Source organism: Streptomyces sp. NPDC053432, assembly GCF_055585365.1.
This window is the reverse complement of sequence record NZ_JBVJKF010000007.1, coordinates 238,709-294,562: the sequence shown is the minus strand read 5'-3', so window position 1 is coordinate 294,562 and position 55,854 is coordinate 238,709. Positions and strand designations below refer to the sequence as shown.

Annotated in this window: 49 protein-coding genes, 1 tRNA gene and 1 riboswitch (2 of these 51 only partly in view); of the genes, 16 read left to right on the top strand and 34 right to left on the bottom strand. The window is 72.5% G+C overall.

Features of this window, described 5'->3' with window-relative positions; genetic code table 11:
- A protein-coding gene (locus tag ACZ6Y1_RS15075; protein WP_469628187.1) for a UDP-glucose dehydrogenase family protein crosses the window boundary here: on the top strand, positions 1 to 502 show its end. 842 nt of this gene lie to the left of the window's left edge; only the last 502 of its 1,344 coding nucleotides appear in the window; the start codon falls outside the window, past its left edge; the stop codon is at positions 500 to 502.
- A gap of 120 nt (positions 503 to 622) precedes the next feature.
- On the opposite strand, the gene ACZ6Y1_RS15070 is transcribed toward ACZ6Y1_RS15075, so the two are convergent.
- A complete protein-coding gene (locus ACZ6Y1_RS15070; RefSeq protein WP_469628184.1) occupies positions 623 to 1,204 on the bottom strand; it encodes a CGNR zinc finger domain-containing protein in 582 nt (193 codons plus the stop codon).
- Between the two features lie 94 nt (positions 1,205 to 1,298).
- Between ACZ6Y1_RS15070 and ACZ6Y1_RS15065 the strand changes: the two genes are divergently transcribed.
- Complete coding sequence (locus tag ACZ6Y1_RS15065; protein ID WP_469628181.1) at positions 1,299 to 1,664, top strand: VOC family protein; 366 nt, start codon at positions 1,299 to 1,301, stop codon at positions 1,662 to 1,664.
- A 13-nt stretch (positions 1,665 to 1,677) separates the two neighbouring features.
- Here the strand turns inward: ACZ6Y1_RS15065 and ACZ6Y1_RS15060 are convergent, their stop codons facing one another.
- The 4 genes from ACZ6Y1_RS15060 to ACZ6Y1_RS15045 all read right to left on the bottom strand — a co-directional run bounded on the left by ACZ6Y1_RS15060 (position 1,678) and on the right by ACZ6Y1_RS15045 (position 6,226).
- Positions 1,678 to 2,733 (bottom strand): membrane dipeptidase, encoded by a 1,056-nt coding sequence (locus ACZ6Y1_RS15060; protein WP_469628178.1) that lies wholly within the window; start codon positions 2,731 to 2,733, stop codon positions 1,678 to 1,680.
- A gap of 478 nt (positions 2,734 to 3,211) precedes the next feature.
- The gene (locus ACZ6Y1_RS15055; RefSeq protein WP_469628175.1) at positions 3,212 to 4,390 is read right to left on the bottom strand and encodes a dipeptidase; all 1,179 of its coding nucleotides are present in this window, start codon (positions 4,388 to 4,390) and stop codon (positions 3,212 to 3,214) included.
- Positions 4,387 to 4,923, bottom strand: coding sequence for a 5-(carboxyamino)imidazole ribonucleotide mutase (purE, locus tag ACZ6Y1_RS15050; protein WP_469628172.1), 537 nt, complete (start codon positions 4,921 to 4,923; stop codon positions 4,387 to 4,389). Before purE ends, ACZ6Y1_RS15055 begins: the two co-directional genes overlap by 4 nt.
- Before the next feature lie 184 nt (positions 4,924 to 5,107).
- The gene (locus ACZ6Y1_RS15045; RefSeq protein ID WP_469628321.1) at positions 5,108 to 6,226 is read right to left on the bottom strand and encodes a 5-(carboxyamino)imidazole ribonucleotide synthase; all 1,119 of its coding nucleotides are present in this window, start codon (positions 6,224 to 6,226) and stop codon (positions 5,108 to 5,110) included.
- A 208-nt stretch (positions 6,227 to 6,434) separates the two neighbouring features.
- On the opposite strand from ACZ6Y1_RS15045, the gene ACZ6Y1_RS15040 reads away from it, so the two are divergent.
- Complete coding sequence (locus ACZ6Y1_RS15040) at positions 6,435 to 6,989, top strand: GtrA family protein (protein ID WP_469628169.1); 555 nt, start codon at positions 6,435 to 6,437, stop codon at positions 6,987 to 6,989.
- A gap of 20 nt (positions 6,990 to 7,009) precedes the next feature.
- On the opposite strand, the gene ACZ6Y1_RS15035 is transcribed toward ACZ6Y1_RS15040, so the two are convergent.
- Both ACZ6Y1_RS15035 and ACZ6Y1_RS15030 read right to left on the bottom strand, forming a co-directional pair.
- Positions 7,010 to 8,275: an ATP-binding protein gene (locus ACZ6Y1_RS15035; RefSeq protein ID WP_469628167.1), complete on the bottom strand. Its 1,266-nt coding sequence runs from the start codon at positions 8,273 to 8,275 to the stop codon at positions 7,010 to 7,012.
- A gap of 13 nt (positions 8,276 to 8,288) precedes the next feature.
- A complete protein-coding gene (locus ACZ6Y1_RS15030; protein ID WP_030659823.1) occupies positions 8,289 to 8,966 on the bottom strand; it encodes a response regulator transcription factor in 678 nt (225 codons plus the stop codon).
- 484 nt (positions 8,967 to 9,450) lie between these two features.
- On the opposite strand from ACZ6Y1_RS15030, the gene ACZ6Y1_RS15025 reads away from it, so the two are divergent.
- The gene (locus tag ACZ6Y1_RS15025) at positions 9,451 to 10,947 is read left to right on the top strand and encodes a peptide MFS transporter (RefSeq protein WP_469628163.1); all 1,497 of its coding nucleotides are present in this window, start codon (positions 9,451 to 9,453) and stop codon (positions 10,945 to 10,947) included.
- An 82-nt stretch (positions 10,948 to 11,029) separates the two neighbouring features.
- Here the strand turns inward: ACZ6Y1_RS15025 and ACZ6Y1_RS15020 are convergent, their stop codons facing one another.
- The 8 genes from ACZ6Y1_RS15020 to hutU form a co-directional block, all read right to left on the bottom strand.
- Positions 11,030 to 12,379 carry a hypothetical protein gene (locus ACZ6Y1_RS15020; RefSeq protein WP_469628160.1) on the bottom strand — a complete coding sequence of 450 codons (1,350 nt, stop codon included), beginning with the start codon at positions 12,377 to 12,379 and terminating at the stop codon, positions 11,030 to 11,032.
- A 14-nt stretch (positions 12,380 to 12,393) separates the two neighbouring features.
- Positions 12,394 to 13,542: a hypothetical protein gene (locus tag ACZ6Y1_RS15015; protein WP_469628158.1), complete on the bottom strand. Its 1,149-nt coding sequence runs from the start codon at positions 13,540 to 13,542 to the stop codon at positions 12,394 to 12,396.
- Complete coding sequence (locus tag ACZ6Y1_RS15010; RefSeq protein WP_469628155.1) at positions 13,539 to 14,555, bottom strand: hypothetical protein; 1,017 nt, start codon at positions 14,553 to 14,555, stop codon at positions 13,539 to 13,541. The genes ACZ6Y1_RS15015 and ACZ6Y1_RS15010 overlap by 4 nt, the downstream gene beginning before the upstream one ends.
- Before the next feature lie 17 nt (positions 14,556 to 14,572).
- Positions 14,573 to 15,265, bottom strand: a complete 693-nt coding sequence (locus ACZ6Y1_RS15005; protein WP_469628152.1) for an LPXTG cell wall anchor domain-containing protein — start codon at positions 15,263 to 15,265, stop codon at positions 14,573 to 14,575.
- Positions 15,266 to 15,385: 120 nt separating this feature from the next.
- Positions 15,386 to 16,564, bottom strand: coding sequence for an imidazolonepropionase (hutI, locus tag ACZ6Y1_RS15000; RefSeq protein ID WP_469628148.1), 1,179 nt, complete (start codon positions 16,562 to 16,564; stop codon positions 15,386 to 15,388).
- A gap of 240 nt (positions 16,565 to 16,804) precedes the next feature.
- A complete protein-coding gene (locus ACZ6Y1_RS14995; RefSeq protein WP_469628145.1) occupies positions 16,805 to 18,142 on the bottom strand; it encodes a formimidoylglutamate deiminase in 1,338 nt (445 codons plus the stop codon).
- On the bottom strand, positions 18,139 to 19,329 hold the full coding sequence (locus ACZ6Y1_RS14990) for an allantoate amidohydrolase (protein WP_469628318.1): 1,191 nt from the start codon (positions 19,327 to 19,329) through the stop codon (positions 18,139 to 18,141). Before ACZ6Y1_RS14990 ends, ACZ6Y1_RS14995 begins: the two co-directional genes overlap by 4 nt.
- 125 nt (positions 19,330 to 19,454) lie before the next feature.
- Positions 19,455 to 21,119, bottom strand: a complete 1,665-nt coding sequence (gene hutU, locus ACZ6Y1_RS14985; RefSeq protein WP_469628142.1) for a urocanate hydratase — start codon at positions 21,117 to 21,119, stop codon at positions 19,455 to 19,457.
- Between the two features lie 95 nt (positions 21,120 to 21,214).
- Between hutU and ACZ6Y1_RS14980 the strand changes: the two genes are divergently transcribed.
- A complete protein-coding gene (locus ACZ6Y1_RS14980; RefSeq protein ID WP_469628139.1) occupies positions 21,215 to 22,525 on the top strand; it encodes a type III PLP-dependent enzyme domain-containing protein in 1,311 nt (436 codons plus the stop codon).
- A 350-nt stretch (positions 22,526 to 22,875) separates the two neighbouring features.
- On the opposite strand, the gene ACZ6Y1_RS14975 is transcribed toward ACZ6Y1_RS14980, so the two are convergent.
- Positions 22,876 to 23,721, bottom strand: coding sequence for a MurR/RpiR family transcriptional regulator (locus ACZ6Y1_RS14975; protein WP_469628136.1), 846 nt, complete (start codon positions 23,719 to 23,721; stop codon positions 22,876 to 22,878).
- A gap of 140 nt (positions 23,722 to 23,861) precedes the next feature.
- Here ACZ6Y1_RS14975 and ACZ6Y1_RS14970 point away from each other — a divergent pair, with 140 nt between their 5' ends.
- Complete coding sequence (locus tag ACZ6Y1_RS14970; RefSeq protein WP_469628133.1) at positions 23,862 to 24,230, top strand: hypothetical protein; 369 nt, start codon at positions 23,862 to 23,864, stop codon at positions 24,228 to 24,230.
- 806 nt (positions 24,231 to 25,036) lie between these two features.
- On the opposite strand, the gene ACZ6Y1_RS14965 is transcribed toward ACZ6Y1_RS14970, so the two are convergent.
- The gene (locus ACZ6Y1_RS14965) at positions 25,037 to 26,422 is read right to left on the bottom strand and encodes a cystathionine beta-synthase (RefSeq protein ID WP_469628315.1); all 1,386 of its coding nucleotides are present in this window, start codon (positions 26,420 to 26,422) and stop codon (positions 25,037 to 25,039) included.
- A gap of 136 nt (positions 26,423 to 26,558) precedes the next feature.
- On the opposite strand from ACZ6Y1_RS14965, the gene ACZ6Y1_RS14960 reads away from it, so the two are divergent.
- The 3 genes from ACZ6Y1_RS14960 to ACZ6Y1_RS14950 all read left to right on the top strand — a co-directional run bounded on the left by ACZ6Y1_RS14960 (position 26,559) and on the right by ACZ6Y1_RS14950 (position 30,654).
- Positions 26,559 to 27,575 carry an SGNH/GDSL hydrolase family protein gene (locus ACZ6Y1_RS14960; RefSeq protein WP_469628130.1) on the top strand — a complete coding sequence of 339 codons (1,017 nt, stop codon included), beginning with the start codon at positions 26,559 to 26,561 and terminating at the stop codon, positions 27,573 to 27,575.
- A 724-nt stretch (positions 27,576 to 28,299) separates the two neighbouring features.
- A complete protein-coding gene (locus ACZ6Y1_RS14955; RefSeq protein ID WP_469628127.1) occupies positions 28,300 to 29,520 on the top strand; it encodes an acetyl-CoA C-acetyltransferase in 1,221 nt (406 codons plus the stop codon).
- A 321-nt stretch (positions 29,521 to 29,841) separates the two neighbouring features.
- A complete protein-coding gene (locus ACZ6Y1_RS14950) occupies positions 29,842 to 30,654 on the top strand; it encodes a hypothetical protein (RefSeq protein WP_469628312.1) in 813 nt (270 codons plus the stop codon).
- On the opposite strand, the gene ACZ6Y1_RS14945 is transcribed toward ACZ6Y1_RS14950, so the two are convergent.
- Complete coding sequence (locus ACZ6Y1_RS14945) at positions 30,638 to 30,982, bottom strand: hypothetical protein (RefSeq protein WP_469628124.1); 345 nt, start codon at positions 30,980 to 30,982, stop codon at positions 30,638 to 30,640. The two genes, ACZ6Y1_RS14950 and ACZ6Y1_RS14945, sit on opposite strands and share 17 nt — an antisense overlap.
- 100 nt (positions 30,983 to 31,082) lie before the next feature.
- Here ACZ6Y1_RS14945 and ACZ6Y1_RS14940 point away from each other — a divergent pair, with 100 nt between their 5' ends.
- The gene (locus tag ACZ6Y1_RS14940) at positions 31,083 to 31,313 is read left to right on the top strand and encodes a DUF4287 domain-containing protein (protein WP_030036969.1); all 231 of its coding nucleotides are present in this window, start codon (positions 31,083 to 31,085) and stop codon (positions 31,311 to 31,313) included.
- Positions 31,314 to 31,429: 116 nt separating this feature from the next.
- Here the strand turns inward: ACZ6Y1_RS14940 and ACZ6Y1_RS14935 are convergent, their stop codons facing one another.
- Positions 31,430 to 32,278, bottom strand: coding sequence for a Bax inhibitor-1/YccA family protein (locus tag ACZ6Y1_RS14935; RefSeq protein ID WP_469628120.1), 849 nt, complete (start codon positions 32,276 to 32,278; stop codon positions 31,430 to 31,432).
- 146 nt (positions 32,279 to 32,424) lie between these two features.
- Positions 32,425 to 32,506 (bottom strand) — tRNA-Leu (locus ACZ6Y1_RS14930).
- A 395-nt stretch (positions 32,507 to 32,901) separates the two neighbouring features.
- Here ACZ6Y1_RS14930 and ACZ6Y1_RS14925 point away from each other — a divergent pair.
- Positions 32,902 to 33,675: an ABC transporter ATP-binding protein gene (locus tag ACZ6Y1_RS14925; protein ID WP_469628116.1), complete on the top strand. Its 774-nt coding sequence runs from the start codon at positions 32,902 to 32,904 to the stop codon at positions 33,673 to 33,675.
- 53 nt (positions 33,676 to 33,728) lie between these two features.
- Positions 33,729 to 36,278, top strand: a complete 2,550-nt coding sequence (locus ACZ6Y1_RS14920) for an ABC transporter permease (protein ID WP_469628113.1) — start codon at positions 33,729 to 33,731, stop codon at positions 36,276 to 36,278.
- Between the two features lie 71 nt (positions 36,279 to 36,349).
- Here the strand turns inward: ACZ6Y1_RS14920 and ACZ6Y1_RS14915 are convergent, their stop codons facing one another.
- Positions 36,350 to 37,765 (bottom strand): class I SAM-dependent methyltransferase, encoded by a 1,416-nt coding sequence (locus ACZ6Y1_RS14915; RefSeq protein WP_469628110.1) that lies wholly within the window; start codon positions 37,763 to 37,765, stop codon positions 36,350 to 36,352.
- 126 nt (positions 37,766 to 37,891) lie between these two features.
- Positions 37,892 to 39,277: an NAD(P)/FAD-dependent oxidoreductase gene (locus tag ACZ6Y1_RS14910; RefSeq protein WP_469628107.1), complete on the bottom strand. Its 1,386-nt coding sequence runs from the start codon at positions 39,275 to 39,277 to the stop codon at positions 37,892 to 37,894.
- A 556-nt stretch (positions 39,278 to 39,833) separates the two neighbouring features.
- Here ACZ6Y1_RS14910 and ACZ6Y1_RS14905 point away from each other — a divergent pair.
- Positions 39,834 to 40,106, top strand: a complete 273-nt coding sequence (locus ACZ6Y1_RS14905; protein ID WP_469628104.1) for a type II toxin-antitoxin system Phd/YefM family antitoxin — start codon at positions 39,834 to 39,836, stop codon at positions 40,104 to 40,106.
- Positions 40,103 to 40,372 (top strand): type II toxin-antitoxin system RelE family toxin, encoded by a 270-nt coding sequence (locus tag ACZ6Y1_RS14900; RefSeq protein ID WP_469628101.1) that lies wholly within the window; start codon positions 40,103 to 40,105, stop codon positions 40,370 to 40,372. Before ACZ6Y1_RS14905 ends, ACZ6Y1_RS14900 begins: the two co-directional genes overlap by 4 nt.
- Positions 40,373 to 40,417: 45 nt before the next feature.
- On the opposite strand, the gene ACZ6Y1_RS14895 is transcribed toward ACZ6Y1_RS14900, so the two are convergent.
- The 7 genes from ACZ6Y1_RS14895 to ACZ6Y1_RS14865 form a co-directional block, all read right to left on the bottom strand.
- Positions 40,418 to 41,404: a Ppx/GppA phosphatase family protein gene (locus ACZ6Y1_RS14895; RefSeq protein ID WP_469628098.1), complete on the bottom strand. Its 987-nt coding sequence runs from the start codon at positions 41,402 to 41,404 to the stop codon at positions 40,418 to 40,420.
- Positions 41,401 to 41,943, bottom strand: a complete 543-nt coding sequence (locus ACZ6Y1_RS14890) for a DUF501 domain-containing protein (RefSeq protein WP_469628095.1) — start codon at positions 41,941 to 41,943, stop codon at positions 41,401 to 41,403. Before ACZ6Y1_RS14890 ends, ACZ6Y1_RS14895 begins: the two co-directional genes overlap by 4 nt.
- Before the next feature lie 42 nt (positions 41,944 to 41,985).
- On the bottom strand, positions 41,986 to 42,474 hold the full coding sequence (locus ACZ6Y1_RS14885) for an FtsB family cell division protein (RefSeq protein WP_385128690.1): 489 nt from the start codon (positions 42,472 to 42,474) through the stop codon (positions 41,986 to 41,988).
- Positions 42,475 to 42,574: 100 nt separating this feature from the next.
- The gene (gene eno, locus ACZ6Y1_RS14880; protein ID WP_469628092.1) at positions 42,575 to 43,855 is read right to left on the bottom strand and encodes a phosphopyruvate hydratase; all 1,281 of its coding nucleotides are present in this window, start codon (positions 43,853 to 43,855) and stop codon (positions 42,575 to 42,577) included.
- 282 nt (positions 43,856 to 44,137) lie between these two features.
- Positions 44,138 to 44,830 carry a transglycosylase family protein gene (locus ACZ6Y1_RS14875; protein ID WP_469628089.1) on the bottom strand — a complete coding sequence of 231 codons (693 nt, stop codon included), beginning with the start codon at positions 44,828 to 44,830 and terminating at the stop codon, positions 44,138 to 44,140.
- A gap of 2 nt (positions 44,831 to 44,832) precedes the next feature.
- A riboswitch (cyclic di-AMP (ydaO/yuaA leader) is annotated at positions 44,833 to 45,004 on the bottom strand.
- A gap of 276 nt (positions 45,005 to 45,280) precedes the next feature.
- On the bottom strand, positions 45,281 to 46,312 hold the full coding sequence (locus tag ACZ6Y1_RS14870; RefSeq protein WP_469628084.1) for a LysM peptidoglycan-binding domain-containing protein: 1,032 nt from the start codon (positions 46,310 to 46,312) through the stop codon (positions 45,281 to 45,283).
- Positions 46,313 to 46,415: 103 nt separating this feature from the next.
- Positions 46,416 to 47,708 carry a cytochrome P450 family protein gene (locus ACZ6Y1_RS14865; RefSeq protein ID WP_469628080.1) on the bottom strand — a complete coding sequence of 431 codons (1,293 nt, stop codon included), beginning with the start codon at positions 47,706 to 47,708 and terminating at the stop codon, positions 46,416 to 46,418.
- Positions 47,709 to 47,828: 120 nt separating this feature from the next.
- On the opposite strand from ACZ6Y1_RS14865, the gene ACZ6Y1_RS14860 reads away from it, so the two are divergent.
- A complete protein-coding gene (locus tag ACZ6Y1_RS14860; RefSeq protein ID WP_469628076.1) occupies positions 47,829 to 49,052 on the top strand; it encodes a globin domain-containing protein in 1,224 nt (407 codons plus the stop codon).
- A 16-nt stretch (positions 49,053 to 49,068) separates the two neighbouring features.
- Here the strand turns inward: ACZ6Y1_RS14860 and ACZ6Y1_RS14855 are convergent, their stop codons facing one another.
- Positions 49,069 to 50,127 (bottom strand): nucleoside triphosphate pyrophosphohydrolase, encoded by a 1,059-nt coding sequence (locus ACZ6Y1_RS14855; protein WP_469628073.1) that lies wholly within the window; start codon positions 50,125 to 50,127, stop codon positions 49,069 to 49,071.
- Between the two features lie 9 nt (positions 50,128 to 50,136).
- Positions 50,137 to 50,778: a SurA N-terminal domain-containing protein gene (locus tag ACZ6Y1_RS14850; protein WP_469628070.1), complete on the bottom strand. Its 642-nt coding sequence runs from the start codon at positions 50,776 to 50,778 to the stop codon at positions 50,137 to 50,139.
- A gap of 278 nt (positions 50,779 to 51,056) precedes the next feature.
- Here ACZ6Y1_RS14850 and ACZ6Y1_RS14845 point away from each other — a divergent pair, with 278 nt between their 5' ends.
- On the top strand, positions 51,057 to 53,417 hold the full coding sequence (locus ACZ6Y1_RS14845; RefSeq protein ID WP_469628065.1) for a YfhO family protein: 2,361 nt from the start codon (positions 51,057 to 51,059) through the stop codon (positions 53,415 to 53,417).
- On the opposite strand, the gene ACZ6Y1_RS14840 is transcribed toward ACZ6Y1_RS14845, so the two are convergent.
- From ACZ6Y1_RS14840 to ACZ6Y1_RS14830, 3 genes are all read right to left on the bottom strand, one after another.
- On the bottom strand, positions 53,405 to 54,922 hold the full coding sequence (locus ACZ6Y1_RS14840; RefSeq protein ID WP_469628309.1) for a protein kinase domain-containing protein: 1,518 nt from the start codon (positions 54,920 to 54,922) through the stop codon (positions 53,405 to 53,407). The genes ACZ6Y1_RS14845 and ACZ6Y1_RS14840 overlap by 13 nt on opposite strands.
- A gap of 56 nt (positions 54,923 to 54,978) precedes the next feature.
- On the bottom strand, positions 54,979 to 55,596 hold the full coding sequence (locus ACZ6Y1_RS14835) for a hypothetical protein (RefSeq protein WP_469628063.1): 618 nt from the start codon (positions 55,594 to 55,596) through the stop codon (positions 54,979 to 54,981).
- Positions 55,597 to 55,717: 121 nt separating this feature from the next.
- Positions 55,718 to 55,854 carry the final stretch of an N-6 DNA methylase gene (locus ACZ6Y1_RS14830; protein ID WP_469628060.1) on the bottom strand. It continues 1,939 nt past the right edge of the window, so the window shows 137 of its 2,076 coding nt (coding positions 1,940-2,076); the start codon falls outside the window, past its right edge; the stop codon is at positions 55,718 to 55,720.

The window sequence follows — 55,854 nt, the reverse complement described above, 5'->3', positions numbered from 1 at the left end:
GGCGCGGGCCGGCGAGCTGGGCGCCGACCAGGCGCTGACCTTCCTCCGGGAGGTCGACTCGATCAACATGCGCCGCCGCGGGCACATGGTCGAACTGGCGCGGGAGGCCGTGGGCGGCTCGTTCCTGGGCAAGCGGGTGGCCGTGCTCGGCGCCACCTTCAAGCCGGACTCGGACGACGTGCGCGACTCGCCCGCACTGAACGTGGCGGGGCAGATCCACCTCCAGGGCGGCCAGGTGACGGTGTACGACCCGAAGGGGATGGAGAACGCGCGGCGCGTGTTCCCGACCCTCGGGTACGCGGACTCCGCGCTGGAGGCGGCGCGGGGTGCGGAGGTGGTACTGCACCTCACGGAGTGGCGCGAGTTCCGCGACCTCGACCCGGCGGAGCTCGGGGGTGTCGTCACGGACCGGCTGATCCTGGACGGGCGCAACGCGCTGGCGCCCGAGCAGTGGCGCGCGGCCGGCTGGACGTACCGGGCGATGGGGCGGCCCCGGGCGTAGTGCCGTAGTGCCCTGCGGGCATGCCCCGCTTGGCGTTGCCGGTGCCGGGGCCCTGCGGGGCGCTCGTGTGCCGGGTTCGGTGCGGCGGCGTCGGCGGGGCTCCGCCCCGGACCCCGCTCCTCAAACGCCGGAGGGGCTGGGGGCGCCGCCGGAAGGGCTGGGGGCGGGGGCGGAGGGGCTCGGGGCAGGGGCGGAGGAGGGCCTGGGGGCGGGGGCGGATTTGCCGCGGTAGGTGCGCATCTTGGCCCGGCTGCCGCAGATGGACATGCTGCACCAGCGGCCTCGGCCCGCGGGGCTGCGGTCGTAGTAGGCCCAGCGGCAGTCGTCCGCCGCGCAGGCCTTGAGGCGGGGCCAGGTGCCCGCGGCGGCCCCTTCGGCCAGGGCCTCGGCCGTCCGGGTGAGCAGGTTCGGGGTGCCCGCCGGAGCGAGGACCACCGCGCCGGACGCGTCGAGGCGTACCGTCAGCGGGGCCCCGGCGAGGAGGCGGTTCAGGCGGTCCTCGGCTCCGGGGTGCGGTTCGTGGCCCGCGTGGGCCAGCAGGGCGCCGCGCAGGGCCTCGCGCAGTTCCACCGCGTCCGCCAGGTCCTGCCCGGACAGGCCGAACTCGGCCGCGAGGCGGTCGTCCCCCGTGTCCACGCTCAGCGTGTTGACGAGTTTCTCCACCAGCGCGAGACCGCCGGGTGCCGGTGCGCGTCCACTCATGTCCCCGACGTTACCCCTTGGCGGGAACGAGGGGTAACGCGTAGGTTGGGGTTACCCCCAAGGGGCTCTTACCGGTAACCGCAAGGAGAGAACCATGGCCGTCGCCAAGCTCGGCACCGTCGTCCTCGACTGTCCCGACCCGCTCGCCCTCGCCACCTTCTACGCCGGCCTGCTCGGCGGCAGCCCCAGCGCCGACGAGGACGGGACCTGGGTCGACCTGGAAGGACACGAAGGCACCCCGCTCGCCTTCCAGCTGGCGCCGGGGCACGTCGCTCCGGCCTGGCCCTCCCCCGAGGGCTCGCAGCAGTTCCACCTCGACCTGACCGTCGAGGACCTCGACGCCGCGGAGGAACACATCCTCGCCCTCGGGGCCAAGGCCCTCGACGCGGACGACCGGGGCCGCTCCTGGCGGGTCTACGCCGACCCGGCCGGGCACCCGGTCTGCCTCTGCGCCTGCTAGGCCTCTGCGCCTGCTAGGCGCGGCTGTGCTGGGCGGCGCGGGACGTGAACTGCGCGTCGCGCAGGACCCGCTGGGCGTTGCCCCAGGTCAGCGCCGCCAGGTCGGCTTCCGACCAGCCGCGGTCGAGGAGCTCCGCGAGGAGCCTGGGGTAGCCCGAGGGGTCGGTGAGGCCGGTCGGGCGGGGGCTGCCCGGTTCGGAGCCGAAGCCGGCGCCCAGGCCGACGCCGCCCGGGCCGGCGACGGCCCGTACGTGGTCGATGTGGTCGGCCACCGCGTGCAGGGAGTCCCCGGTGCGGGCGGTGTCGAAGGTGACCATGGCCAGGCCGCCGGCCTCGCGCAGGGCGAGCAGGACCTCGTCCGTGACGTTGCCGGGGTGGGGGTTCAGGGCCGCCGCGCCCGTGTTCGAGACGACCACCGGCGCCCTGGACGCCGCCGCGAGCCGGCAGGCCGCCGCGGGTTCGCAGCCGGCGAGGTCCAGCAGGATCGCGAGCCGGTTCGCCTCACGGACCACCTGGTGGCCGAAGGCGGTCAGCTCCTCCTCCGCCCAGGGCGCTCCCGCGGGGGCAAGGATCCGTACGCCCAGCGTGTGGAAGGCGCGCAGCGTCCCGAGGGAGTCGATGAGCGTGCTGCCGGGCACGGGGCCGAGGAACGAGGCGATGCGGCCGCGGTTGCGGGCGTCGGCCATGTCGTCCGCGGTGAGGGCGAGGAGCAGGCTGTCGGGGTAGCGGCGCATCAGGGCCAGCGCGACGTCGATCTGCTCCAGGGTCTCGGAGACCACGAGGGAGGGCGGGCTGGCCGGGGGGACCAGCAGGGACCAGAACTGGGCACCGACCCCGCCGGCGCGCAGCCTCGGGATGTCGGTGTCGACACCGGCCTCGGGGGTGTCGATGTCGTGGTACGGGCTGTGGCGCAGGGTCCGGACGAGTGTGTTGCAGCCGTCCGCGACGGGATGGACGGCCAGCAGCGCGGTGGCGCGGTCCAGCGCGCCGGCGGCGGGTCTGGTGGCGGGGGCCGGGGGGTCTTCGGCCCCGATGCCGACGGAGTGGGGTTCATCCTGCAGGTCGGCCATGGCGTTCGCTCCGGTCTCGGCGGCAGCAGGGCGGGGAGAGGTGGTGCCACCGTGACACGCGGGGGGTGTGGGACGCCTGGCGGGTGTGGCGTTCGGGTGGCCGGTGCCCGCGCGGGGCCGTTGCCCTGGCCGGGCCGTTGCCCGCGCGGGGCTGGGTCGGGGCCGTTGCCCTGGCCGGGCCCCCTGGCGTGGCCGGGCGGGGGCCGCTGCGCGGAGCTGCTCCCCGCCCCGCCCTTTCTCCGTTTCCCGGGCTCCGCCCGGACCCGGTCCTCAAACGCCGGACGGGCTGAAAGCCCCGGTCCTCAAACGCCGGACGGGCTGAAAGCCCCGGGCCTCAAGCGCCGGACGGCTGAAAGCCCCGGGCCTCAAACGCCGGACGGCTGAAAGCCCCGGGCCTCGAACGCCGGACCGGCTGGATTGCCAGCGGGGCGACTCGGACTCGCCGGCCCCGGCAGTGGTGACGCGGCCCGCCGGGGGGCTACAGGACCGCGTTCGACGGGCCTCGGGTCGCCGACAGGGCGCGTGCGGCCGACTCCGCGTCGCGCAGGGCCCGGACCGCGTTCGACCACGTCAGCTTCGCCAGGTCCGGGCGGGACCAGCCGCGGGTGAGGAGTTCCGCCACCAGGTTCGGGTAGCCCGCCACGTCGTCCAGCCCGGACGGGGTGAAGGCCGTGCCGTCGTAGTCGCCGCCGATGCCGATGTGGTCGATGCCGGCCACCTCGCGCATGTGGTCCAGGTGGTCCGCCACCGTCGAGGCGGTGGCCACCGGGCGCGGACGGGCCTCCTCGAAGGCGCGGTGCAGGGCCATCGCCTCGGGGGTGGTGTCCAGGTGGTGGAAGCCGTGGGCGCGCAGGTTCTCGTCCGCGGCCTGCGTCCACTCGACCGCCGCCGGGAGGATGAACTTCGGTACGAAGGTGGCCATGGCCACCCCGCCGTTCGCCGGGAGCATGGCGAGGACGTCGTCCGGGATGTTGCGGGGGTGGTCGCAGACCGCACGCGCGGAGGAGTGCGAGAAGACCACCGGCGCGGCCGAGACGGCGATCGCGTCGCGCATCGTCGTCTCCGCGACGTGCGAGAGGTCCACGAGCATGCCGACGCGGTTCATCTCGCGCACGACCTCGCGGCCGAAGTCGGTGAGACCCCCGTGCCGGGGCTCGTCGGTCGCCGAGTCCGCCCAGTCGATGGTGTCGTTGTGGGTCAGGGTCATGTAGCGCACGCCGAGCCGGTGCAGGGCGCGCAGCGTGGCGAGGGAGTTGTTGATGGAGTGGCCGCCCTCGGCGCCCATGAGGGAGGCGATCCGCCCGCTCGCGCGGGCGGCCTCCATGTCGTCGGCCGTCAGGGCCCGGACCAGGTCGCCGGGGTAGCGGTCGATCAGCTGGGAGACGGCGTCGATCTGCTCCAGGGTGGCGCTGACCGCCGTGTCGCCGGCGTAGTCGGAGCGGACGTAGACCGACCAGAACTGCGCACCGACCCCGCCGGCCCGCAGCCGGGGGATGTCGGTGTGCAGGTGGGCGGACTGGTCGCCGGCGATGTCCCGCTTGGCCAGGTCGTAGCGGACCTGCTCGCGCAGCGCCCAGGGGAGGTCGTTGTGGCCGTCGACGACCGGGTGCTCGGCGAGCAGCTCACGCGCCTCGTCCAGGCGCTGCGCCGCGTTCACTTCGCGAATCCGAAGGAGTCCGCGCCCGCGACCTTCGCGCGCAGCCGCTTGCCCTTCTCGGTGGCCTGGTCGTTCAGCTCCTGCTGGAAGTCACGCATCCGCGCCAGCAGGTCCGCGTCGTGCGCGGCGAGGATACGGGCGGCCAGCAGGCCCGCGTTGCGTGCTCCGGCGACCGAGACGGTGGCGACGGGAACTCCCGCGGGCATCTGGACGATCGACAGCAGGGAGTCCATGCCGTCGAGGTACTTCAGCGGGACCGGCACGCCGATGACCGGCAGCGGGGTGACGGAGGCGAGCATGCCCGGCAGGTGGGCGGCGCCGCCCGCGCCCGCGATGATCGCCTTCAGCCCCCGGTCGGCGGCCTGCTCACCGTAAGCGATCATCTCGCGCGGCATCCGGTGCGCGGAGACGACGTCGACCTCGTAGGGGATCTCGAACTCGTCGAGTGCCTGGGCGGCGGCCTCCATGACCGGCCAGTCCGAGTCGGAACCCATGACGATGCCGATGACGGGGCCTGCGGCGGCGGTGCTCATCTATCTCTCCTTGCGTGGAAATCCCGGCCTGTGGGCCGGGGAGAAAACGCGTTACCGCCCCAGCATCGTTCGGAGACGGTGGAAGACCTCAACGGAAAACCCCTGAGAGGCAGCGGTCGGCGAAGCAGAAGAACCGGCCCGTGAGGAAGGAGTTCCCCTCTCCGCGAGGGAGAGGGGAACGAGGTCACTCGGTGACCGTTCCCCGGAGGTAGTCCGCTGCGTGGCGTGCGCGCTCCAGGACATCGTCCAGGTCGTCGCCGTACGTGTTGACGTGGCCGACCTTGCGGCCCGGTTTCACGTCCTTGCCGTACATGTGGATCTTCAGTTGGGGGTCGTGCGCCATGCAGTGCAGGTACGCCGCGTACATGTCGGGGTAGTCCCCGCCCAGTACGTTCGCCATCACGGTCCACTTGGCGCGGGGGCGGGGGTCGCCCAGCGGGAGGTCCAGGACCGCGCGTACGTGGTTGGCGAACTGGGAGGTCACGGCCCCGTCCTGGGTCCAGTGGCCGCTGTTGTGCGGGCGCATCGCCAGTTCGTTGACGAGGATGCGGCCGTCGGTGGTCTCGAACAGTTCCACGGCCAGGTGGCCGGTCACGTTGAGTTCCTTGGCGATGCGCAGGGCGAGCGCCTGGGCCTCGCTCGCGAGCTCCGCGGAGAGGTTCGGGGCGGGGGCGATCACCGTGTCGCAGACCCCGTCGACCTGGACGGATTCCACCACGGGGTAGGCCACGGCCTGGCCGTGGGGGGAGCGGACGATGTTGGCCGCGAGTTCGCGGACGTAGTCCACCTTCTCCTCGGCGAGGACGGGGACACCGGCCTTGAAGGGCGCGTCGGCGTCCTCCTGGCCGCGTACGAACCACACGCCCTTGCCGTCGTAGCCGCCGCGCACGGTCTTGAGGATGACGGGGAACCCGCCGACCTCCGCCGCGAAGGCCGCCACGTCCGCCGGATCGCTCACGATCCGGTGGCGGGGGCTGGGGGCGCCGATCTCGTCGAGCTTGGCGCGCATCACCCCCTTGTCCTGGGCGTGCACCAACGCGTCGGGCCCCGGGCGGACGGGGATGCCGTCCGCTTCCAGGGCCCGCAGGTGCTCGGTGGGTACGTGCTCGTGGTCGAAAGTGATCACGTCGCAGCCGCGCGCGAAGGCGCGCAGTGTCTCCAGGTCGCGATAGTCGCCGATGACGACATCGTTCACGACCTGGGCCGCCGAGTCCTGTGGTGTGTCACTGAGGAGCTTGAATCTGATACCGAGGGGGATGCCCGCCTCGTGGGTCATGCGGGCGAGCTGTCCGCCGCCGACCATGCCAACTACCGGGAACGTCACTCCTCCAGGGTATCCGGCTGAATTCCGCCATATGGACGCACCCTGGCGCGGACCTGCCGGTGTGCCGTGCGTCGCACGGGACCGGAAGGCACAGACGGGCCGCAGGGGGGACACTTAGCATGGGTGGGTTGACGGAGAACACCGGACGCCCCATGCGTGGGCGGTGACCGACGGGACTGACCTACTGATGAGCACGCCGGGGAACCGATCAGTTCTCGAACGCGTACGCGGCCTCGTACGGGAAGTGGCCAAGTTCGGGGCGGTCGGCGGCCTGGGGGTGCTGGTCAACCTGGGTGTCTTCAACCTGATCCGCAGCACCACCGATCTCCAGGTGGTGCGCGCGAGCGTGATAGCCACCGTGGTGGCCATCGCCACGAACTACCTCGGCTTCCGCTACTTCGCCTACCGTGACCGCGCCCAGAGCGACGCGGCCGGGCGCACGCGCGAGCTGGTCCTCTTCGTGGCCTTCAGTGCGATCGGCCTGGTCATCGAGAACGGTGTGCTGTACGTGGCCACGTACGGCTTCGGCTGGGGCGGTCCGGTCGCCAGCAACGTGTTCAAGTTCATCGGCATCGGGACGGCCACCGTGTTCCGTTTCTGGTCCTACCGCACCTGGGTCTTCAAGGCCCTGCCCGCTCCCCTCGCCACGACGCCCGCCGAGCCGATGCCCGAGCCGGCGCCGCTGCCCAAGCCCGACCGCCGGCCGGAGCCGCTGCCCGAGCCGGAGCCCGCGAACAACTAGCCCGGGTGACGGCCTACGGCCTAGCGGACCGTGGCCTCGGGCTCGGGACGCTCCGGTGACGTGCGGCTGAGGAAGAGCGCGAAGACCGCCGGCTGCGCCTGGAGCAGTTCGAGGCGGCCTCCGTCCGCCTCCGCGAGGTCCCGGGCGACGGCGAGGCCGATCCCGGTGGAGTTGCGGCCGCTGATGGTCCGCTCGAAGATCCGGTTGCCCAGGTCCGGCGGGACGCCGGGGCCCTCGTCCGTGACCTCCAGCACCGCCTGGTTGCCGGCGACCCGGGTACGCAGGGCGACCGTTCCGCCACCGTGCATGAGGGCGTTCTCCACGAGGGTCGCCAGGACCTGCGCGACCGCGCCGGGGGTGCCGACGGCCCGTACGCCCTGCTTGCCGGAGCGCACGATGGCCCGGCCGGCGCTGCGGTAGGCCGGCCGCCACTCCTCGACCTGCTGTTTGACGACCTCGTCCAGGTCGAAGGGGACCGCGGAGCCCGTACGGGGGTCCCGCGAGTTCGTGAGCAGCCGCTGCACCACGTCCGTGAGCCGCTCCACCTGGGTGAGGGCGATGGACGCCTCCTCCCGGACGGTCTCCAGGTCGTCGGTGACGGTGATCTCCTCCAGCCGCATCGACAGGGCCGTGAGCGGGGTGCGCAGCTGGTGGGAGGCGTCGGCGGCCAGGCGCCGCTCGGCGGTCAGCATCCGGCCGATCCGTTCGGCGCTGGAGTCCAGTACGTCCGCGACGCGGTCCAGCTCGGGCACTCCGTACCTCTTGTGCCGGGGTCTGGGGTCGCCCGAGCCGAGGCGTTCCGCGGTCTCGGCGAGGTCGGTGAGCGGGGAGGTGAGCCGGTTCGCCTGCCGTACGGCGAGCAGGACGGCCGCCACGACGGCGAGCAGTGCCACGGCGCCGACCACGGCCAGGGTCCGTCCGACCTCCCGGGTCACGGTGGAGCGGGACGCCTCGACGACGACCGTCTCGCCCGACTCGCCGCGGGCGGTGCCGCGGATGACGTTGCCGGTGATCCGGTCGCCGACCTCCGCGGCCGGCCGGCCGGGGACGGTGATCCGGGCGTAGTCGCCGGCGTCGAGCTGCTCGCCGAGCGCCTCGGCGTCGACGGGTGTCTTCTCCAGGGCGTTGGCCTCGACGATGCTCAGCAGGCGCAGGGCCTCGGACTCGATCCGGTCCTGGGCGCTGTTGGTGATCGTCCGGGTCTCCACGATCACCAGGGAGACCCCGAAGACGGCGATCACGACGAGCACGACGGCGAGCGTGGAGTTGATCAGGCGGCGGCGCATGACTCAGTACGTACTAGCTCTTCTCGAAACGGAAGCCGACGCCCCGGACGGTGGCGATGTAGCGGGGGTTGGCGGCGTCGTCGCCGAGCTTCTTGCGCAGCCAGGAGATGTGCATGTCGAGGGTCTTGGTGGAGGACCACCAGGTGGTGTCCCAGACCTCGCGCATCAGCTGGTCGCGGGTGACGACCCGGCCGGCGTCGCGGACCAGGACGCGCAGCAGGTCGAATTCCTTGGCGGTGAGCTGGAGCTCCTCCTCCCCCATCCACGCGCGGTGCGATTCCACGTCGATCCGCACGCCGTGGGTGGCGGGGGGCTGGGCGGCCTCGTTGGCGCCGCGCCGGAGCAGGGCCCGGACGCGGGCCAGCAGCTCGGCGAGCCGGAAGGGCTTGGTGACGTAGTCGTCGGCGCCGGCGTCGAGGCCGACCACCGTGTCCACCTCGTCGGCCCGGGCGGTGAGGACCAGGATCGGGAAGCCGTGGCCTTCGGCACGCAGCCGGCGGGCGACTTCCAGGCCGTCCATGCCGGGCAGGCCCAGGTCCAGGACGACGAGGTCGACGCCGCCCTGCAGTCCCGCGTCCAGGGCGGTGGGGCCGTCCTCCCGGACCTCGACCTCGTACCCCTCCCGGCGCAGGGCGCGGGCCAGGGGTTCCGAGATGGATGCGTCGTCCTCGGCGAGCAGTACACGCGTCATGTGGGTGATGGTAGTCCGCGGCGGGTGAAGTGAGGGGCCTCCCGTCACACCCCTGCCGAACTGGGCTTATGGACTACTAACGGCCTTCGAATGTACCCAGTCGGTTCCCGCTTGACCTGTGATTGATCTCTCAAGTCCTTTCATATGCCCGTGTGTCGTGTCGTATGGTGGCGAGACGCCTGATGCACTATCTCAGGGACCTTTGTGCCAAAACTGCCGAAGGTCTCTATTTCTGTCCTGACCGGACAGGGCAGTCTTGTGTGACTCACCTGTCCGGGCTTGATGACAGTGAATGACCTATGGGCCGGGCCCGACGCGCGACGATGCGCGCGGGCGTGGATCCCGGTTTCGGATCTTCCCTTCGCCCCCACCAGGGGCGAGACCCCCGGGCGTGGGGTGGGGGACCCGCCGCCGGTGCCGGCACCCGTCCCGGGCGCTGTTCCGCTCACGAAGCGAAGCGTCCCGAGCAAGCAAGGATCGACCCATGGCTTCCAGCCTGACGAGGACCCCGGTGGACACCTCCACCGAGAAGACCTTCCTCGGCCACCCCAGCGGCCTCGCCTTCCTCTTCATGACGGAGATGTGGGAGCGCTACAGCTTCTACGGCATGCGCGCGCTGCTCGTCCTCTACCTGGCCACCAACGTGGCCGACGGTGGTCTGGGGATGAACGACGCGACCGCGGTCGCGATCTACTCCGTCTACAACGCCATGGTCTACCTGCTCGCCCTCCCGGGCGGCTGGCTCGGTGACCGTGTGTGGGGTGCCCGCAAGGCCGTGGCCGTCGCCGGCGTCGTGATCATGACCGGTCACTTCCTGCTGGCGGTGCCCTCGTCCGTCTCGTTCTTCATCGGCCTGGCGCTGATCGCCGCCGGTTCGGGCGTGCTGAAGGCCAACATCTCCACGATGGTGGGCCAGCTCTACCGGGACAAGAACGACCCGCGCCGTGACGGTGGCTTCACGATCTTCTACATGGGCATCAACCTCGGTGCCTTCGTCGCCCCGCTGACCATCGGCTACGTCGGCCAGGAGATCAACTGGCACCTCGGCTTCGCCATGGCCGGTGTCGGCATGGCCCTGGGCCTGGGCTTCTACTTCTTCGGCTTCCGCCACCTGAACCCGGTCTCGAACACCGTTCCGAGCCCGCTGAGCGCCGCCGAGAAGTCCTCCGTCGTCAAGAAGGGCCTCATCTGGCTCGGCGTCGCCGCCGTCGCCTACGCGGCCATCGGCCTGGCGGGCATCTTCACGATCAACTACGCGCTGTGGCCGCTGACCATCGCCGGTCTGATCCTGCCCGCCTGGGCGATCCTGCGGATCAAGCGCGACAAGGACCTCTCCACGGTCGAGCGGTCCCGCATGTCGGCGTACGTCTGGTTCTTCGCGGCCGCCGCGATCTTCTGGGCGATCTACGACCAGACCGGTTCCACGCTGTCCCTGTTCGCGAAGGACAGCACGGACAGCACGCTGTTCGGCTTCAACTTCCCGGAGAGCTGGTTCCAGTCGCTGAACCCGCTGTTCGTGATGGCCCTCGCCCCGCTCTTCGCGATGCTGTGGGTGGCCCTCGCCAAGCGCTCCAAGGAGCCGACCACCCTGGCGAAGTTCTCCTTCGCGCTGGTCATGATCGGTGCCTCCTTCGGCGTCATGATGGTCGCCCAGGGCCTGGCCGGCGGCGACGCGAAGGTCAGCCCGATGTGGCTGGTCGGCGTGTACTTCATCCAGACCGTCGGTGAGCTCACCCTCTCCCCCGTCGGCCTGTCGCTGACCACCAAGCTGGCGCCGCAGAAGTACGCCTCCCAGATGATGGGCGTCTTCTTCCTCGCGGTCACCGCCGGTGACTCGGCGATCGCGCTGCTCCAGCTGATCGGCGCCCCGACGGACACCCAGGGCTGGTTCGCCTCCCAGGGCATCCTCGCCGTCCTCGCCGGCATCGCGATCTACATGTACCGCAAGAAGGTCCAGCCGCTCATGGGTGGCGTGCACTGACGCACTCCCCGTAACGGCGGACGGCCCGGCACACCGGAAGGTGTGCCGGGCCGTCGCGTTTCCTGCGCGTGTCCGGTACCGGCTAGCGGGTGCCGCGCAGGCGCCGCCACGGGGTGAAGGTGAACACCGCGCCGCCGAGGAGGATCACGGTGCCGGCGACCAGGGCGAGGGCCCTGATGCCGCCTCCGTCCTCGGCGCCGGTCTCGGCGAGGCCGCCCGAGGCGGCGCTGCCGGGGGTGCCCGTCGAGGCGGGGGAGCCGGAGCCGCCCGGCTGGGCGGTGGTGTCCAGCTCCAGGGAGACGCCGGTGCTGGTCGCCTTGCAGGGCACGGTGAGCGGTGCGGAGCCGGCGACCATAGTGACGTCGATCGACATGTCGGCGGGGCTGAGGGTGACCTTGCCCGTCTTGCCGGGCTTGTAGGTGCCCGTCATGTCGCTCAGGCTGACGCCGGCCCCCTGGGCGATGGCGTCGGCGTTGGCCGGGCCGGTGACGTTGACGATGCCGCTGTCGGCGCCGCCGAGCTTGATCTGCATCGAGGGCTTGAGCGCGCCCTTGGGCAGGGGCACCGGGGCCTTCATGGCGTCCTTGGCCGTCTTGACCGTCAGGTCGAAGTTCCCGCCGTTCTTCCTGGCGCTGACGGTGACCGGGGTGGTGATGCCGCCCGGGACGGTCTCACCGCAGTCGAACTTCACGTCGACCGGCTTGCCGGGGAAGTCGGTCTGGCCGCCGGACCCGCCGGTGGCGCCGCCGTTGCCGGTGCCGCCGCTGTTGGTGGCGCCTCCGTTCGTGGCTCCGCCGTTCGTGGCTCCGCCGTTCGTGGCACCGCCGTTCGTGGCACCTCCGTTGGTGGCCCCGCCGTTGGTGGCGCCGCCGTTGGTGGCCCCGCCGTTCGTCGTACCGCCGCTGGAGCCGGCCGACACGTCGATGGTGGCCCCGACGCCCACGTCACCGGTCGGCGCGCACTTGGTGACGAAGGTGCCGAAGGAGAAGGTCACGGCCACGTCGTACTTGCCGGGGGTCAGGGTGATCTTCCCGGCCTTGGTGAGCTTGAGCTTGCCCTTCATCGCCGACATCTGCATGGGCGCCTTCTTGGGGATCGGCGGGTTCACCTTGTCCCCGACGACCTTGAGCTCGCCCATCCCGCTGCCCAGCGTGATCCAGCCGGTGGGCTGGACCGAGTCCTTCGGGATGTCCATCAGGTCCGTGTTGTTCGAGGCCGGCTTGACGGTCTCCCACACCACGTCGACCTCGTCACCGACCTTCGCGGTGGCCGGCGCCGTGACCTTGGCGGTGGTCTCGCCCTCCACCGGGCTGCCGCCCCCGGCCGGCGGCACGCACTTGACCTTGAACGTGGTCTCCGCGGCCTGGGCGGGGGAAGCCGCGATGGCGATACCCGCGCCGCCGAGCAGCAGCGCGACCACTGCCGCGCTCACCCTCCGTCGGTTCTTCACGCTTGTCCCTTCGTCGTCGAACGGTTCTCAGACGGTGCGGACGTCTGTGGTGCTGTCTCCGGCGCGCTGTCCGGGGTGAACCACGGCAGGACCGCCGTGGGGGTCTGGGGGGTCCGGGGGGTGTCCGCCGGGGGGTCGGAGGCGGTGCGCGCGGGTCCTCGCAGCGCCGCGATCCCGGGCAGGCGGGCCGTCACGGCCGAGGCGGACTCGGGCTGCGCGCCCCGGTGGCGGCCGCCCGCGGGGGTCTCGCGCGGGCGGACCCTGTCGACGACGGCCATGCCGACGCGGAAGACCGCGGCCGGGATCACCAGCAGGAGCAGGCCCCAGAAGAGCAGCACCCCGTACGGGCGGTCCACGCCCCACGGCTGGGTGGCGACCACCGTCTCGCCGTACTTGAGGGAGATCGTGTAGTCCCCGTAGGCGCCGGCCGTGAGGGCCACGTCCAGGGCGATCTCCGCCTTGCCGCCCGGCGGGATGGTCCCCTTCCAGCGGGCCTCCTCCCACAGCGGCGCGAACACGCCGTGGGCGGTGCCGAGCTGGAAGACCGGGTCCTTGACGGGGGCCGAGCCGAGGTTGCCGACGGTGACCTTGAACTTCCGGGTGGGCGGGGCGCCGAACCAGGTCAGCACGCCGTCCTCGCCCTCCAGCCGGACCCCGGTGAGCATCGCGAGGCGCGCCGTCCCGGACTCGGCGGGCAGCTCGGCCACCTCGTGATCGGTGATCTTCAGCGGGACGGCGACGGTGGACTGGTCGCCGTTGACCGAGGTCACGTTGACCACGCAGGGGCAGGGCTTGGGCGGAGCCACCACGGGCAGCTTGGCGGTGAAGTGCCCGTCGTCGGCCACCGAGACGGCGGCGCCGTCGGCGTTGGCGCAGCTGTTGGTGCCGCCGATCATGTTCTGGCCGCAGACCAGCAGCATCACCAGCGACTTGGCCCGCCAGCCGGTGCCGGTCACGGTGAGCTCGGTGCCCTTGGCGGCCTCCTGCAGCGAGAGCGCCACGGTCGGTTCGGGGTTCTCGGCCGCGGCGGCCGGGGCCGCCGGGAGCAGCGCGAGCGCGCACGCGGCCAGGGCCGCCGCGAGGAGCGCGCGGAGGGGGCGGAAGGGGCGGAGGGCGCGGATCGTGCCGCCGGCCTGGGCGCTCACCTGGCTGCTCCCGTCAGTTCGTGTTCCGGTTCGGGTACGGGTACGGGCGACGCGTCGGCCCGGCGGTCCTGCCGGGCGCGCCGCCGCCCGCGTACGAGGTGCAGCGCGGCCGCGGTGATCACGCCGAGGGCGGCCAGGGCGCCGCCCAGCCACCCCGCGAGCCGCCGGGGCACGAACCACGCCGAGGTGGCGGCGCTCGCGCGGGCGCCGCCGGGTGCGGTGACGGTGAGGGTGAGGCGTACCCGGTCGAAGACGGGCGCGCCGGGCCACGGCTCGGTCAGCCGGGCCCGCTGCCCCGGCAGCAGTTCCACCGGCAGGGTGCGGGCGGCGCGCCCCGCGACCTCGCCGAAGCGGCCCCGGGCGCGGACCGACAGCTCGGGGGCGAGGGCCACGTTGCCCCGGTTGACCAGGGTGTACGCGATGACGGCGGCGGCGCCCTTGCCGCGTACGGAGACGTCCTCGACGGTGAGGGCGGCCAGGGTGGGTCCGCCGACCCGCAGGTGGACCCGTACGCCCACCTCGTGGCCGCCTTCGGCCGCGACCACGGCCGCGGGGTGGTCGCCCGGCGGGGAGGAGGGTGGCACGGTGACGGTGAACGGCACCACCGCCCGGGTGCGGGGCGGGATCTTCACGGTGGCCGCGGCGCCGAAGCTGATCCAGGATCCGGCGCCGGTCAGCGCGCTTCCCGGGCCGTCTGCGGCGGCGGGCCCGGCCGGCCGGACGGCGAAGGCGCCGTCCGCGGTGTTGTAGGCGTCGGCCCCGCGCAGGGTGACGGTGCGTTCCCGGTCGGTGGTGTTGGTCAGGGCGAGCCGGTCCTCCAGCACCGTGCCGGCGGTGCCCGCGAGGTAGAAGTACGGGCGGGCACCCCCGGGCGCCGCGGCGGCCGTTCCGGCGGCGGGCTCGGCGGTCCAGCCGGGCTCGTCGGCCGCCGCGTGCTGCGCGGGGGCCGCGTACAGCGCGGCGGCCGTCAGGAGCAGGACGCCTGCGCGCTTGAGGGTGTGGAGCACGGGCATGGCCGGGGGTGCTCCGTTCAGGACCGGGCCCGCTGGCCGCGCCGGGTCAGCCAGAGCACGCCGACGGCGCCGCTGAGCAGCACGGTGCCGCCGAGGGTGCCGAGCGCGAGGGCGGAGTCGGTGGGTCCGGTCTGCGGGAGGGTGTCGCCGCCGCCGGATCCGGAACCGCCGGACTGCGTGCCGCCGCCTCCGCCGGCGGCGGCCGTGACGTCCAGTTCCAGGGAGGGCTTGGGGCTGTTGCCCGGGGTGCACGTGGTCGTGGTCCCCAGCGCCTTGATGGTCAGGACCCCGGCGGTGAAGTTGACCTTGCCGCTCTTCTTGGGCTTGTAGGTGCCCGAGAGGTCGGTGATCTTGATGGGGGTGTTGGCCGGGACCGCCTCGGGGTTGGACGCCCCGGAGACGGGTACGGAGGCCTTCTCCGCGCCGTCGACGAGGATGACGGCGCTGGGGCTCATGGCGCCCTTGCCGAGCTCGACGGGGCTGGAGGAGACGCCCTTCTGGAAGGACATCGTCAGCTTGTAGCCGTCGCCTTCCTTCACGGCCTTGATGTCGATGGGTGACACCGCCGACTTGTCCCCGATCGGGGTCTTGCAGTCGTAGGCCACGTCGATGACGGCGGCCTGCGCCGCGGGGGCGGCCAGCAGGACCGCCGATCCGGCTGCCAGCGCGGAGGCCAGCGCGAGCGCGGTGGAGCGTTTCCGGTCGGACACCTTCGTCTTCCCCTCGAACCGTGGGCCACAAGTTACTGACGACACATCAGATTGGTGGCTCAAGGTACGCCCGGGGTCCTACGGAGGGAAGACAAAGGGCCGTCCGGAATTGACCGCTCGTCAGTGGGCGCGCACGCCCCTCTGCCACACGGCGGAGACCAGCGGAACACCGGGCCGGTAGGCCAGGTGGACATGGCTCGGGGCGTCCAGGAGCGCCAGGTCCGCGCGCGCTCCGGGGGTGACCGTCCCGATGTCGGTACGGCGCAGGGCGCGGGCGCCGCCCGCGGTGGCGGACCACAGGGCCTCGTCCGGGGTCATCCGCATGTCGCGCACGGCGAGCGCGATGCAGAACGGCATCGAACTCGTGTAGGAGGAGCCCGGGTTGCAGTCCGTGGACAGTGCGACGGTCGCACCCGCGTCGATCAGGCGGCGGGCGTCGGGCCACTGCGCGCGGGTGGAGAACTCGGCGCCGGGGAGGAGGGTGGCGACGGTGGTGTCCGCGGCCTGGACCAGGGCGTCCACGTCGGCGTCGGTGAGGTGGGTGCAGTGGTCGGCGGAGGCGGCCTCCAGCTCCACGGCGAGCTGTACGCCGGGCCCGTACGACAGCTGGTTGGCGTGCACGCGCGGGATCAGCCCGGCGGCGGCGCCGGCGGTGAGGATCGCGCGGGCCTGGTCGCCGTCGAAGGCGCCCTTCTCGCAGAACACGTCGACCCACCGGGCGTACGGGGCGCAGGCCTCCAGCATCTCGCCGGTGACCAGGTCCACATAGCCGGCCGGGTCGTCGGCGAAGTCCGGGGAGACGATGTGCGCCCCGAGGTAGGTGACCTCCTCGGTGTGCGCGGCGGCGATCCGCAGGGCCCGGGCCTCGTCGGCGACGGTGAGGCCGTAGCCGGACTTGGTCTCGAAGGTGGTGGTGCCCTGGCGCAGGGCCTCGTCGAGGTGGCGCAGCAGGTTGGCTTCGAGCGCGGCGTCGCTGGCGGCGCGGGTGGCGGCGACGGTGGTGCGGATGCCGCCGGCGGCGTAGCTGCTGCCGGACATGCGGGCGTTGAACTCGGCGGTGCGGTCGCCGGCGAAGACGAGGTGCGAGTGGGAGTCGACGAAGCCGGGGATGACGGCGCGGCCGTCCGCGTCGAACGCGGTGTCGGCGGCGGGGGCCCGGTCGGCGGGGCCGACCCAGGCGATCTTGTCGTCCTCGATGACGACGGCCGCGTCCCGGATGAGGCCGAGGGTGCCTTCGCCCAGGGTGGGGTCGTTGGTGACGAGGCTGCCGATGTTGGTGATCGCGGTGGTGGTGGTCATGGTTCCTCGTGGTCGTCGAGTCATTTCGTTCCCCCACCCCGCCCCTTCCCGAAACCGGGGCTCCGCCCCGGACCCCGCGCCTCAAACGCCGGCTGGGCTGGAATCGCGCTCCGCGCGATCCAGCCCCGCCGAGCGGAAACTCCAGCCCCTCCGGCGTTTGAGGAGCGGGGGTCCGGGGGCGGAGCCCCCGGTTTCGGGAAGGGGCGGGGTGGGGGAAAGGCCCCGCGCAGCGGAGGGACGTCAGGTGCGGAGGGCGGCGATGGAGTCGGCCAGGGCGGACGGGACGTCCTCGACCAGGGTGTGCACCCCGTCGCGGACGATATGGCGGCCGCCCACCACCGTGTGCCGGATGTCGGAGGCCGTCGCGGCGAAGACGGCGGTCTCCGCGCCGAGGCGGGGCACGGGACCGGCCGTCCGCACGGAGTCCAGGGCGACCGTCGTGAAGTCGGCGAGCGCGCCGACCGCCAGGGTGCCCGCGTCGGACCAGCCCAGCGCCGCATGCCCGTCCGCCGAAGCCGCCCGCAGCAGCGCAGCCGCCGTCCAGTGGCCGCGCGTACGGCTCGCCAGCCGCTCGTTGAGCTCCATCGCCCGCGCCTCCTCCAGCAGGTCGATCACCGCGTGACTGTCGCTGCCGAGCGAGAGCGGGCTGCCGGCCCGCTGGAGGCGGACCGCCGGGCCGATGCCGTCCGCGAGGTCCCGTTCGGTGGTCGGGCACATGCAGGTGCCGGTGGTGGTGCCGCCGAGGAGGGCGATGTCCTCGTCCGTGAGGTGCGTGTTGTGGACGCCCGTGGTCAGCGGGCCCAGCACGCCGTGGTCGGCGAGGAGCTGGGTGGGGGTGCGGCCGTGAGCGGCCCGGCAGGCGTCGTTCTCCGCGGTCTGCTCGGACAGGTGCACGTGGAGCGGCGCCCGCCGCTCCTGCGCCCACGCGGCCACCGCGGCCAGCTGCGCCTCCGGGACCGCGCGCACCGAGTGGATCGCGGCGCCGATCAGCGCGTGGTCCCGGGGCTTCAGCCCGCCCACCCGCTCCGCCCACGCCTCGGCGGTGCCGTCGGAGAACCGCAGCTGGTGCTGGTTCGGCGCCTCTCCGAAGCCCGCCGACAGGTACGCCGTGTCCAGGAGGGTGATGCGGATGCCGGCCTCGGCGGCGGCCGCGATCAGGGCCTCCCCCATCGCGTTGGGGTCCGCGTAGGCGGCGCCGCCGGGGGCGTGGTGGACGTAGTGGAACTCGCCCACCGCGGTGATGCCGGCCAGCGCCATCTCCGCGTACACGGCCCGCGCGAGCGCGAAGTAGGAGTCCGGGGTGAGGTTCTGGGCGACGGAGTACATGATCTCGCGCCAGGTCCAGAAGGTGCCCGAGCCCACCTGGACCGTGCCGCGCAGGGCCCGGTGGAAGGCGTGGGAGTGCGCGTTGGCCAGACCGGGGAGGGTGAGGCCGCGCAGGATCTCCGCACCCGGGGGCGGGGTCCCGGCCCCGGTCCGGACGGCGGCGATCCGCCCGTCGGCTGATACGTCCAGGGCCACGCCCGGCTCGACGAGGGTGTCGAGCCAGGCGTGTTCCAGCCAGTACGTCTTCGTCACCGGCACGCGAGTCCTTCCAGTACGTCGGCGAGGGCGAGGACGCCGGCCACGCAGTCGTCCTCGGCGGCGAACTCCCGCGGGGAGTGGGAGACGCCGGTCGGGTTCCGTACGAACAGCATCGCGGTCGGGACGGCCGCGGAGAGGATCCCCGCGTCGTGTCCCGCACCCGTGCCCAGGACGGGGACGGACCCGCCCAGGATCCGGTTCATCTCGTCGCGCAGGGCGTGCTCGAACTCGACGACCGGGGTGAAGGACTCCCGGACGATGCCGAGGTCGATCCCGTCGCGGTCGGCGTGCTCGCGGGCGGCCTTCTCGATGGCGGTGACGACCATGTCGAGGGTGGCCTGGTCGGCCGCACGCGAGTCGAGCCAGCCGCGCACCAGGGACGGGATGGCGTTGACCCCGTTGGGCTCGACGGCGATCTTCCCGAAGGTGGCGACGGCCCCGGCGAGGGCCGCCTCGGTGCGGGCGGCCAGCACGGTCGCCGCGTACGTCAGCATCGGGTCGTGCCGGTCCACGAGCCGGGTGGTTCCGGCGTGGTTGGCCTCGCCGCGGAAGTCGAACCGCCAGCGCCCGTGCGGCCAGATCGCGGAGGCGATGCCGACCCGGTCACCGGACAGGTCGAGGGCGCGGCCCTGTTCCACGTGCAGCTCGACGAACGCGCCTACACGGGCGAGCCGTTCGGGGTCGGCCCCGATGGCGTCGGGGTCGTACCCGGCGGCCTCCATGGCCTGGGGCAGGCTGATGCCGTCGGCGTCGCGGAGCTCGTACGCCTTCTCCTTGGTCAGCTGCCCGGCGGTGAGCCGGGAGCCGACGCAGGCGAGGCCGAAGCGGGCGCCTTCCTCGTCACCGAAGTTGGTGATGGCCAGGGGCCTGGCGAACTCCGCGCCCCTCCTGCGGAGTTCGTCCAGGGCCGCGAAGGAGGACACCACGCCGAGGGGGCCGTCGAAGGCCCCGCCGTCGGGGACGGAGTCCAGGTGCGAGCCGGTGACCACGGCGTCCCCCGCGAGGGGGTCGCCGAGCCAGGCCCACTGGTTGCCGTTGCGGTCGGTCTCGTACGTGAGCCCGCGCGCCTCCGCCTGCGCCTGGAACCAGGTCCGGCAGTCGGCGTCGGCACCGGTCCACGCGTAGCGGCGGTAGCCGCCGCTGTCGGCGTGGCGGCCGATGGGGCGCAGCTCGTCCCACATGGCGTGGAACGAGTCTGCGCCGTGGTCACCGGGGGCCGGGGCCGCCGGGTGCGGCCCGGTGGGGGGTGCGCCCACCCGTTCCGCCCCAGCGGAACGACCGCCCACACCCCCGTCTGCGGGCGAGGTCACGCGGAGTCACCCTCGCGCATCGGGACGCGGACGCCGCGCTCGTCCGCGACGGACTCGGCGATGTCGTAGCCCGCGTCGACGTGGCGGATGACGCCCATGCCCGGGTCGTTGGTGAGGACGCGGCGGATCTTCTCGCCGGCCAGCGCGGTGCCGTCGGCGACCGTGACCTGGCCCGCGTGGATGGAGCGGCCCATGCCGACACCGCCGCCGTGGTGGATCGAGACCCAGGAGGCGCCGGAGGCCACGTTGACCATGGCGTTGAGCAGCGGCCAGTCGGCGATCGCGTCGGAGCCGTCCAGCATGGCCTCGGTCTCGCGGTACGGGGAGGCCACCGAGCCGCAGTCGAGGTGGTCGCGGCCGATGGCCAGCGGCGCGGCCAGCGTGCCGTCCGCCACCATCTCGTTGAAGCGTTCGCCCGCCTTGTCGCGCTCGCCGTAGCCGAGCCAGCAGATGCGCGCGGGCAGGCCCTGGAAGTGGACGCGCTCGCCCGCCATCTTGATCCAGCGGTGCAGGGACTCGTTCTCCGGGAAGAGCTCCAGCATCGCCTTGTCGGTCTTGTGGATGTCCGAGGCCTCGCCGGACAGGGCGGCCCAGCGGAAGGGGCCCTTGCCCTCGCAGAAGAGGGGGCGGATGTAGGCGGGGACGAAGCCGGGGAAGGCGAACGCGCGGTCGTAGCCGGCCAGCTGGGCCTCGCCGCGGATGGAGTTGCCGTAGTCGAAGACCTCGGCGCCGGCGTCCATGAAGCCGACCATGGCCTCGACGTGCTTGGCCATGGACTCGCGGGCGCGGGTGGTGAAGCCGGCCGGGTCCTTGGCCGCGTAGGAGGCCATGTCGTCGAAGTCGACGCCCACCGGCAGGTAGGAGAGCGGGTCGTGCGCCGACGTCTGGTCCGTCACGATGTCGATCGGGGCGCCCTCGGCGAGCATCTGCGGGAGGAGCTCGGCGGCGTTGCCGAGCAGACCGATGGAGAGCGGCTTGCGGGCCTCGCGCGCCTCGACCGCGAGCTGCAGCGCGTGCCGCAGGTCATTGGCCTTGACGTCCAGGTAGCGGTGCTCGATGCGGCGCTCGATGGCGCGCGGGTCGACGTCGATGCAGATCGCGACGCCGTCGTTCATCGTCACGGCCAGCGGCTGGGCGCCGCCCATGCCGCCGAGGCCGGCGGTGAGGGTGATGGTGCCGGCCAGGGTGCCGCCGAACTTCTTGGCGGCGACGGCCGCGAAGGTCTCGTAGGTGCCCTGGAGGATGCCCTGGGTGCCGATGTAGATCCACGAACCGGCGGTCATCTGGCCGTACATGGTCAGGCCGAGGTGCTCCAGGCGGCGGAACTCCTCCCAGTTCGCCCAGTCGCCGACCAGGTTGGAGTTGGCGAGCAGGACGCGCGGCGCCCACTCGTGCGTCTGCATCACGCCGACCGGGCGGCCCGACTGCACGAGCATCGTCTCGTCCTGCTTGAGGGTCTGCAGGGTGCGGACCATCGCGTCGTACGAGCGCCAGTCACGGGCCGCCTTGCCGGTGCCGCCGTAGACGACGAGCTTGTCGGGGTGCTCGGCGACCTCGGGGTCGAGGTTGTTCTGGAGCATCCGCAGCGCGGCTTCCTGCTGCCATCCCAGGGCGCTGAGCTCGGTGCCTCGCGCGGCACGTACGGGGCGGGGTCCTGACATGGCGTTGCCTCCTCCGATGTTGGTAAATCCATTCACATACTCTCGTCCTGAATAGATTCAGTCAACAGCTGCGGGGCGCGCCTTCGGATGATGGGATGGCGGGCATGGACAGGGACGTGGTCGTACGAGCCGCCGTCGAACAGGGCCTCCTGGACACCGAACCGGTGGCCTGCCTGCTGGACATCGCCGGGATCAGAGCCTCGGCCGCCGCCCTGACCAGCGCCTTCGCCGCCGCGCTGCCCCCCGGGACGCCCGTCCTGCACGCCTTCGCCGTCAAAGCCGCCCCGCTGGTGCCCGTACTGCGGCTGCTCGCCGACACCGGGCTCGGCTGCGAGGTCGCCAGCCCCGGCGAACTGGCACTGGCCCGGGCGGCCGGGCTGCCCGCGGGCCGGATCGTGCTGGACTCCCCCGCCAAGACCGTCGACGAGCTGCGCGAGGCCCTGGCCCTGGGCATCGCCGTCAACGCCGACAACCGCCAGGAGCTGCACCGCCTGGACGCCCTGGCCGGCGCCGGCCCCAGGTCCCCCGTCGGGATGCGGATCAACCCGCAGACCGGCGCGGGCACCATCGACGCGCTGTCCACGGCGACCGCGACCTCGAAGTTCGGCATCGCCCTGCGCGATCCGGGCGCGCGCGAGTGGCTCGTACGGGCCTACGTCGACCGCCCCTGGCTCACCCGGCTGCACACCCACTCGGGCTCGCAGGGGGTCCCGCTGGCCCTGATCGCCGAGGGCGTGCGCGAGCTGCACGCGCTCGCCGAGGAGATCAACGCGGCGGCCGGGCGCCGCCAGGTCGACACCCTCGACATCGGCGGGGGCCTGCCGGTGAACTTCGCCTCGGACGAGACGTCCCCGACGTACGAGGAGTACGTGACCGCCCTGCGCGGGGCGGCCCCGCGGCTCTTCGACGGCTCGTACGGGCTCGTCACGGAGTTCGGGCGGTCCCTGCTGGCCAAGAACGGCCTGGTCCTGGCGCGCGTCGAGTACACGAAGACCAGCGGGGGCCGCGCCATCGCCCTCACCCACGCCGGGGTCCAGCTGGCGACCCGCACCGCCTACGCGCCCGCGTCCTGGCCGGTGCGGATCCTGCCGTACGACGCGAAGGGGGCGCCGAAGAGCGGGGACGCGGTGGCGCAGGACATCGCGGGCCCGGCGTGCTTCGCCGGCGACCTCCTGGCGACGGCCCGGGAACTCCCGCCCCTCGCCGCGGGCGACGTCATCGCCGTCCCGGACACGGGGGCGTACTTCTTCACCGCGCACTACGGCTACAACAGCCTGCCCCGCCCGGCCGTGCACGGCTTCGCGGTGACCCCGGCGGGGGTGCGGTTCTCCCTGGCCCGGCCGGCGCAGACTCCTGCGGAGCTCATCACGGAGGCGGGCGGGGCCCAGGCGGACGCCTTCCTCTGACGGCGGGGGCGGGTGTGCGGCGGGGCCCCGCAGGGCGTCGAACGCAACCACGCCCTGCTCGCCGGTACCTCTGCAGGTCCGACACCCGAGGAAGCACCCCGGCGCGCGCCCGGCCCCGGCGGCCCGTGCTGGCGGGCCGGGCCGGGGTGCCGCTGCGCGGAGCAGGTCCCCGACCCGCCCTTCCACCGTTCCCCGGGCTCCGCCCGGACCCGCCCTGGGGCTCCGCCCCAGACCCCGCGCCTCAAACGCCGGCGGGGCTGGAATTGCCGCTGCGCGGCAAACCAGCCCCGCCGGGCCGTACCCAGCCCCGCCGGCGTTTGAGGCGCGGGGGTGCGGGGGCGGAGCCCCGGTCAGTCCACGAACAGGCCCCGGGTCGCGGCCCGCGCGTCGAACGCCTCCAGACGCGCCTGCGCATCCGGCAGCGCGTCCGCCATCGCCTCCAGCAGCACCCGCCCCAACAGCATCGGCGCGCACGCCGTGTCGAAGGCCAGGCCGGTGCCGACCGGAGCCGGGATCAGCAAGTCCGAGTGGCGGGCCACCGGGGCGAAGGCCGAGTCGGCCACGGTCACCACTGTCAGCCCCTCCCGCCGCGAGCGCTCCAGCGTGTCCACGACCTCCCTCGGATGCCGCGGCAGCGCGAAGCACAGCAGCGTGCTCGCCCCGGCGGCCACGGCCGCGTCGATGCGGTCGTCCATCATCGAGCCGCCCTCGTCGAGGAGCCGTACGTCCGGATGCACCTTGGCGGCGAAGTACGCGAACCCGCGCGCCTGCGAGGACGCCGCCCGCAGCCCCAGCACCGGCAGCGGCGTGGAGGCCGCCAGCAGCCGGCCCGCCTCCTGGACGGGCGACGGATCGGCGAGCATCGCCGACAGCCTGCGCAGGTTCTCGATCTCCCCCTGCACGGCCTGCTGGTACTCGTTGTACGCGTCCTCGTGCTCGGCGGCCGGCCGCTCCACGGGCGGGGCCACCTCCCGCAGGTGGCGGCGCAGTGCCGGGTACCCGTCGAATCCGAGCGCCACCGCGAACCGGGTCACGGACGGCTGGCTCACCCCGGCCAGCTCGGCGAGTTCCACGCTCGACAGGAACGGCACCTCCGCGGCCCCCCGCACCATGCAGTGCGCGATCCGCCGCTGGGTCGGCGTCAGCCGGTGCCCCTCGAACAGCTTCTGCAGCCGTGCTGCCGGGCTGTCACTCATGCCGCCCCCTCCGTCCCCGTGAAATATTCAGTCACGGAGCACTCTGCATGCGGTTATGCACGCGGGCAAGCCGTGACCGGAATCCGGATACGGGGGCCAGCCCCAGTGCGGGCGCCGGGGGCCGTTCCTAGCGTGGGGGCATGGACGCACACGGCCAGGAACTGAAGAAGGAACTCGACGCCACCCTGGACGCCCGGCGGGACCTGGGCGCGGAGTACGAGGCCGCACTGGTGGACTCGTTCGTCGAGAAGGTCGACACGCAGGTCCGGCGACGGCTGGCGGAGGAACGCCTCCTCGCCGAGCGCGGCGGTCCGGCGGCCGCCGGCATGGGGGACGGGAACTTCGGCGAACGCTTCGGCTTCGCCATCGTCACGCTGGTGCTGGCGATCCCGCTGTCGGCGATCGCCGCCGCGCAGGCGAATCTGGCGGGCCTGCTGGTGGCCTGGGGCGGCATCGTGGGCGTCAACTTCATCCACGCGTCCAAGAACCTGCGCCGCCACAGGGAGTAGGCGGGGACCGCCGCACCCCGGTTGCCCGGGGGCGGGACGACGGCGGTCCCCGCGGAGGACACGGGCCGGGTCAGGGCCGGCCGCGTCCGTGGCGTCCACGCGGTCCGGGAGCCGCTCCGGGGTGCGTTCGCGCCGTTCGGTGGCGCCGGCCGGGTTCCGGTCTCCCGGACTTCCCTGCCGACGACCACCACTGTGCCGGAGCCGTGTTAAGCCGGTGCTGCCGCCACGTGTCGTGCCCGTACCGTTTCCACGACTTCGCCGCGCCGCCGCGCCGCCGGACCCCGGGTCCCCGGCGGCTCGGCCTGTAGCACCCCCGCGCCGCCGGGGTCGGGTGTGTGGCGGGGTGCCCCCGCAGGGCGTCGAACGCAACCACGCTTGCTTGCCGGTGCCTCTGCAGGTTCGACGCCCGAGGAGGTGCCCCGGCGCGCGCCCGGCCCCGGCGGCCGTCAGGCGCGGCCCGGACCGGGGTGCCGCTGCGCGGAGCAGTCCCCTACCCGCCCTTCCACCGTTCCCTGGGGCTCCGCCCCAGACCCCGCGCCTCAAACGCCGGCGAGGCTGGATCGGGCCCCGCCCGGACCCGCGCCTCAAACGCCCGCGAGGCTGGATCGGGCCCCGCCCGGACCCGCGCCTCGAGCGCCGGCGAGGCTGGATCGGGCACGCCCCAGACCCCGCGTCTCCAACGCCGACGGGCCGTATCCAGCCCCGCCGGCGATTGAGGCGCGGGCGCGGAGCGCCGTCGGGGCGACGGGTGGCAGGGGCGCGCGGGGGCGCCGAGCCCCCGCCCGCCCCACCGAGCGAGCCGCAGGCTACTTCGCCGACTTGGCCAGGAACGCCAGCAGGTCCTGCCGGCTCACCACGCCCGTCGGCTTGCCCTCGACCAGGACGATCGCCGCGTCCGCCTCGCCCAGGGCCGCCATCAGGTCGGAGACCGGCTCGCCCGAGCCGACCTGCGGCAGCGGCGCGCTCATGTGCTTCTCCAGCGGGTCGCCCAGCGAGGCGCTCTGCGCGAACAGGGCCGCCAGCAGCTCCTTCTCCACCACCGAGCCGATGACCTCGGCGGCCATCACGTCCGGGTGGCCGGCACCCGGCTTGACGACGGGCATCTGCGAGACGCCGTACTCGCGCAGCACCTCGATCGCCTCGCCCACCGTCTCCTCGGGGTGCATGTGGACCAGGGACGGCATGGCGCCCTCCTTGTCCGCGAGGACGTCGCCGATGCGCGCCGCCGGCCCGGCCTCCTCCAGGAAGCCGTGCCCGGCCATCCACTCGTCCGAGAAGATCTTGCTCAGGTAGCCGCGGCCGCTGTCCGGGAGGAGCACGACGACCACGTCGTCCGGGCCGAGGCCCTCCGCCACGCGCAGGGCGGCGACGACCGCCATGCCGCAGGAGCCGCCGACGAGCAGGCCCTCCTCCTTCGCGAGGCGGCGCGTCATCTGGAAGGAGTCCTTGTCGGACACCGCGATGATCTCGTCGGTCACGTTCGGGTCGTAGGCGGTCGGCCAGAAGTCCTCGCCGACACCCTCGACGAGGTACGGGCGGCCGGAGCCGCCGGAGTACACCGAGCCCTCGGGGTCGGCGCCGATGACCTTGACCTTCCCGCCGCTGACCTCCTTGAGGTAGTTGCCGGTGCCGGAGATCGTGCCGCCCGTGCCGACGCCGGCGACGAAGTGGGTGATCTTGCCGTCCGTCTGCTCCCAGAGCTCGGGCCCGGTGGTCTCGTAGTGCGAACGGGGGTTGTTCGGGTTGCTGTACTGGTCGGGCTTCCAGGCGCCCGGCGTCTCGCGCACGAGGCGGTCGGACACGTTGTAGTACGAGTCCGGGTGCTCGGGGTCGACCGCGGTCGGGCAGACCACGACCTCGGCTCCGTACGCCCGCAGCACGTTGATCTTGTCGAGCGAGACCTTGTCAGGGCAGACGAAGATGCACTTGTAACCCTTTTGCTGGGCCACGATGGCGAGTCCTACACCCGTGTTGCCGCTGGTCGGCTCCACGATGGTGCCACCGGGCTTGAGGGCTCCGCTCTGCTCGGCGGCCTCGATCATGCGCACGGCGATCCGGTCCTTCACGGAGCCGCCGGGATTGAAGTACTCGACCTTCGCCAGGACGGTGGCCTGGAGGCCTTCGGTCACACGGTTGAGCTTCACCAGCGGGGTGTTGCCGACGAGGCTGATCATCGAGTCGTGGAATTGCACCATGTTCTCCAAGGACGGGACTCCACGGGTTCTCCGGGAGCTTCGGCCAGAGTATGCGGAAAGGGATTGGACGACCGTCCGTACGGGGCAGGAAGGTCAACGAAGCCCGAGTCGGCGAAGCGAGGTGGTCTGAAGGGTGTCCAGGGCGAGAACGGCCCGCCGGATCGCGGCGGGCGCAGCGTACGGCGGCGGCGGGCTCGGGCTGGTCGGGGTCGCCGCGGTGGGGCTCGTACTGGCGGAGATGCAGTTCGCCAAGCGCACGGTGGGGAGCGGGCTGGGCGATCCGCCGCGCGCGGACGGACTGTACGGGAGCGAGTTCAACGGGCCGGAGCTGAGTCCGGGCCCGCTGCGGCTGGCGATGCTGGGCGATTCCACGGCCGCCGGCCTGGGCGTACGGCGAGCCAGGCAGACCCCGGCGGCCCTGATGGCCTCCGGGCTGGCGGCGGTGGCCGAGCGGCCGGTGGAGCTGCGCAACGTCGCCCTGTCGGGGGCCATGTCCGACGACCTGGACCGCCAGGTCGGGCTGCTGCTGGACGGGGACCGGCCCCCGCCGGACGTGTGCGTGATCATGATCGGGGCGAACGACGTGACGCGGCGCATGCCGCCCACGCAGTCGGTCCGCCACCTCACCTCGGCGGTGCGGCGGCTGCGCATGGCGGGCGCGGAGGTCGTGGTCGGCACCTGCCCGGACCTGGGCACGATCGAGCCGGTGTACCAGCCGCTGAGGTGGCTGGCCCGGCGGGTCTCGCGGCAGCTCGCGGCCGCGCAGACCATAGGGGTGGTCGCACTGGGCGCCCGTACGGTCTCGATGGGCGACCTCCTCGGGCCGGAGTTCGCGGCGAACCCCCGGGAGATGTTCGGCCCGGACTCCTACCACCCCTCGGCGGAGGGGTACGCGACCGCGGCGATGGCCGTGCTGCCCACGCTGTGCGCGGCGCTGTCGCTGTGGCCGGAGTCCGACCGGCTGGACGTGTCCCGGCACGAGGACATGCTGCCGGTCGCGAAGGCGGCGTCGGCGGCGGCCGATCAGGCGGGTACGGAGGTCACGGCCGCCCGCGGCCCGTGGGTCCTCCTCAAGCACCGCCGCCGGCGCCGGCTCACCGCGGAGGACCCGGCCACCGCCCCGGCCCCGGCGGACCTGTCCGGCCCGTAGCCCCGCCGGGCCGCCGCCGCCCTTGCCGCCCCGGCACGGCCCAGCCGGGCCGGGCCGCTGCCGCCCTTGCCACCCCGGCGCGGCCCAGTCTGGCCGGGCCGCTGCCGCCCCCGGCCCCGCCCAGCCCGGCGGGGCCGTTGCCACCCCTAGGCGCCGCCCAGCCCGGCGGGGCCGTTGCCACCCCTAGGCGCCGCCCAGCCCGGCGGGGCCGTTGCCACCCCTAGGCGCCGGCCAGCCCCGGGGGCTACGCCTCCGCTGCGCGGGGCCGTAGCCCCGGCGGGCCGTGGTCGCCGCTGCGCGGGGCCTGTCCCCTACCCGCCCTTCCACCGTTCCCCGGGCTCCGCCCGGACCCGCCCTGGGGCTCCGCCCCAGACCCCGCGCCTCAAACGCCGGCGAGGCTGAATCGGGCCCCGCGCCCCGAACGCCGGCGAGGCTGGGATCGGCCCGCGCCCCGAACGCCGGCGAGGCTGGATCGGGCCCCGTCGAGGGGCGATATCAGCCCCGCCGGCGTTTGAGGCGCCGCCGGAGGCGAATTCAGCCCGTCCGGCGTTTGAGGACCGGGGGTCCGGGGGCGGAGTCCCCGGCAGCGGCGCCGCAGACGCATGATGGGGGTACCCCCCGCGGGAGCGACCGGCATCACACCGCCCGGGCGGTGACCTCGACCGTACGGGGCGGTAACTTCGCATGCGGTCCCGCAACGACGCACGCACCCCTTGGAGTCCCGATGCCCGAAGCAGTCATCGTTTCCACCGCCCGCTCCCCGATCGGGCGCGCCGGCAAGGGCTCCCTCAAGGACGTCCGCCCGGACGACCTGACCGCCACGATCATCCAGGCCGCCCTCGCCAAGGTCCCCGAGCTGGACCCCCGCGAGATCGACGACCTGATGCTGGGCTGCGGCCTCCCCGGCGGCGAGCAGGGGCACAACCTGGGCCGCATCGTCGCCGTGCAGATGGGCATGGACCACCTGCCGGGCCTCACCGTCACCCGGTACTGTTCCTCCTCCCTCCAGACCTCCCGGATGGCCCTGCACGCCATCAAGGCGGGCGAGGGCGACGTCTTCATCTCCGCCGGTGTCGAGACCGTGTCCCGGTTCGTCAACGGCTCCTCCGACGGCATGCCCGGCACGCACAACCCGCTCTTCGCGGACGCCGAGGCCCGTACGGCCGCCGTCGCGCAGAGCGAGGGCAGCGACTGGCACGACCCGCGCGAGGACGGCCTGATCCCCGACGCGTACATCGCGATGGGGCAGACCGCCGAGAACCTGGCCCGCCTCAAGGGCGTGACCCGTCAGGACATGGACGAGTTCGGCGTCCGCTCGCAGAACCTCGCCGAGGCCGCCATCAAGAACGGCTTCTGGGAGCGGGAGATCACCCCCGTCACCACCCCCGACGGCACCGTGGTCACCGCGGACGACGGCCCGCGCGCCGGGGTCACCCTGGAGGGCGTGCAGGGCCTCAAGCCCGTCTTCCGCCCCGACGGCCTGGTCACCGCCGCCAACTGCTGCCCGCTGAACGACGGCGCCGCCGCCCTCGTCATCATGAGCGACACCAAGGCCCGCGAGCTGGGCCTGACCCCGCTGGCCCGGATCGTCTCCACCGGCGTCACCGGCCTCTCCCCCGAGATCATGGGCCTGGGCCCGGTCGAGGCCTCGAAGCAGGCGCTGAAGCGCGCGGGCCTGACGGTCGGCGACATCGACCTGTTCGAGATCAACGAGGCCTTCGCGGCCCAGGTCATCCCGTCCTACCGCGACCTCGACATCCCCCTCGACAAGCTGAACGTCAACGGCGGGGCCATCGCCGTCGGTCACCCGTTCGGGATGACCGGCGCCCGCATCACCGGCACCCTGATCAACAGCCTGCAGTTCCACGACAAGCAGTTCGGTCTGGAGACCATGTGCGTCGGCGGCGGCCAGGGCATGGCCATGGTCATCGAGCGGCTGAGCTGAGCGGAGCCGAGCCGTCACCGCAGCTGAGCGGATCAAGAGGGGCCCCTGACGCCGCAAGGGATCGGGCCCGGTTCCCCGCGTCGCGCGGGGGCCGGGTCTAACCCCGTCGCGGCCGACCTGTGACCGAATCTCCCCCAGGATGTGACCTATCTCCTGGGGGCTCGGCATATATGCAGGTCAGGCGCCGTACGGATGGGCGCATCGGGACGAAAGACCTGTCCATTTCATGACGTAATGCACTGCACGCCATTCCCAGGTCGGGACACTCTGATGTAGGAAGTCGGGGGATCGAATCACACCGGGAGTCACTCAGTGAGCGCCATGCCTCTTGCCCTGCTGCTGACCGCGGCCGCTGCCACGGCCGTCGGCGCTGCTGCGCTGCACGCCGTCCACGGCCTGCGCAAGCAGGTCACGGCCCTGCGCAGTGAGCTGGCGGTGCCGCACCCCCGCGGTGCGACCGTCCCGCACGCCCGCAGCGCCGTGGAGTCCCCCGCCGCGGAGATACGAGCCGCCGTGGCCGAAGCCCTCGCCGAGGAGCGCGAGCGCGAGCTGGCCGAAGCGCGCGCCTTCTGGGCCGCGCAGGAGGCTCGTGACGCCGCCGACGCGCCCTCCCTGCTGGGCGGCCTGCCCGGCCTCGGCGACGACGGCCCGCACGTCTTCCTGCCCCGGCAGGCCGACCTCGTAGGCCTGGAGCCGGTCCTCGGGGAGGAGTCCCTCGACGAGAACCCGTACCCGGAGGACTCGGCCGAGCTGGCCGCCGCCCGCCGGCGCCACCCCTCGCACCCCGATTTCGTTCCGGTCCAGGCCTCGCACCCGGGCGCGGACCACGAGCGCACGGTCAGCCGCCTGGAGGAGCTCGCGGAGGCCCGTACGGCCCTCGCGGACGTCCGCCCGGGCCCGCTGGGCACCCTCGACGTGTACGTCTTCACGGACGGCACCACGCTCTGCATGACCCCGGGGCACCGGGAGACCGCGGAGCGCCTCGCCGAGGCCCTGCGCTCGGGCACCGCTCCGGTCCTGCTCGGCGGCTCCGGCATCTCCGGCGCCTACGCGCTGACCTTCTCCTGCGGCGACGCCGAGGACCCGGACAGCAACGTCTACATCCTCGCGGACCGCGTCATCGCATCGCTTTAGCCTCGGCCCGCTCCACCAGTCGCACGGCCTCGTCCAGCAGCTCGGACGGGGCCTTCGCGCCGTCCGGGGCCGGTACGCGGCGCAGCGCCTCCGCGAGGTCCGCGCCGGCCACGGCGACCTGGTCACCGACGACGAAGAGCCCCTCGTCCGGCATCTCCCGCACGGCGGCGGCCGGGGCGCCCTCAAGGGTCTGCGCCCTCGCCGAGAGCTCACGGGCCAGCTCCAGTGCCGCCTCGGCGGCTCCTTGCCGCAGGCGGCTCTGCGGGGCGGCCCGCAGCCGGTCCGCGAAACGTTCCACGACGGCGGTCAGGGGTGAGGTATCGAGCACCCGGCCGACCTTACGCGCCGTCCGCGCACCATTGCCAACGGGCGTACTCTCCGGCACGGTGACGTGAAGAGAACAGCACGGCAACCTTCCGGAGGCGCCCATGTCCGTAGAGTTCTCCGAGCAGACCCACCGCAACATGATCGACAGAATCCCCCTGACGACCGGTCGTGAAGTGTCCGACTGGCTCCGCACCGTGGACGAAGGCCCCTCCCTCGTCCGGTTCGAGGAGAAGGTCAGCTGGCTGCGCGGCGCGCACGAACTGTCGTACGGCCAGGCCAAGGCGATCATCCACGAGTACGACCTGCGCAGAGCCGCCCGCCGGTTCGGCTGACCCCAGGACGCCAGGAACCCAGGGCCCCAGGGCCCCGAGACGCGGGAAGGCCCCGCGAGCGTGTGCTCGCGGGGCCTTCCCCCTGCAGTGGGCGAACCGGACGGCTGCCGGTACGGCTAGTCGTCGCCGGAGAGGATCTGGAAGAGGCGCAGCAGCTCCAGGTAGATCCACACCAGGGTCAGCGTGAGGCCGAAGGCCGCCAGCCAGGCCTCCTCGCGCGGGGCGCCGTACGTCACGCCGTCCTCGACCTGCTTGAAGTCCATGGCGAGGAAGCAGGCGCCGAGGATGACGCCGACGATGCCGAAGACGATGCCGAGGCCGCCGCTGCGGAAGCCGAGGCCGTCACCGCCGCCGAAGAGCGCGAAGAGCGAGTTCGCGACCATCAGCAGGACGAAGCCGAGCGCCGCGGCCATCACGAAGCCGGTGAAGCGCCGGTTGACGCGGATCCAGCCCATCTTGTAGGCGAGGAGCACGGCGGCGAAGACGCACATCGTGCCCATGACGGCCTGGATGACCACGCCGGCACCGAAGTAGGTGCTGGTGGCCGCGCTGATGACACCGAGGAAGACACCCTCCAGCGCCGCGTAGCCCAGGATCAGCGCCGGGACCGGCTTGCGCTTGAAGGACTGGACCATGGCCAGCACGAACGCGACCAGGGCCGCGCCGATGGCGATGCCGTACGACTTGCCGAGGTTCGCCGGGTCGACCGGCAGGAGGACCCAGGACAGGGTCGCCGTCACGATGAGCGTGCCGAGCGTCATGGCCGTGCGGCTCACGACGTCGTCCATGGTCATGGCGTTCGTGCGCGCCGGCGCCTGCGGCATACCCGTCATCGGGTCGGTCGCGTACGGGTTCGTCGCGTACGGGTTGGTCCCGGCCTGCTGGTACTGCGCGTCAAAGCCCGCGTAGCCACCGTTGTCGCGGCTGAACCCCCGTCGCGAGAAGACCGGGTTACTGCTCCTCATCTCACTCCTCCGTGGCCACCGAGCGCGGCCTCGCATCAAGAGTAATGCGCTCGCAAAAAAATCACCCTACTGCTGGAGGAGGATCTTAGGAGAAGACGGGGCGACGCGCAGGGGATAAATCGACCGGGCCTCGGGGAGCTGAGGAGTGCCCGGAGCCGGACTTGAACCGGCACGACCCGAAGGTCAGCGAGGTTTAAGCTCGCCGTGTCTGCATTCCACCATCCGGGCAGGGCGTGGCGGCCCCCGATAAAGCCTTCAGCGCTGCCCCGAGCCTATCCGGAACACCCGTGCCACCACCTGGCCGTCTTTCCGATGTTGTCTGATTTTATTGGCGATTGAGGGTGCGTCAGGGCACAGAAGGCGCGGTGGGCCCCTTCTCCGGGACGATCACCGCCGATGCGGGAATGACGGGATTTCGATGTCCCGCGCCACCCCGCCCGCCACCCCGCGCCTCCCCGGGTCTGCGCAGGTGGATCAGGGTCGCCGTCATACCAGAGGCGTACGCGGACGCTCCCGCGGTCAGACTCCAGTGGGCCTGCGAACCGGCACCGCGGCTGATCCGGAGCGCGCCCGGCGCGGAGACGATGGAAAAGTCCCCGCACCGCAGACCGAGGAGCCCTCCCGTGACCACCATGAACCACGCCCCGCGCACCAGCCAGGCCGTGGCCGCCCGAGCGACGGGCCTCTCCAAGGTGTACGGCCAGGGCGAGACCCAGGTGGTCGCCCTCGACAACGTCTCCGTGGACTTCGCGCAGGGACAGTTCACCGCGATCATGGGCCCCTCGGGCTCCGGCAAGTCCACGCTGATGCACTGCGTCGCGGGCCTGGACACCTTCTCCTCCGGCTCCGTGCGCATCGGTGAGACCGAGCTGGGCTCCCTCAAGGACAAGCAGCTCACGCAGCTGCGCCGGGACAAGATCGGCTTCATCTTCCAGGCCTTCAACCTGCTGCCGACCCTGACGGCCCTGGAGAACATCACGCTTCCCATGGACATCGCCGGCCGCAAGGCCGACCAGCGGTGGCTGGACACGGTCATCGAGATGGTCGGCCTCTCCGGCCGCCTCTCCCACCGCCCCACGCAGCTCTCCGGCGGCCAGCAGCAGCGCGTGGCCGTGGCCCGCGCCCTGGCCTCCCGCCCCGAGATCATCTTCGGCGACGAGCCCACCGGGAACCTGGACTCGCGCTCCGGCGCCGAGGTCCTCGGCTTCCTGCGCAACTCGGTGCGCGAGCTCGGCCAGACCGTCGTCATGGTCACCCACGACCCGGTCGCCGCCTCCTACGCGGACCGCGTCGTCTTCCTCGCCGACGGCCGCATCGTCGACGAGATGTACGCACCCACCGCGGACGGCGTCCTGGACCGCATGAAGGCCTTCGACTCCAAGGGCCGTACGAGCTGAGGCTCCCTCACCCCCCTGCCCGGTCCCGCCGATTCCCCTTGGACTTCTCCACCATGTTCCGTACCGCCCTGCGCAACGTCCTCGCGCACAAGGCCCGGCTGTTGATGACGGTGCTCGCCGTCACCCTCGGCGTCGCCTTCGTCTCCGGCACCCTGATCTTCACCGACACGCTCGGCAAGGCCCTCTCGGGCCAGTCCGCCAAGAGTTACGACGGCGTCGCCGTCTCCGTGACCTCGTACGGCCAGGGCCGGGGCGACGAGGGCCAGAAGGAGGGCGAGCCGGGCATCAGCGCGCAGACCCTCGACAAGGTCAAGGCTCTGGGCGGCGTGGACTCCGTCTCCGGCCGCGTCTCCGGCTTCGCCGGCGTCGGTGACGAGAAGGGCGAGCTGATCGGCTCCGGCTGGTCCAACAAGGGCGCCAACTACGCCCCCGTCAAGGACGGCAAGGACCCGCGCTACACCTTCACCGAGGGCACCGGCCCGGTCAGGGCCGACCAGATCGCGCTCGACCGGGCGACCGCCGACACCGGCAGGTACGAGGTCGGTGACAAGGTCCGTGTCGCCACCAACGGCCCGGTGAAGGAGTACACCCTCTCCGGTGTCTTCACCACCGAGGACGGCGCGGTCAGCGCGGGCGGCAGCCTGGTCCTCTTCGACACCGCCGTCGCCCAGGAGCTCTACCTCAAGCCCGGCTTCTACGAGGAGCTCTCCGTCGCCGCCAAGGCCGGCACCTCCGCCGACCGGCTGCTCGCCGAGATCGAGCCGCTGCTCGACTCCAAGCACACCAAGGCGCAGACCGGTGCCGAACTCGCCCGGCAACAGGCCAAGGACGTGGCGAGGGGGATGACGAACATGAACCAGATGCTGCTCGCCTTCGCGGGCATCGCGCTCTTCGTCGGCATCTTCCTCATCTACAACACCTTCACCATGCTGGTGACCCAGCGCACCAGGGAACTGGCCCTGCTGCGCGCCGTCGGCGCCGACCGCGGCCAGGTCATGCGCTCGGTGCTCACCGAAGCCCTCGTCGTCGGCGTCGTCTCCGCCGCCGTCGGCCTGGCCGGCGGTGCGGGCCTGGCGGTCGGCATCCGCTCCGCGATCGAGGCCTTCGGCGCCAAGCTCCCGGCCGGCGGCCTCGTGATCGCCCCGGCCACCGTCATCGCGGCCCTGGTCATCGGCGTCCTCGTCACCACCCTCGCCGCCCTGCTGCCGGCCTGGCGCACCGGCCGGATCGCCCCGGTCGCCGCGATGGGCAGCGCCCACCTGCCGGCCACCGCCAAGTCCCTGGTCCTGCGCAACGTCCTCGGTTCCGTCATCAGCCTCGCCGGCATCGGCGTGGTCATGCTCGGCGTCTCCATGGGCGGCGACGGCCGCATGGTCATCGGAGCCGGCGCGTTCTTCCTGCTCATCGGCATGATCGTGATCCTGCCGCTGCTGTCCAGGCCGGTCATCGCCGCGATCCGCCCCGGCCTGCAGAAGGTCTTCGGTGTCCCCGGCAAGCTGGCCGCCCAGAACGCCGTGCGCAACCCGCGCCGCACCGCGGTCACCGCCGCGTCGCTGGCAATCGGACTGACCCTGGTCACCACCCTGTCGGTGCTCGGCATCACCATGGGCACGGCCGTCGACCGGATGAGCACGGACAACATCAAGGCCGACTACAAGGTCTCCATGGCCGCCGACGGCATGCCCCTGGACAAGTCGGTCGTCGAGGCCCTCGCCAAGGCCCCCGCGGTCAAGGCCGTCTCCGAGCAGGCCGCCGGCTTCCTGAAGATCGGCGACAGTTTCCGCTCGGCCTCCGGGGTGAATCCGGCCGGCATCGGCGAGCTGCTGAACGTCGAGACCGTCAGCGGCTCGGTGGACTCCCTGGGCAGGGGCGAGGTCCTCGTCGCCGAGAAGACCGCCAAGGACAGGAACCTCACCGTCGGCTCGCCGCTCCAGGTCCAGTACGACGACGGCCAGAAGGCCACGCTCAAGGTCGGCGGCGTCTTCAAGGACCTGGAGGGCCTGCTGTCCCCGTACGTGCTCGACAACCGGATCCTCGCCGCGCACAGCGACGAACAGTACATCCGCGAGGTCTACGTCCACACCGCCGGCGGCGCCTCCACGGCGAACCAGCAGGCCGTCGTCGACGCCCTCGGCAAGAACCCGGCGATGAAGGTCTCCACCCAGCAGGACATGCGCAACGAGATGGGCGGCATCGTCAACACGATGCTCAACATCATGTACGGCCTGCTCGGGATGGCCCTGATCATCTCGGTGCTCGGCGTCGTCAACACCCTCGCGATGTCCGTCTTCGAACGGACCCAGGAGATCGGCATGCTGCGGGCGATCGGCCTCGACCGCGGCCGGGTCAAGAACATGATCCGCCTGGAGGCCGTGGTCATCTCGCTCTTCGGCGCGGTGCTCGGTGTCGTCATCGGCGTCTTCCTCGCCTGGGCCGTGGGCTCCACCCTCGCCAAGGCGGTACCGAACTACGCGCTGGTCCTGCCGTGGGACCGGATCGGTGTCTTCCTGCTGCTGGCCGCCGTGGTCGGCGTCCTGGCCGCCATGTGGCCGGCCCGCAGCGCGGCGCGACTGAACATGCTGACCGCCATCAAGACGGAGTAGCGGCGCGGCACGCCGCGCCGTGAAGGGCCCCGGGGCTGCTGCCCCGGGGCCCTTCGGCGTGCGGTCGCGCCCTACTCCGTCCAGGCGCGCGGCCGCAGCGGGAGGCCCGATTCCCCCCTCGCCGAGGGGCGCACCGCGAGCACCTGGTTGACACCGAGCCGGCCCCGCTCGAAGCCCAGCGCGGAGGCCGCCATGTACAGCTGCCAGACGCGGGCGCGCCCGGGCGAGGTCAGCCGTACGCACTCCGCCCAGTGCTCCTCCAGCCGCGCCACCCACGCCCGCAGGGTCAGCCCGTAGTGCTCGCGCAGCGCCTCCACGTCGCGGACCTCGAAGCCGGCCCGCTCCAGCTCGCCGACGGTGCTGCCGAGCGGGGAGAGCTCCCCGTCGGGGAAGACGTAGGCGTCGATGAACTCGTCGATCCGGTAGGCGTCCTCGTCGGCCTCCGGGGGCCGGGCGATCTGGTGGTTCAGCAGCCGTCCGCCCGGGCGCAGCAGGGCGTGCAGGGTGCGGGCGTACTCGTGGTAGCGCTCGGCGCCCACGTGCTCGGCCATGCCGATGGAGGAAACGGCGTCGTACGGGCCGTCCTTCACGTCCCGGTAGTCCTGGATCCGGATCTCCACCAGGTCGGTGAGCCCCTCGTCGGCGACGCGCTTGAGGGCGTAGGCGGCCTGCTCGCGGGAGAGGGTGATGCCGGTGACCCGGACGCCGTACTCGCGGGCCGCGTGCACCGCCATGGAGCCCCAGCCGCAGCCCACGTCGAGGAGCCGTTCGCCGGGGCGCAGGGCGAGTTTGCGGCAGACGAGGTCGAGCTTGTCGCGCTGGGCCGACTCCAGGGTCCCGCCGCGCGTCCAGTAGGCGCAGGAGTACACCATCGAGGGGCCGAGCACGCGTTCGTAGAACTCGTTGCCGACGTCGTAGTGGTGGCTGACGGCCCGCCGGTCGCGGCCCCTGCTGTGCTGCGGCCCACCGCGCCGGACGCCCGCCTCCTCGGCCGGGGGCGCGGGCGGCGGCAGCGGTCCGGCGAGCGCTACCAGCCCGCGTACGGCGGCCCGGCGCTCGGGGTCGCGCAGCAGCCGGGCGGCCTCCGGGAGGGCGGCCGGGCGGGCCTCCCGCGCCCGGTCGGCGACGGCGGCCAGGGCCGCGAGCGGCCCGGCCCGGCCGGCCCGCCCGGCCGTCGGGCCCGCGGGCCCGGAGCGGACGGCGGGCGGCAGCGTGCGCTCCTTCTCCCAGACGAGTCCGGCCACCCGGTCCAGCAGCTCGAACAGGTCGCCGTCGACCGTGAGGTCGCCGGCGACCCACGCGCGGGCCAGGCCGAGTTCACCCGGTTTCCAGAGCATCCGGCGCACGGCACGGCGGCGGCGGAAGACGAGCACGGGACCAGTGGGCGGGCCCGCCTCGCTGCCGTCCCACGCACGGATGCGCACGGGCAGCGGGGCTTCCAGCAGGGTCTCGGCTAGAGCAGCCAGCCGCGGCGCGGCGTCGTTCATGGCGCACCTCCACAAAGCTCCGACGCATCCGTCTACCCATCCCGGGCTCCGGGTACGCCGAAGGGGCCGCCCGCACCACGGATGGCGGGCGGCCCCTTCGGGGTCGTGCTGGGTGCGCCGGAGCGCTTACGAGGCCTTGGCCTTCTCCGCCGGGGCGGAGGCGGCGGCCGGAGCCGGCGCCGGCTTGGCGGCTTCGTAGAACTCCTCGCGGGGGGTCTCCAGGGCTCCGAGGGAGACGACCTCGCGCTTGAGGAACATGCCGAGGGTCCAGTCGGCGAAGACGCGGATCTTGCGGTTCCAGGTCGGCATGGCCATGCCGTGGTAGCCACGGTGCATGTACCAGGCGAGCCGGCCCTTGAGCTTGATCTTCATCTTGCCCATGACGATCATCGCGACGCCCTTGTGGAGGCCGAGGCCCGCCACCGCACCCTTGTTGGAGTGCGAGTACTCGGTCTGCGGGAAGCCCCGCATGCCCGAGATGACGTTGTCGCCGAGGACCTTGGCCTGGCGCAGCGCGTGCTGGGCGTTCGGCGGGCACCAGGCGTTCTCGACGCCGGCCTTGCGGGCGGCGATGTCGGGAACCTGGGCGTTGTCGCCGGCGGTCCAGATGTAGTCCGTGCCCTTGACCTGGAGGGTCGGCTCGGCGTCCACGTGGCCGCGCGGGCCCAGCGGGAGGCCGTAGCGGGCCAGCACCGGGTTGGGCTTGACGCCCGCGGTCCACACGATGGTGTTGGAGTCGACCTCGAGGCCGTTCTTCAGCACCACGTGGCCGTCCACGCAGGAGTCCATGGAGGTGTTGAGGTAGATCTCGATGCCGCGGGACTCGAGGTGCTCCTTGCCCCAGGTGCCGAGCTTGGGCCCGACCTCGGGGAGGATCTTGTCGGCCGCGTCGACCAGGATGAAGCGCATGTCCTCGCGCTTGATCGTGGAGTAGTACTTCGCGGCGTCGCGGGCCATGTCCTCGACCTCGCCGATGGTCTCCGCACCGGCGAAGCCGCCGCCGACGAAGACGAAGGTGAGGGCCTTGCGGCGGACGTTCTCGTCCGTCGTGGACTCGGCCTTGTCGAGCTGCTCGAGGACATGGTTGCGCAGGCCGATGCCCTCTTCGACGCCCTTCATACCGATGCCCTGTTCGGCGAGGCCGGGGATCGGGAAGGTGCGGGAGACGGCGCCGAGCGCGATCACCAGGTAGTCGAAGGGCAGCTCGTACGCCTCGCCGACGAGCGGCGTGACGACGGCGACCTTGCGGTCCTGGTCGATGCTGGTGACCCGGCCGGTGAGTACCTCTGCCTTGGGCAGCACGCGTCGCAGCGGGACGACGACGTGCCGAGGCGAGATGCTGCCTGCGGCCACTTCGGGGAGGAAGGGCTGGTAGGTCATGTACGACCGCGGGTCGACGACCGTGACGGTCGCCTCGCCGTAACGCATCTTCTTCATGATGCGCTTGGCCGCGTACAGACCTACGTACCCACCTCCTACAACGAGGATCCTGGGACGCTCCGTGGTGCTCATGGAACGAGTATCCAGCACCCCCAGGGGTGATGCTCGTGAGCCCCTTCACAAGGTGCGGAAGACCCTCTGCTACACTCCGCGGCCCGCGTGACGGAAGTCATGACACGCAACGGGAACCGCGGCACCTCGGAGATCGTTGTTCACCCGTCCTGAACTGGGATGTAGGCCCTCGACCGGACTGGACCACCGGTCTTTGTCCATACGTCTGACGCGGAACCCGTCGGCTCCGACATTCGCACGAACGCTCAAAAAAAGAGCCCGAGGGCCTCGGAAGAGCCCCGAACGGCCCCTCCGACTGCCCTGCGGACCCCTTTTCCTTGTGAAGAACTTCACGAACTTGGTGTGGATCAAGGGGCCGAAGTCCCCCGCGGACCCCCGCAGAGGCAGCCCGAAGCACCGTTCCGCCTGGGAATCCGCTGCCCGCCGCGCCCCGTCTCAGGCTACGGACCAGGCGATGCCGTCCGGCATCTCCGGTGAACCGGTCACCGGCTCGGCTCGGCTCGGCTCGGCTCGGCTCGGGACAGCCTGTGTACACATCCGCGCGTACACTGCTGTCATGAGTGAGAACGCTGTGACCGTGCGCGAAGCCCGTGCCCACCTCGCGGACCACATCAACCGGGCGGAGCAGGGCGCTCCGACCATAATCACCCGCAACGGCGCCCCGGTGGCCGCCCTCGTTCCCATCGCCGACTTCAACGCGCTCGAAGCCGCGGCCGACGAACTCCTCGCGCGCGAGGCGGAGGCCGTGCTGGCAGAAGGCGGGCCGACCGTGACCATGGCCGAACTGTTGGCCGACCTGTTCAGTGAGCGGGGTGACGGCGCGGCGTGAAGTACGCGTTCCGGTTCACCACCGCGGCGCAACGGCAGCTCCGGGCAATCGACAAGCCGGCCGCAATGCGCATCCTCGCCGCACTCACCGCGCTGGGAGACGATCCGTACCGCGAGGACGCCGACGTCAAGAAGCTCACCGGACCTTCCGGCCTCTACCGGCTCCGGGTGGGCAGTTACCGGATCGCCTATCAGGTCCTTGACGGCGAGCTCGTCATTCTCGTCGTCAAAATCGGCGACCGGCGGGACATCTACCGCAACATATGAGGCTACGACGACGGCGCTCCGATCAGTCGACCGGAGCGCCATCGCTCAGCGGTCCGGCAGGTCGGAGCGCTGCTTGTCGGTCTCGACCTCGTCCGCGGTCTTGATCGCGATGCCGTCCAGGATGTCGTGCTCCGAGACGACGACCTCCGAGGCCCCGATGCGCTCCATGATCGCCAGCAGGACCAGGGCGCCCGCGCCGATGACGTCCACCCGGCCCTCGTGCATCACGGGGATCGCGGCGCGCTCGGCGTGCGTCTGCGTCAGCATCCGCCCGCTGATCTCGCGCACCTGCTCGTAGGAGATCCGGGAGTGGTGGATCCGCTCGGAGACGTACTCCGGCAGGCCCAGCGCGATCCCGGCGACCGTGGTCACCGAGCCGGCCAGACCCACCAGGGTGCGCGCCTCGTGCAGCGGGACCGATTCCTCGGCCAGGTCCAGGGCCGCCTCGATGTCGGCCCGCATCGCGTCGATCTGCGCGGCGGTCGGCGGGTCGGTGACGACCCCGTCCGCCACCAGGTGACGCTCGGTCATCCGGACGCAGCCGACGTCCACCGAGCGGGCGGCCCGTACGTGCTCCTCACCGACCACGAACTCCGTCGAGCCGCCGCCGATGTCGACCACCAGGAACGGCCGTTCCAGGTGCTCGTGCGCGGTCAGCTCCTTGGTGGCGCCGGTGAAGGAGAACTCCGCCTCCTCGTCCCCGGTGATCACCTCGGGCTCGACGCCCAGGATCTCCTTGACGCCCCGAACGAACTCGTCGCGGTTCTCGGCGTCCCGCGAGGCGGAGGTGGCCACGAAACGCACCCGCTCCGCGCCGAGTTCCGCGATGACCCGCGCGTACTCGCGGCAGGCCGCGAAGGTGCGCTCCAGGGCCTCGGGGGCCAGCCGGCCCGTCTTGTCGACGCCCTGGCCGAGCCGCACGATGGTCATGCGGCGGTCGAGCTCGACCAGGTCCCCGGTGGCCGGGTCGCAGTCCGCGACGAGGAGGCGGATGGAGTTCGTCCCGCAGTCGATGCCCGCGACCCGGGTCACTTCGCGTCCTCTTCCTTCTTCTCCGCGCACGGGGTGACGCAGGGGCCCTTGGCCCACCACTCCGGCAGCATCGCCAGCGCCTCGTCGCCGAACGGGTTCACGCCCGGGCCGGCGGCCAGCGAGTGGCCGACCAGGACGTGCAGGCACTTCACCCGGTCCGGCATGCCGCCGGCGCTCGGGAAGCCCTGGAGCACCTCGATCGCGTCACGGCGCCGGATGTAGTCCTCGTGCGCGGCCCGGTAGGCGGCGGCCAGCTCCGGGTCCTCGGCGAGCCGGGCCTGCATCTCCTTCATCACGCCGTTGGCCTCCAGCGTGCCGATGGCGCCGGCGGCGCGGGGGCACGTCAGGTAGTACAGCGTCGGGAAGGGCGTGCCGTCGGGGAGCCGCGGGGCGGTCTCCACCACGTCCGGCTGGCCGCAGGGGCAGCGGTGCGCGATGGCGCGCAGGCCGCGCGGCGGGCGGCCGAGCTGCTGCTGGAACGCATCGACGTCGGCGTCGGTCGGCTCGGTCCGGTCGGTCTGGGGCGGGGGCGTCTGCATGCCTGGAGGAAGTCTCTTCGTTCTCGTGGATGGGTGCGGTGCTCAGTCGCCCGGGCGGTCGGCCTTGTCGACGCCGTCCCAGACGTTGGAGTACCAGGGCCGGACGGTACCGGCCTTGCCGGTGCGGTGCCGTTCGGGGCCTTGCGCCCCGGGGTCGGTCATGATGTAGCCGATCTCCCCCGGGCGCAGGAAGTGCAGGTGCTTGCGCGCCTGCTGCTCGGCGTAGGCGTCGTCCTGCCAGCGGGCCTTCTCGTCGCGGAGCCGCTCCAGGCGGTCCCGCGCCGCGGCGGCCGCCTTCTGCTGCTCCGCGATCTCCGAGCGCTGGGAGACGTACTGGCGCATCGGATACGCGAGGGCGACGACCAGCGTACAGAGGACGAGCACCAGGAGGGCCGCGCGTCCGGTGAGCCGGCTGCGGCGGACCTGACGGCGCGACTGGGAGCGGTAGACGTGGGCGGCGGTCCGCTCGCCGAGCTGCTTGAGCCTGGTCGCGGTGGAGAAGGTGGAGAACCGATCCCGGTTCCCGGCCATTGATCCGCCTCCCCTGTGTACACGTACCAACCAATACGTCCCCGCACACGGTACGGGACCGAGTGCGGGGACGTACGGAGGCTAGACCCGGAGGTCCGGATCAGCCCTTGAAGCGGGGGAACGCGCTGCGGCCCGCGTACACCGCGGCGTCGTCGAGGATCTCCTCGATGCGCAGCAGCTGGTTGTACTTGGCGACGCGGTCCGAGCGGGCCGGGGCGCCGGTCTTGATCTGACCGCAGTTCACCGCGACGGCGAGGTCGGCGATGGTGACGTCCTCGGTCTCGCCGGAGCGGTGCGACATCATGCACTTGAAGCCGTTGCGCTGGGCCATCTCGACGGCGTCGAGGGTCTCGGTCAGCGAACCGATCTGGTTCACCTTCACGAGCAGGGCGTTCGCGGAGCCCTCCTCGATACCGCGGGCCAGGCGCTCGGGGTTGGTGACGAAGAGGTCGTCGCCGACGATCTGCACCTTGGAGCCGATGCGCTCGGTGACGGTCTTCCAGCCGGCCCAGTCGTCCTCGAACAGCGGGTCCTCGATGGAGACGAGCGGGTACGCCTCGACGAGCTCGGCGTAGTAGTCGGTCATCTCGGCGGCCGAGCGGGACTTGCCCTCGAACTCGTACTGGCCGTCCTTGTAGAACTCGGACGCGGCGACGTCGAGCGCGAGCGCGATGTCCGTGCCCGGGGTGTAGCCGGCCTGCTTGATGGCCTCGATGATGAGGTCGAGCGCGGCGCGGTTGGACTCCAGGTTCGGGGCGAAGCCGCCCTCGTCGCCCAGGCCGGTGGACAGGCCCTTGGAGTGCAGGACCTTCTTGAGGGTGTGGTAGACCTCGGCACCCCAGCGCAGCGCCTCGGAGAAGGACTCCGCGCCGATCGGGGCGATCATGAACTCCTGGATGTCGACGTTGGAGTCGGCGTGCGACCCACCGTTGAGGATGTTCATCATCGGAACGGGCAGCAGGTGCGCGTTCGGACCGCCGAGGTAGCGGAAGAGCGGAAGGTCGGAGGCCTCGGACGCGGCGTGCGCCACGGCGAGGGAGACACCGAGGATGGCGTTGGCGCCGAGGGAGCCCTTGTTCTCGGTGGCGTCCAGGTCGATCATCGCCTGGTCGATCAGGCGCTGCTCGGTGGCGTCGTAGCCGACGAGCTCGGGGCCGAGCTGCTCGATGACGGCGAGGACGGCCTTCTCGACGCCCTTGCCGAGGTAGCGGTCGGGGTCACCGTCACGGAGCTCTACGGCTTCGAATGCACCGGTGGAGGCACCGGACGGAACTGCAGCACGGCCGGTGCTGCCGTCGTCGAGGCCCACCTCGACCTCGACCGTGGGGTTGCCTCGGGAGTCCAGGATTTCCCGGGCTACGACGACGTCGATGGACGGCACGAGCATCTCCTTCTGGGATGTGACGCTGGGTGTGCGGCGGCATGTCAGGCCATGGGACGGCCTTGCCGCTTAGAGCCTAACCGCCTCCGGGCATTCGGCCTGCCGACCGCCCGGGTCCTGGGACGAAAAAGGGCCCGAATACCCCCGTTCCAGGACATACGACTCTGGAGAAAGGCGCCTTGGCCCGCACACACGCCGCCGCCCGGCGCGTGGAGGGGAAGGCGCGCCGGGCGGTGGGGCTGTCACATGCGGTGAAAGGGCCTGCGGCTAGTGCCGCATTGTTCAGCTGAGCTTCAGCTTCTGACCCGGGAAGATCAGGTCGGCGTCGGACACGATGTCCTTGTTCAGCTCGAAGAGCTTCTCCCAGCCGCCCTTGACGGCGTTGGCGTCGGCGATGGCACCGAGGGTGTCGCCGGCCTTGACCTCGTACGAACCGTTGCCCGTCTTCGGGGCCTCGGTGCGCTCGGAGCGGGTGGTCGGGGCCGGGGTCTCGGAGCGCTTGGGCTCCGTCTTCTTCGGCTCCGTCTTCTTGGTCTCGGTCTTCTTCGGCTGGGTCTTCTTGGTCTCCGTCTTCGGGGTCTCGGTCGAGCCGCCGGTGTAGGAGGAGTTCGACAGACCCACGCCGCAGGACGGCCAGGCGCCCTTGCCCTGGCCCTTGAGGACCTTCTCGGCGATGGCTATCTGCTGTGACTTCGAGGCCTGGTTGGCCTGCGGGGCGTAGGCCTTGCCGCCGTACGCGGCCCAGGTGGAGGAAGAGAACTGCAGGCCACCGTAGTAGCCGTTGCCCGTGTTGATGGACCAGTTGCCACCGGACTCGCACTGGGCGACGCGGTCCCACTCGCTCGCGGTGGCGGCGCTCGCGGTACCCGCGGCCATCAGCGGCGCGGCGACGACGGCGCCGGCGACACCGGCGAGCGTGGCGATGCGGACGGCCTTGGTGGCGCGACGGTGCTTGCCCTTGCCGGAAAGCAGCATGAGGTTCTCCTCACCGACGCCTACGAGGTGAGCTGTCGGGTTCGGGCGAGTGAGTTGCCCGGCCGTGCGACCCAGCGCACGTCTTGACCCCTAGCCGGTTGCCGGCCGTCTCTCAACGGCCGTTCCCGGCACCTACCTTGGTTCCCCCGCTCCTGCCTCCGGCGCTTGACGCGACGACTGTTCCCCCCGTCCGCCGGCAGGATTCGGCGATGCGGTCGAAGGAGCCCGCGGTGGCGGGCGATTCAGAAGGTAGACAGGTCTCTCCCCGATGTTCAACGCGCGGCATCGGGGAGAAACGGCCCCTACTTGCGTCCTTCTCAAAGGCGTTTGCGCAGGTGAGGACGGGGTTTGCGCAAGCCCCGGGGCGGGACACGCCAGTTGACCGGAAGAGACACATGTCTCACTTACAGAAAACCGACAATCAACTCTTACCGGTCAACTGAAGTGCCCTTACTGTCCGGATAGATCCAGGTTCTGTCCGGGCTTGATCAGGTTGGCGTCCCCGCCGATGACCTGCTCATTGGCCTTGTAGAGGGCGTTCCAGCCGCCCTTGACCCCCTTGGCATCCGCGATGGCCGTCAGGCTGTCGCCCGTCTTCACGGTGTACGTGGGCTCCGACGCGGCATCAGGCGTCCCGGGAGTCTCCGGGGCCGGCGTGCCGCGGTGCTTGCCGGTGCCCTCGGCAGTCGTGACGGGCGGTGCGGTCGAGGCGTCAGGCGCCGTGGGGACTCCCGGGTTGGCCGGGTCGGCCGGGTTCGCCGGGGGCAGGCCGGGCGCGGTCGGCGTCGTCGCGGGAGGCGCCGTCGGGGTGCCGGGGTCGGCGGGCTTACCCGAGTTGCCCTGATCGCCCGGGATACCCGGGTTGCCCGGGTTGTTCGAGTTGCCCGGAGTCGTCGGCTCGTCAACCGGGAGGTCCGCCGGGGGCATGACGGGCAGTCCGAGGTTCGGGCCGAGCGGGCCGTCGGCGATCCCCGGGGTCGGAGCCCCGAAATCCGTGGACGGCGGCACGGCCCCGGAGGGCGGTACGACGTCGTCCGGGCGGGAGGGGGTGGGCTTGACACTGCCGTGGTTGCCGGGCTGGCCGGGGTCGACCACGGCGGCGGGGCCCTGCGCGTCCAGCCCGGCGGGCGCCGCGCACATCGGCCACGCCTGCGGGCCCTTGGCCGCGAGCACGCGTTCGGCGACGGCTATCTGCTGGGAACGGCTCGCGAGGTCGGCCCGCTCGGCGAAGTCGAGGCCGCCGGCCTCCCGCCACTCCTCCTGGGTGAACTGGAGGCCGCCGTAGGCGCCGCTGCCGAAGTTGGCACTCCAGCTGCCGCCGCTCTCGCACTCGGCGACCTTGTCCCACGTGGAGGTGTCGGCCGCGCTCGCGCCGGTGGCGGCGAGCAGCGGCAGAGCCAGCGCGGAGCCGGTGACTCCGGCAGTGACGACTATCGCGGGCACCTGACGGGGGCGTCTGTGGCGGCCGTTCCCGGAACGCATGAGGCTGCACCTTTCGCATAACGGCGGGGTAACGGCAGAACCTAGCCGCCCTCGAACGCATGTCACAAGTTCGGCCGGGAACTGACGTCGGATCAGGCGGCCCTCAGTTGTTCGGTACTGCGAAGCGAACGGGAAGAGTGCGCAGGCCACGCATGATGAGTCCGCCGCGCCAGCGCAGCTCTTCCGGTGGAACGGCGAGTTCCAGATCCGGCAGACGCGTCAGCAAACTCGCAAGTGCGGTCTGTCCTTCGAGCCGCGCGAGCGGAGCGCCCAGGCAGTAGTGGATGCCGTGCCCGTAACCGAGGTGCTGATTGTCACTCCGCGAGAGGTCCAGGGTGTCCGGGTCGGCGAACCGCCCGGGGTCCCGGTCGGCCGCCGCGAGGACCACCAGGACCGGATCCCCGGCCGCGATCTCCTCACCGCCGAGGGTCATCGGCTCGGTGGCGAACCGCCACGTCGCCAGCTCCACCGGGCCGTCGTAGCGCAGGAGTTCCTCGATGCCCGTCTCCAGCAGGCCGGTCTCCCCGGCAGCGAGGGAGGCCTGGAGGCGCTCGCGCTGGCCGGGGTTCATGAAGAGGGCGTGCAGCCCGTTGCCGATCAGGTTGACCGTGGTTTCGAAACCGGCGAAAAGCAGGATGAAAGCCATCGCGGTGGCCTCTGCCTCCGTCAGGTGGTCGCCGTGGTCACTCGCCCGGATGAGGTCGGAGATGAGGTCATTGCCCAAATCGTCCCGCTTCCGGTGGATCAGTTCCCCGAGATAGGTGCGCATCTGCTTCACGGAACGGGCGACCCCGCCGCGCGGACCGCCGCCGTGGCGGATCATCATCCCGGCCCAGTCGCGGAAGTCGTCCTGGTCCTCGCGCGGTACGCCGAGCATCTCGCAGATGGCGTAGATGGGGAGCGGGAAGGCGAACTCGTGGATCAGGTCCGCCTCCCCCTTCCGGGCGGCCCCCGCCTTTTCGACGATCTCGTCGATGAGATGGTCCGTGAGCTCCTGCACCCGCGGGGTGAACTCGGCCACCCGGCGCGGGGTGAACGCCTTCGACACCAGCCGCCGCAGCCGGGTGTGGTCCGGCGGGTCGATGTTGAGCAGGTGCGTCATCAGCTCCGCCTTGCGCTCCCCGGGGATCCCCGTCTTCCCCTTGGCGTGCGCGGGCTCGGCGTGGTGCGCCGGGTTCTTGCTGAGCCGCTGGTCGGCGAGGGCCTGGCGGGCATCGGCGTACCTGGTGACCAGCCAGGCCTCGACCCCGCTGGGGAGCTTGGTGCGGTGCACCGGGGAGTGCTCGCGCAGCCAGGCGTAGGCGGGGTACGGGTCGGTCGCGAACTCCCAGTCGAAGAGGGTCGGACCCTGCGCGGAGGAGTGGTCGTCGGGGGCTGCGGGAGTCTGATCGTGCACCCGCCGACCGTATCCCGCCTTCACCCGTCATCCCATATGGCCCGTTCGCCGCGGCTGTCCGTAGATGGCCCTCGGCTTGACGTCGCGCACCGCGGCGTTCCTACTTTCGGTTCTGTGGATGTGAGGATCTTGAAAAGCAGTTTCGCGGTGGTGGAGAGACGGGCCGAGCACGCGGTCAAGTTCTTCTACTCCCACCTCTTCTGGCACAACCCCCGGTTCCGTGACCTCTTCCCGGCCTCCTTCGAAGACATGGAAAGACAGCGGGACCGCCTCTTCGCCGCGCTCACGTACGTGATCGCCCACCTGGAGAACGAGAGCCTCGTCCCCTATCTGCGCGACCTGGGGCGCGACCACCGCAAGTTCCTGGTCGAGCCCCACCACTACGCGGCCCTCGGCTCCAGCCTCCTCGCCGCGCTCGCCGAGACCTCCGGCGGCGCCTGGACCACCCGGACCGAGAAGGCGTGGGCCGAGGCCTACCAGGTGATCGCCGACGCGATGATGGCGGGCGCCGCCGCGAGCGAGGACCCGCCCTGGTGGGACGCGGAGGTCGTTCGGCACCTCCGGTACGGAGAGGACATCGGCGTGCTCACTCTGGAGCCGCGGATCCCCTTCCCCTATCTCCCCGGCCAGTACACCAGCGTGAGCGCCGAACGGGTCCCGACGACCTGGCGCACGTACTCCATCGGCAACGCGCCCCGCCCCGACGGCACCGTCGACCTGCACGTCAGCCGGATCGACCGGGGCCGCCTCAGCACCCACCTGGTCCGGGACACCCAGCCGGGCGACGTACTGCGCCTCGCCGCGGCCGGCGGGCGGATGACGCTGCGCCGCGCGGGCCGGCCGGTCAGCCTCATAGCGGCCGGCACCGGCTGGGCACCGGTCCGGGCCATGCTGGAGGAACTCACCGGGCATCCTCCCGACCAGGACGTGCGGCTCTTCGTCGTGGCGCGGGACGCCGCGCACCTCTACGACCGGCCGCTCATCGACGCGTACGCGGCCGCCTGCGACTGGCTGGCCGTCACCTACATCACGCCCGCTCCCGGCCGGCACCGCAACCAGGCCACGGACCGGCTCGTCACCGCGTTGGGCAACCGGGGGCTCTGGCCCGACCAGGACGTCTACGTCAGCGGGCCGCCGCCGTTCATCAACGAGACCGCCCGGCTCCTGGAGGAACTCGGTGCCCCTCCCGACCGGATCTTCCACGACTCCGTACCGGCCGGCGGCAAGGACCCGGGTCCCGCGAACGGGCGCCCGCTGGGTTTCGGCGAGTGGTTCCTGAACCCCCCGCCACCGCACTGGCACGACCCTTCGGGCCGAGCGCCGAAGGACGGCCCCGGCACCTGAACACCGCTGCTGGGGGCTACGCGCCGACGCCCTCGGCCGCACGGATCGCATCCCGGTAGACGCGGGCCGCCGCCCGCAGAGCCGTCTCGGGGTCGACCCCCTCCTCCTCGGCGCGCGCCGCGAGCGCCAGCAGCTCGTACCCCACGCCCTCACCCCTGGGCAGCTCCACGGCCAGTTCCCCCGCACGGGCACGGCCGACGAGCTTCGCCGCGAGCGCGAGACCGGGCTGGCCCAGCGGGATCCCGTCGGTGACCGACTCCCGCCGCTTCTCCACCGCCTTGGTGCGCTGCCAGTGCTCGTGCACGTCCTCGGGGGTCTCGGCCGACGCGTCGCCGAACACGTGCGGATGCCGGTGGATCAGCTTCTCGACGAGGGTCCCGGCCACGTCGTCGATGGAGAACGCCCCGCCCTCGCCCTCCTCGTCCTCCTCGTCCTCGCCGCCCGTGGCCTCCTGCGCGATCCGCGCGTGGAAGACCACCTGGAGCAGGACGTCTCCGAGCTCCTCGCGCAGCTCCGTACGGTCCCCGGCCTCGATGGCCTCGACGAGTTCGTACGCCTCCTCGATCGCGTACTTCGCCAGGCCCTGGTGGGTCTGCTGCGAGGTCCACGGGCATTCGCGCCGGACCCGGTCCATCACCTGGACCACGTCGAGCAGGCGTGCGCCCGGCAGGTCGTAGGAGCCCGGCAGCAGTTCCAGGTCGGGCATCGAGAAGCGGCCCGAGCCCGCGAGCCGCGCCAGCCCGTCGGTGAGCCGCTGGTCGCCCTCCCCGCCGGGGAGCACCACGACCGTGCGGCCGCCCGCGCAGGCCTCGACGAGCGCGTGCGCGTCGGGGGCCTCGTGCTCGACCTCGATGCCGGCCTCCCGCAGGTACGGCAGCTGCGGGTGGCCGGGGTCGGCGCAGAGCACCCGGTCCGCGGCGTGCAGCGTCTGCCAGGCCGGCCAGGACAGCACGCCCGGGGCGACCCGGTGGCTGGTGGTCAGCAGGACGATGCGGCCCGTGGGCTCGGCGGCCGGAACGGGTCCGGCGGGTGCGGGGCCGGTGGATGCGGGGTCGGCGGGTGCGTGGTCGGTCACCCTTCGAACCTACCTCTGCGCGGCCGCCATCGGATCCACGGGGGCGTCCTCGGCCCGGGAGCGCTGGACGATCCAGGGGGTCTCCCCGGCGCCGAGCCGGATCTGCTTGTCGTCCCAGGCGCCGTAGCGCGGGTTCACCTCGATGTGCAGGGCCTTGACGGCGGCCCGGGCGGGCTCTTCGAGCTTCCCGTTGCCGTACTTGGCGGTCAGCTTGGAGAGCAGCACCCGGTTGCGAAGGAAGCGGTCGGCCTGGGCCGGGGCCATGGCGCCGCCCTGCAGCAGCTTCGCCTCGAACTGCTCGGTCCCGCCCTCCTCGGCGACCAGCGCCTTGCGGGCCTCCTCGACGTCCTTCTCGGTGGCCTCGATCCCGGCGGTGTCGGCCATCTTGTCGATGATCCTGCTCTGGAGCATCGCGTCGAGCTTCTGCCGCTCCAGGTTCGGGGTGCTCGCGATGAGCTGGGCCGAGCCCTGCCCGGAACGGTTCTGCGCGGCCCGGACGTCGTTCACCTGCGCCTGGAGCGCGGAGGTCGTGATCCGTTCGCCGCCGACGACGGCCGCGGTACCGGGGCGGGTCCCGCCGGAGCAGGCGGTCAGCAGGGGGGCCGCCAGGAGCAGGGCGGCGGAGACGGAGATCGCTGTGCGACGGTGCAAAGGAGCCTCCAGGGCCGGGAGATTGTGCGTTCTTGCACAAGGCCGTGCGGTGATCGATGTTATGAGGTCGGAGTGATCCGAGCCACTGCTTCGACCAACGATTCGCGGACGGGGTGAACACGCCCCGTGCGCAGTCGGATCGGGCCGCCCGGCGGGTCCGCCGCGCCATCCGGTCACCCGTCCTGCGGACCCGGCGCCCCCGTGGCGGCCATGGCCGCGACGACCGGCCACCCGGAGGCCACCCTTCGGTCACCCGTCGCTGCCACAGTGCGCGCACCATGCCAACACCGCATCCCTCGCCGCGCAGCGCACCGCGCCGCCGCAGCCTGCGCGGCTCCGCGCTCGCCGCCCTGCTCACGACGGTGGCCGTGTGCGCCGGGGACGCCGTCGCCCGGGTCTTCCCGTACGGCCCGCGCCACCGCAGCGTCAACGACCTCGGCAACCAGTTCGTGCCCTTCCACGCGCAGCTGTGGGACCTGCTGCACGGCCGGGCGGAGGGCGGGCTGCTGTTCAACTGGCGCTCCGGGTACGGCACGAGCTTCCTGCCGGATCTGGGCACCTACCTGACCAGCCCGTTCGCCCCGCTGGTCGGGCTGTTCCCGCGCGCGGACATCGACCTCGCCGTGTACGTGGTCACCGTGCTCAAGACGGTGGCCGCGGCCGCGGCGATGGCGTGGCTGCTGCGCACCCAGCATCGCGGCCCGTGGTGGGCGGCGGGGCTGCTGGGGGCCTCGTACGCGCTGTGCGGCTGGTCGGTGATCGAGGCCTCCTACAACCCGATGTGGCTGGACGGGCTGATCGCCTTCCCGATGCTGTGCCTGACCGGGGAATGGGCGCTGCGCGGGCGCCGGCCCGTGCTCGGCGTGCTGGTCGTGGCCGTCTGCTGGACGGCGAACTTCTACACCGCCTACATGGCGACGCTGGGCGCCGCCCTGGTCGTCCTCGTCCGGGTCGTGCTGGCGCGGCAGGGGGTCCGGGCCCGTCTCGCCGTGGTCGGGCGCGCGGCCGGGACGACGGTACTGGGGATCGCGCTGGCGGCTCCGGTGCTGCTGCCGCTGTTCCTGAGCTCGGGGCAGGCCTACCCGGGGTGGGTCAAGGAGTTCCGGCCGGTGTCCTGGGCCGACCTGTTCGCGCGGCTGCTGCCGGCGACGTACTCCTTCTCCTCCCCCGCCGTCTTCGTCGGCACCGGCACACTGCTGCTGGTGGCTGCGCTGCCGTTCCACCGGGCCGTGCCCGCGCGGACCCGGCTGTGCTGGGCGGGGCTGACCGCGGCCGTGGCGCTCTCGCTCCAGTGGGCGCCGACGCACCTGGCCTGGCACCTGTTCGCGACCCCGAACGGCAGCCCGTACCGGCAGACCTTCGTGCTCGCCGGGATCGCCGTGGTCGCCGCCTGGGCCGGCCTCGCGGCCGGGATGCCGGGGCCGCGCGCCCTGGCGGGCGGGGCGGCCCTGCTGGCGGCGGCGGCCCTGTGGGCGGCCGGCAGTCCCCTCACGACGCGGATCGGGTACGTCCTGTTCGCCGGCGGACTGGTGTCGGCCGCCGCCGCGTGGTGGGCGCTGCGCCACCGCCGGCTGGTCCTCCCGGCGGCGGCCGCGCTGGCGGCGGTGCTCGCCGGGCAGGCCGCCGCGACCACCGCGTACGGCCACCGGGGCAAGCTCGGCGGCCTCGACGACTACCCGTCCTGGTCCGCGGCGCACACCGCGCGGGCCGAGGCGCTGGCGGGGGCCGAGGGCTGGCCCGCGTACCGCACGGACCCGAGCCGGCCGGCCCTGACCGGCAACGACCCGATGCTGCTGGGCGGGGAGGGCGGCGCGTACTACAGCAGCCACACCCCGGCGGTGTTCACGCGCACGATGGTGGCGCTGGGGGCGGGGTGGACCTCGCGGGGCCGCAACGTCCAGAGCATCGACAGCCCGGTGACGGACGCCGTGTTCGCGGTCGGCGCCCGCCTGCGGCCCGACGGCACGGTCCGCCGCGCGCAGGTGCCTCCGCTGGTGACGACCCGCCCGCCGGGCCCGCCCGCCGCCTACGGGGACTCGCCGTTCGCCAACCAGGAGCTGCTGCTGGGCGCGAGGGTGTACGAGGATCCGCAGGCACCCGGGGTGTGCCGCGCGGGCACCGAGGCCTTCCTGTGGGCTCCGGAGTACAACGCGACGGCCCGCCTCGCCGACGGGCCCGCGTTCCGGCTGAACGGCAACGCGCCCCGCAACCGGGCGGCCGTCCAGCCGCTGGGGGTCTCCCGCGGGGCCTCCTCGGCGCTGGTGTTCGACGCGGCCGCGCCGCCCCGCTGGGCCCTGTCCTGCCTGGACCGCTCACGCCTGGACCCGGCGGTGGCCGCCCTGCGCGCGGGCGCGGCGACCTCGGTGCGGGTCGGCTCCTCGGGGGTCCGGGCGACGCTGCCGCCGGGTGCCACGGGCACGGCGGTGCTGTCCGTGCCGGCGGTCGCGGGCTGGACCTGCAACGGCCGCCCGGCCGGGGCGTACCTGGGTCTGGTGGCGGTCCCCCTCGACGGCGGCACCACCACCGTCGCCTGCTCCTTCCGCCCACCGGGGCTGGTCCCGGGCACGGTCGCCGCGGGGACGGCCGTGGCCGTGCTGCTGGGTCTGGCGTCGCTGCGCGGGCGGCGTCAGCGCACCTGACCCAGCCACTGCAGGGTGCGGCGCACCTCGGCGGGGAAGGGGTGGGCCGGGCCGTGCAGGCGTTCCGCGTCGAACAGGAGCCGGACCAGGGTGTCGTGGGCGGCCTTGCGGTCGCCGAGGGAGAGCTGGAGGTGCGCTATCCGGCGGCGGACCTCCAGGGGCAGGCCCGGGTCCGGGTTGGCGTAGTGGTTCTCGAAGAGCGGGAGCAGCGAGCGGTACTCGGCCAGGGCGGCCGCCGGTTCGCCCAGTTGCTCCAGGCACTGGGCCGAGTCGTAGCGGAAGCGCAGGGCCTGGGAGTCACCGGCTGGGAACTCGTCGGCGAGGCGGCGCAGTTCGGGCAGGGCGCGGCGGTACTGGCCGTCGCCCATCAGCGTGGCCGCGTACTGCTTGCGCAGGGAGCGGACGACCGGGGAGTGCTCGCCGTGCTCGGCGGCGGCCGCCGGCAGGATGCCGCCGAGGATGTCCACGGCCTGGGTGAGCCGGCCCTGGGACAGCAGCTGGCGGGCCTGGTCCACGGCGCCGGCGATGTCCGGCTTGGCGGGCGCCGTCGGCGGCGCGCTCGGCCGCGGCGGGATGCCCGGTACCTGTGCCGGGACGGACGGGACGCCCGGCACCGAGGGGGTGGCGGGGGCCGCGGTGAGCGAGGGGGCCCGGTCGGGCCAGGGGGCCTGCGGCCGCAGGAAGGGGCGGGTCGGGTCGAGCGGCCCGGCCGGGGCGGCGCTGCCGCGGGCGGGCAGCAGCGGGGTGAGGGCCTCGTACACCTCCTGCGCGGAACCGGGCCGCTCCTGGGGGTCCTTGGCGAGGAGGCGCAGCAGGATCGCCTCCAGCTCCTCCGGTACCTCCGGGCGCAGCCCGCGCACCGGCTGCGGGGGCTCGTAGAGGTGGCGGTGCAGGACGCCGAGGGCGGTGGAGCCGGCGAAGGGGACGTTGCCGCTGAGGAGTTCGTAGAGCAGCACGCCCAGTGCGTAGAGGTCGGTGTACGGGCCCACCGCGCCGCCCATGGCCTGTTCGGGCGCCATGTAGGCGGGGCTGCCGATGGGCGAACCGGTGCTGGTGAGACGGGTGGTGTCGGTGTCCATCACCGAGGCGACGCCGAGGTCCAGGACGAGCACGGTGCCGTCCGGACGGATCATCACGTTGCGCGGCTTCAGGTCCCGGTGGACGATCGGCACCGCGTGCACGGCGGACAGCACCGAGCACAGCTGCGCGACGACGGAAACCGCCCACTGCCAGGGGTACGGGTCGTGCTCGGCGAGGTGGTCGGCGAGGTCCGCGCCCTCCACGTACCCCATGACCAGGAAGAGCTCGTCGCCGTCGCTGCCCGCGTCGTGCACGGTGACCAGCCCGGGGTGGTCGACCTGGGCCGTCACCCGGCACTCGCGCACGAAGCGGCGGCGCAGTTCCTCGGCGACGGTGCCGGGGCCCGCGACCTTGTCGGGGCGCAGCAGTTTGACCGCGACGCGCCGGTCGAGGCGCCGGTCGTAGGCCGTCCAGACCTGGCCCATGCCGCCCTGGCCGAGGATGGTGGCGAGCTGGTAGCGGTCGCCGATGAGCCGGTCGGTCACTGGTGCGGATCCTGGAAGGAGGTCGGGGTCTGGTTCGGGTCCTGCTGCCTGCGCAGCAGCTCGCTGAGCTCGTCGAGTTCGGCGCGCACCTGGCCGATGCGCGGCGCGCCGGGCGCCTGCGGCGGTACCTGGGGCGCCTGCATCTGGCCCGGGACGGGCGTGGGCGCCTGGGGCGGGTAGCCGTAGCCGGAATGCTGCGGCGGCACCGGCTGGGAGTAAGGGGCGGGCGGCTGCTGCCCGTACCAGCCCCCGGCCGGGATGCCGCGGGCGCGGGAGTAGTGCCGGATGTCCTCGTAGAGGAAGTAGGAGATGACGGCGATCGCGGTGGTCAGGGAGGTGATCATCGCTATGTCGGTGCTCAGCCCGGTCTCGCCCTCGGGTGTCTTGTCCGAGCCGACGAACGCGACACACAGGATGTTGATCACGACCGTGCCGACGAAGAGGATCCAGTTGCGGCGCGACCGCGTGACGATCGCGAGCTTGAGCATGCCGGCCCATGCCAGAAACCCGCAGCTGAGCACGGTGAGCGCGACGAAGAGCACACGCAGCGATACCTGCAGCCCGTTGCCGGACTGGTCACCGGGCTGCGGCGGGGTGAGGCCGGGGCCGTGCATCGTTGCTCCTGACGGGCCGTACGGAAGGGTTGCGCGTCTGAGCGTATAAGCCTTTTCGGCCGGGGGTGAGGGCGCGAGCGCAACCGTTGCATGCTCGCAGCACACGGCGCGGGCCGGGGTGCTAGTCCGGGGCGACCGTGCCGTCCGACAGGCCGTCGTAGAGGCCCTGTACGAGCTGTTCGCCGAGCCGTCCCGCCAGCCGCAGCGCGTCCTCGAACTCGGCGAGCGCGCGGAACCGGGCCCCGTAGCCGCGCTGTT

Bases quoted from the DNA above. Each gene is read 5' to 3' on its own strand.
- ACZ6Y1_RS15070 (WP_469628184.1), bottom strand. From the start codon at position 1,204: ATGAGTGGACGCGCACCGGCACCCGGCGGTCTCGCGCTGGTGGAGAAA.
- ACZ6Y1_RS15065 (WP_469628181.1), top strand. From the start codon at position 1,299: ATGGCCGTCGCCAAGCTCGGCACCGTCGTCCTCGACTGTCCCGACCCG.
- ACZ6Y1_RS15060 (WP_469628178.1), bottom strand. From the start codon at position 2,733: ATGGCCGACCTGCAGGATGAACCCCACTCCGTCGGCATCGGGGCCGAA.
- purE (WP_469628172.1), bottom strand. From the start codon at position 4,923: ATGAGCACCGCCGCCGCAGGCCCCGTCATCGGCATCGTCATGGGTTCC.
- ACZ6Y1_RS15045 (WP_469628321.1), bottom strand. From the start codon at position 6,226: ATGGTCGGCGGCGGACAGCTCGCCCGCATGACCCACGAGGCGGGCATC.
- ACZ6Y1_RS15040 (WP_469628169.1), top strand. From the start codon at position 6,435: ATGAGCACGCCGGGGAACCGATCAGTTCTCGAACGCGTACGCGGCCTC.
- ACZ6Y1_RS15035 (WP_469628167.1), bottom strand. From the start codon at position 8,275: ATGCGCCGCCGCCTGATCAACTCCACGCTCGCCGTCGTGCTCGTCGTG.
- ACZ6Y1_RS15030 (WP_030659823.1), bottom strand. From the start codon at position 8,966: ATGACGCGTGTACTGCTCGCCGAGGACGACGCATCCATCTCGGAACCC.
- ACZ6Y1_RS15025 (WP_469628163.1), top strand. From the start codon at position 9,451: ATGGCTTCCAGCCTGACGAGGACCCCGGTGGACACCTCCACCGAGAAG.
- ACZ6Y1_RS15010 (WP_469628155.1), bottom strand. From the start codon at position 14,555: ATGCCCGTGCTCCACACCCTCAAGCGCGCAGGCGTCCTGCTCCTGACG.
- hutI (WP_469628148.1), bottom strand. From the start codon at position 16,564: ATGACCACCACCACCGCGATCACCAACATCGGCAGCCTCGTCACCAAC.
- ACZ6Y1_RS14990 (WP_469628318.1), bottom strand. From the start codon at position 19,329: ATGTGGGACGAGCTGCGCCCCATCGGCCGCCACGCCGACAGCGGCGGC.
- hutU (WP_469628142.1), bottom strand. From the start codon at position 21,119: ATGTCAGGACCCCGCCCCGTACGTGCCGCGCGAGGCACCGAGCTCAGC.
- ACZ6Y1_RS14980 (WP_469628139.1), top strand. From the start codon at position 21,215: ATGGCGGGCATGGACAGGGACGTGGTCGTACGAGCCGCCGTCGAACAG.
- ACZ6Y1_RS14975 (WP_469628136.1), bottom strand. From the start codon at position 23,721: ATGAGTGACAGCCCGGCAGCACGGCTGCAGAAGCTGTTCGAGGGGCAC.
- ACZ6Y1_RS14970 (WP_469628133.1), top strand. From the start codon at position 23,862: ATGGACGCACACGGCCAGGAACTGAAGAAGGAACTCGACGCCACCCTG.
- ACZ6Y1_RS14955 (WP_469628127.1), top strand. From the start codon at position 28,300: ATGCCCGAAGCAGTCATCGTTTCCACCGCCCGCTCCCCGATCGGGCGC.
- ACZ6Y1_RS14950 (WP_469628312.1), top strand. From the start codon at position 29,842: ATGCCTCTTGCCCTGCTGCTGACCGCGGCCGCTGCCACGGCCGTCGGC.
- ACZ6Y1_RS14940 (WP_030036969.1), top strand. From the start codon at position 31,083: ATGTCCGTAGAGTTCTCCGAGCAGACCCACCGCAACATGATCGACAGA.
- ACZ6Y1_RS14935 (WP_469628120.1), bottom strand. From the start codon at position 32,278: ATGAGGAGCAGTAACCCGGTCTTCTCGCGACGGGGGTTCAGCCGCGAC.
- ACZ6Y1_RS14920 (WP_469628113.1), top strand. From the start codon at position 33,729: ATGTTCCGTACCGCCCTGCGCAACGTCCTCGCGCACAAGGCCCGGCTG.
- ACZ6Y1_RS14915 (WP_469628110.1), bottom strand. From the start codon at position 37,765: ATGAACGACGCCGCGCCGCGGCTGGCTGCTCTAGCCGAGACCCTGCTG.
- ACZ6Y1_RS14910 (WP_469628107.1), bottom strand. From the start codon at position 39,277: ATGAGCACCACGGAGCGTCCCAGGATCCTCGTTGTAGGAGGTGGGTAC.
- ACZ6Y1_RS14905 (WP_469628104.1), top strand. From the start codon at position 39,834: ATGAGTGAGAACGCTGTGACCGTGCGCGAAGCCCGTGCCCACCTCGCG.
- ACZ6Y1_RS14890 (WP_469628095.1), bottom strand. From the start codon at position 41,943: ATGCAGACGCCCCCGCCCCAGACCGACCGGACCGAGCCGACCGACGCC.
- ACZ6Y1_RS14885 (WP_385128690.1), bottom strand. From the start codon at position 42,474: ATGGCCGGGAACCGGGATCGGTTCTCCACCTTCTCCACCGCGACCAGG.
- ACZ6Y1_RS14875 (WP_469628089.1), bottom strand. From the start codon at position 44,830: ATGCTGCTTTCCGGCAAGGGCAAGCACCGTCGCGCCACCAAGGCCGTC.
- ACZ6Y1_RS14870 (WP_469628084.1), bottom strand. From the start codon at position 46,312: ATGCGTTCCGGGAACGGCCGCCACAGACGCCCCCGTCAGGTGCCCGCG.
- ACZ6Y1_RS14845 (WP_469628065.1), top strand. From the start codon at position 51,057: ATGCCAACACCGCATCCCTCGCCGCGCAGCGCACCGCGCCGCCGCAGC.
- ACZ6Y1_RS14840 (WP_469628309.1), bottom strand. From the start codon at position 54,922: ATGGGCCAGGTCTGGACGGCCTACGACCGGCGCCTCGACCGGCGCGTC.
- ACZ6Y1_RS14835 (WP_469628063.1), bottom strand. From the start codon at position 55,596: ATGCACGGCCCCGGCCTCACCCCGCCGCAGCCCGGTGACCAGTCCGGC.